Annotated in this window: 51 protein-coding genes and 1 pseudogene (1 of these 52 running past the window's edge); 23 read left to right on the top strand and 29 right to left on the bottom strand. The window is 74.2% G+C overall.

The features are described from left to right. The 3 genes from ACLQ22_RS12690 to ACLQ22_RS12680 all read left to right on the top strand — a co-directional run. Positions 1-121: the 3' end of an acyl-CoA dehydrogenase family protein gene (locus ACLQ22_RS12690; protein ID WP_366641372.1), read on the top strand. It extends 1,094 nt beyond the left edge of the window; 121 of the gene's 1,215 nt are visible here — the last part of the coding sequence; its start codon lies off the left edge, out of view; the stop codon is at positions 119-121. A 177-nt stretch (positions 122-298) separates the two neighbouring features. Beyond that, complete coding sequence (locus tag ACLQ22_RS12685) at positions 299-1,861, top strand: AMP-binding protein (RefSeq protein WP_425692428.1); 1,563 nt, start codon at positions 299-301, stop codon at positions 1,859-1,861. A gap of 55 nt (positions 1,862-1,916) precedes the next feature. Further along, positions 1,917-3,353, top strand: a complete 1,437-nt coding sequence (locus tag ACLQ22_RS12680) for an MFS transporter (protein ID WP_425692427.1) — start codon at positions 1,917-1,919, stop codon at positions 3,351-3,353. Positions 3,354-3,362: 9 nt separating this feature from the next. Here ACLQ22_RS12680 and ACLQ22_RS12675 read toward each other — a convergent pair whose 3' ends face one another. The 5 genes from ACLQ22_RS12675 to ACLQ22_RS12655 form a co-directional block, all read right to left on the bottom strand. Beyond that, entirely contained in the window at positions 3,363-4,211 is an 849-nt protein-coding gene (locus tag ACLQ22_RS12675) for a hypothetical protein (RefSeq protein WP_425692426.1), read from the bottom strand. Further along, positions 4,204-4,722, bottom strand: a complete 519-nt coding sequence (locus ACLQ22_RS12670) for a SigE family RNA polymerase sigma factor (protein ID WP_425692425.1) — start codon at positions 4,720-4,722, stop codon at positions 4,204-4,206. Before ACLQ22_RS12670 ends, ACLQ22_RS12675 begins: the two co-directional genes overlap by 8 nt. A gap of 59 nt (positions 4,723-4,781) precedes the next feature. Further along, positions 4,782-6,029, bottom strand: coding sequence for a phosphoribosylamine--glycine ligase (gene purD, locus ACLQ22_RS12665; protein WP_425692424.1), 1,248 nt, complete (start codon positions 6,027-6,029; stop codon positions 4,782-4,784). 89 nt (positions 6,030-6,118) lie between these two features. Further along, the gene (locus ACLQ22_RS12660; RefSeq protein ID WP_425692423.1) at positions 6,119-7,045 is read right to left on the bottom strand and encodes a type IV toxin-antitoxin system AbiEi family antitoxin domain-containing protein; all 927 of its coding nucleotides are present in this window, start codon (positions 7,043-7,045) and stop codon (positions 6,119-6,121) included. Between the two features lie 192 nt (positions 7,046-7,237). Beyond that, positions 7,238-8,527: an adenylosuccinate synthase gene (locus ACLQ22_RS12655; RefSeq protein ID WP_121397255.1), complete on the bottom strand. Its 1,290-nt coding sequence runs from the start codon at positions 8,525-8,527 to the stop codon at positions 7,238-7,240. A 122-nt stretch (positions 8,528-8,649) separates the two neighbouring features. Here ACLQ22_RS12655 and ACLQ22_RS12650 point away from each other — a divergent pair, with 122 nt between their 5' ends. Further along, entirely contained in the window at positions 8,650-9,705 is a 1,056-nt protein-coding gene (locus ACLQ22_RS12650; RefSeq protein WP_425692422.1) for a hypothetical protein, read from the top strand. 1,786 nt (positions 9,706-11,491) lie between these two features. Next, a complete protein-coding gene (locus tag ACLQ22_RS12645) occupies positions 11,492-12,919 on the top strand; it encodes a chromosome partitioning protein (RefSeq protein ID WP_425692421.1) in 1,428 nt (475 codons plus the stop codon). Positions 12,920-13,055: 136 nt separating this feature from the next. Here ACLQ22_RS12645 and ACLQ22_RS12640 read toward each other — a convergent pair whose 3' ends face one another. Beyond that, on the bottom strand, positions 13,056-13,484 hold the full coding sequence (locus ACLQ22_RS12640) for a DUF3151 domain-containing protein (RefSeq protein WP_121397257.1): 429 nt from the start codon (positions 13,482-13,484) through the stop codon (positions 13,056-13,058). Positions 13,485-13,830: 346 nt separating this feature from the next. Between ACLQ22_RS12640 and ACLQ22_RS12635 the strand changes: the two genes are divergently transcribed. Continuing rightward, entirely contained in the window at positions 13,831-15,087 is a 1,257-nt protein-coding gene (locus ACLQ22_RS12635) for an LOG family protein (RefSeq protein WP_425692420.1), read from the top strand. Positions 15,088-15,155: 68 nt separating this feature from the next. Here ACLQ22_RS12635 and fbaA read toward each other — a convergent pair whose 3' ends face one another. Beyond that, positions 15,156-16,181, bottom strand: coding sequence for a class II fructose-bisphosphate aldolase (gene fbaA / locus ACLQ22_RS12630; RefSeq protein ID WP_357869893.1), 1,026 nt, complete (start codon positions 16,179-16,181; stop codon positions 15,156-15,158). Positions 16,182-16,331: 150 nt separating this feature from the next. Then, positions 16,332-16,715 carry a phage holin family protein gene (locus ACLQ22_RS12625; protein WP_425692419.1) on the bottom strand — a complete coding sequence of 128 codons (384 nt, stop codon included), beginning with the start codon at positions 16,713-16,715 and terminating at the stop codon, positions 16,332-16,334. A gap of 128 nt (positions 16,716-16,843) precedes the next feature. On the opposite strand from ACLQ22_RS12625, the gene ACLQ22_RS12620 reads away from it, so the two are divergent. Next, positions 16,844-17,056 carry a hypothetical protein gene (locus tag ACLQ22_RS12620; protein WP_121397261.1) on the top strand — a complete coding sequence of 71 codons (213 nt, stop codon included), beginning with the start codon at positions 16,844-16,846 and terminating at the stop codon, positions 17,054-17,056. 53 nt (positions 17,057-17,109) lie between these two features. Here the strand turns inward: ACLQ22_RS12620 and ACLQ22_RS12615 are convergent, their stop codons facing one another. Together ACLQ22_RS12615 and ACLQ22_RS12610 are read right to left on the bottom strand one after the other, a co-directional pair. Continuing rightward, positions 17,110-18,171 (bottom strand): LCP family protein, encoded by a 1,062-nt coding sequence (locus ACLQ22_RS12615; RefSeq protein ID WP_425692418.1) that lies wholly within the window; start codon positions 18,169-18,171, stop codon positions 17,110-17,112. After that, entirely contained in the window at positions 18,168-18,653 is a 486-nt protein-coding gene (locus tag ACLQ22_RS12610; RefSeq protein ID WP_121397263.1) for a SigE family RNA polymerase sigma factor, read from the bottom strand. The genes ACLQ22_RS12615 and ACLQ22_RS12610 overlap by 4 nt, the downstream gene beginning before the upstream one ends. A 442-nt stretch (positions 18,654-19,095) precedes the next feature. Here ACLQ22_RS12610 and ACLQ22_RS12605 point away from each other — a divergent pair, with 442 nt between their 5' ends. The 4 genes from ACLQ22_RS12605 to ACLQ22_RS12590 all read left to right on the top strand — a co-directional run bounded on the left by ACLQ22_RS12605 (position 19,096) and on the right by ACLQ22_RS12590 (position 24,835). Then, a complete protein-coding gene (locus ACLQ22_RS12605; protein ID WP_425692417.1) occupies positions 19,096-20,574 on the top strand; it encodes a 3' terminal RNA ribose 2'-O-methyltransferase Hen1 in 1,479 nt (492 codons plus the stop codon). Next, entirely contained in the window at positions 20,571-23,096 is a 2,526-nt protein-coding gene (locus tag ACLQ22_RS12600) for a polynucleotide kinase-phosphatase (RefSeq protein ID WP_425692416.1), read from the top strand. The genes ACLQ22_RS12605 and ACLQ22_RS12600 overlap by 4 nt, the downstream gene beginning before the upstream one ends. Before the next feature lie 130 nt (positions 23,097-23,226). Next, positions 23,227-24,015 (top strand): thioesterase family protein, encoded by a 789-nt coding sequence (locus ACLQ22_RS12595; protein WP_425692415.1) that lies wholly within the window; start codon positions 23,227-23,229, stop codon positions 24,013-24,015. A gap of 106 nt (positions 24,016-24,121) precedes the next feature. Next, positions 24,122-24,835: a DedA family protein gene (locus ACLQ22_RS12590; protein ID WP_425692414.1), complete on the top strand. Its 714-nt coding sequence runs from the start codon at positions 24,122-24,124 to the stop codon at positions 24,833-24,835. Between the two features lie 58 nt (positions 24,836-24,893). Here the strand turns inward: ACLQ22_RS12590 and ACLQ22_RS12585 are convergent, their stop codons facing one another. The 13 genes from ACLQ22_RS12585 to clpB all read right to left on the bottom strand — a co-directional run bounded on the left by ACLQ22_RS12585 (position 24,894) and on the right by clpB (position 36,331). Beyond that, positions 24,894-25,271, bottom strand: a complete 378-nt coding sequence (locus tag ACLQ22_RS12585; protein WP_007073957.1) for an ArsR/SmtB family transcription factor — start codon at positions 25,269-25,271, stop codon at positions 24,894-24,896. A gap of 57 nt (positions 25,272-25,328) precedes the next feature. After that, the gene (locus ACLQ22_RS12580; RefSeq protein ID WP_425692413.1) at positions 25,329-25,868 is read right to left on the bottom strand and encodes an orotate phosphoribosyltransferase; all 540 of its coding nucleotides are present in this window, start codon (positions 25,866-25,868) and stop codon (positions 25,329-25,331) included. A 169-nt stretch (positions 25,869-26,037) separates the two neighbouring features. Continuing rightward, complete coding sequence (locus tag ACLQ22_RS12575; protein ID WP_425692412.1) at positions 26,038-26,847, bottom strand: SDR family NAD(P)-dependent oxidoreductase; 810 nt, start codon at positions 26,845-26,847, stop codon at positions 26,038-26,040. 8 nt (positions 26,848-26,855) lie between these two features. Then, positions 26,856-27,530: a hypothetical protein gene (locus ACLQ22_RS12570; RefSeq protein WP_425692411.1), complete on the bottom strand. Its 675-nt coding sequence runs from the start codon at positions 27,528-27,530 to the stop codon at positions 26,856-26,858. Positions 27,531-27,602: 72 nt separating this feature from the next. Continuing rightward, positions 27,603-28,448 (bottom strand): hypothetical protein, encoded by an 846-nt coding sequence (locus tag ACLQ22_RS12565; RefSeq protein ID WP_425692410.1) that lies wholly within the window; start codon positions 28,446-28,448, stop codon positions 27,603-27,605. A gap of 111 nt (positions 28,449-28,559) precedes the next feature. Beyond that, entirely contained in the window at positions 28,560-30,128 is a 1,569-nt protein-coding gene (locus ACLQ22_RS12560; RefSeq protein ID WP_121397272.1) for a polyamine aminopropyltransferase, read from the bottom strand. Beyond that, positions 30,125-30,925: a hypothetical protein gene (locus ACLQ22_RS12555; protein WP_425692409.1), complete on the bottom strand. Its 801-nt coding sequence runs from the start codon at positions 30,923-30,925 to the stop codon at positions 30,125-30,127. Before ACLQ22_RS12555 ends, ACLQ22_RS12560 begins: the two co-directional genes overlap by 4 nt. Continuing rightward, the gene (locus ACLQ22_RS12550; RefSeq protein WP_089002664.1) at positions 30,925-31,347 is read right to left on the bottom strand and encodes a DUF350 domain-containing protein; all 423 of its coding nucleotides are present in this window, start codon (positions 31,345-31,347) and stop codon (positions 30,925-30,927) included. The genes ACLQ22_RS12555 and ACLQ22_RS12550 overlap by 1 nt, the downstream gene beginning before the upstream one ends. A 31-nt stretch (positions 31,348-31,378) precedes the next feature. Continuing rightward, entirely contained in the window at positions 31,379-31,804 is a 426-nt protein-coding gene (locus ACLQ22_RS12545) for a DUF4247 domain-containing protein (protein ID WP_089002665.1), read from the bottom strand. Then, the gene (locus ACLQ22_RS12540) at positions 31,801-32,307 is read right to left on the bottom strand and encodes a DUF2617 family protein (protein ID WP_121397276.1); all 507 of its coding nucleotides are present in this window, start codon (positions 32,305-32,307) and stop codon (positions 31,801-31,803) included. Before ACLQ22_RS12540 ends, ACLQ22_RS12545 begins: the two co-directional genes overlap by 4 nt. Then, a complete protein-coding gene (locus ACLQ22_RS12535) occupies positions 32,307-32,933 on the bottom strand; it encodes a DUF4178 domain-containing protein (RefSeq protein ID WP_366641397.1) in 627 nt (208 codons plus the stop codon). Before ACLQ22_RS12535 ends, ACLQ22_RS12540 begins: the two co-directional genes overlap by 1 nt. A 279-nt stretch (positions 32,934-33,212) precedes the next feature. Beyond that, positions 33,213-33,593, bottom strand: a complete 381-nt coding sequence (locus tag ACLQ22_RS12530; protein WP_425692408.1) for a hypothetical protein — start codon at positions 33,591-33,593, stop codon at positions 33,213-33,215. Between the two features lie 146 nt (positions 33,594-33,739). After that, positions 33,740-36,331, bottom strand: a complete 2,592-nt coding sequence (gene clpB, locus ACLQ22_RS12525) for an ATP-dependent chaperone ClpB (protein ID WP_425692407.1) — start codon at positions 36,329-36,331, stop codon at positions 33,740-33,742. Between the two features lie 246 nt (positions 36,332-36,577). Between clpB and ACLQ22_RS12520 the strand changes: the two genes are divergently transcribed. The 3 genes from ACLQ22_RS12520 to ACLQ22_RS12510 all read left to right on the top strand — a co-directional run bounded on the left by ACLQ22_RS12520 (position 36,578) and on the right by ACLQ22_RS12510 (position 38,901). Further along, the gene (locus tag ACLQ22_RS12520) at positions 36,578-37,078 is read left to right on the top strand and encodes a cation:proton antiporter regulatory subunit (protein ID WP_101413558.1); all 501 of its coding nucleotides are present in this window, start codon (positions 36,578-36,580) and stop codon (positions 37,076-37,078) included. Between the two features lie 7 nt (positions 37,079-37,085). Further along, on the top strand, positions 37,086-38,291 hold the full coding sequence (locus tag ACLQ22_RS12515; protein WP_425692406.1) for a cation:proton antiporter: 1,206 nt from the start codon (positions 37,086-37,088) through the stop codon (positions 38,289-38,291). A 178-nt stretch (positions 38,292-38,469) separates the two neighbouring features. Then, on the top strand, positions 38,470-38,901 hold the full coding sequence (locus tag ACLQ22_RS12510; RefSeq protein WP_121397281.1) for a hypothetical protein: 432 nt from the start codon (positions 38,470-38,472) through the stop codon (positions 38,899-38,901). Between the two features lie 183 nt (positions 38,902-39,084). Here ACLQ22_RS12510 and ACLQ22_RS12505 read toward each other — a convergent pair whose 3' ends face one another. The 5 genes from ACLQ22_RS12505 to dnaK all read right to left on the bottom strand — a co-directional run bounded on the left by ACLQ22_RS12505 (position 39,085) and on the right by dnaK (position 44,325). Further along, entirely contained in the window at positions 39,085-39,294 is a 210-nt protein-coding gene (locus ACLQ22_RS12505; RefSeq protein WP_425692405.1) for a hypothetical protein, read from the bottom strand. 609 nt (positions 39,295-39,903) lie between these two features. Next, a complete protein-coding gene (locus ACLQ22_RS12500; protein WP_121399143.1) occupies positions 39,904-40,344 on the bottom strand; it encodes a heat shock protein transcriptional repressor HspR in 441 nt (146 codons plus the stop codon). A 46-nt stretch (positions 40,345-40,390) separates the two neighbouring features. After that, a complete protein-coding gene (gene dnaJ, locus ACLQ22_RS12495) occupies positions 40,391-41,584 on the bottom strand; it encodes a molecular chaperone DnaJ (RefSeq protein WP_121397283.1) in 1,194 nt (397 codons plus the stop codon). 84 nt (positions 41,585-41,668) lie between these two features. After that, positions 41,669-42,397, bottom strand: a complete 729-nt coding sequence (gene grpE, locus ACLQ22_RS12490; protein ID WP_425692404.1) for a nucleotide exchange factor GrpE — start codon at positions 42,395-42,397, stop codon at positions 41,669-41,671. 47 nt (positions 42,398-42,444) lie between these two features. Continuing rightward, positions 42,445-44,325 carry a molecular chaperone DnaK gene (gene dnaK / locus ACLQ22_RS12485; RefSeq protein ID WP_425692403.1) on the bottom strand — a complete coding sequence of 627 codons (1,881 nt, stop codon included), beginning with the start codon at positions 44,323-44,325 and terminating at the stop codon, positions 42,445-42,447. A 223-nt stretch (positions 44,326-44,548) separates the two neighbouring features. Between dnaK and ACLQ22_RS12480 the strand changes: the two genes are divergently transcribed. The 3 genes from ACLQ22_RS12480 (at position 44,549) to ACLQ22_RS12470 (ending at position 49,408) form a co-directional block, all read left to right on the top strand. Then, on the top strand, positions 44,549-46,390 hold the full coding sequence (locus ACLQ22_RS12480; RefSeq protein WP_425692402.1) for an ABC transporter: 1,842 nt from the start codon (positions 44,549-44,551) through the stop codon (positions 46,388-46,390). After that, positions 46,387-48,072 carry a GTPase gene (locus ACLQ22_RS12475; RefSeq protein WP_425692401.1) on the top strand — a complete coding sequence of 562 codons (1,686 nt, stop codon included), beginning with the start codon at positions 46,387-46,389 and terminating at the stop codon, positions 48,070-48,072. The genes ACLQ22_RS12480 and ACLQ22_RS12475 overlap by 4 nt, the downstream gene beginning before the upstream one ends. A 115-nt stretch (positions 48,073-48,187) precedes the next feature. Then, on the top strand, positions 48,188-49,408 hold the full coding sequence (locus tag ACLQ22_RS12470; protein ID WP_366641407.1) for a hypothetical protein: 1,221 nt from the start codon (positions 48,188-48,190) through the stop codon (positions 49,406-49,408). A gap of 185 nt (positions 49,409-49,593) precedes the next feature. Here ACLQ22_RS12470 and ACLQ22_RS12465 read toward each other — a convergent pair whose 3' ends face one another. Continuing rightward, positions 49,594-50,145 carry a phosphatase PAP2 family protein gene (locus tag ACLQ22_RS12465; protein WP_425692400.1) on the bottom strand — a complete coding sequence of 184 codons (552 nt, stop codon included), beginning with the start codon at positions 50,143-50,145 and terminating at the stop codon, positions 49,594-49,596. Positions 50,146-50,512: 367 nt separating this feature from the next. Here ACLQ22_RS12465 and ACLQ22_RS12460 point away from each other — a divergent pair, with 367 nt between their 5' ends. The 6 genes and pseudogenes from ACLQ22_RS12460 to ACLQ22_RS12435 form a co-directional block, all read left to right on the top strand. Next, positions 50,513-51,073, top strand: coding sequence for a hypothetical protein (locus ACLQ22_RS12460; protein ID WP_425692399.1), 561 nt, complete (start codon positions 50,513-50,515; stop codon positions 51,071-51,073). Between the two features lie 673 nt (positions 51,074-51,746). Next, on the top strand, positions 51,747-52,922 hold the full coding sequence (gene pdhA / locus ACLQ22_RS12455) for a pyruvate dehydrogenase (acetyl-transferring) E1 component subunit alpha (protein WP_425692398.1): 1,176 nt from the start codon (positions 51,747-51,749) through the stop codon (positions 52,920-52,922). Next, entirely contained in the window at positions 52,922-53,911 is a 990-nt protein-coding gene (locus ACLQ22_RS12450) for an alpha-ketoacid dehydrogenase subunit beta (protein ID WP_425692397.1), read from the top strand. Before pdhA ends, ACLQ22_RS12450 begins: the two co-directional genes overlap by 1 nt. A gap of 5 nt (positions 53,912-53,916) precedes the next feature. Then, a complete protein-coding gene (locus ACLQ22_RS12445) occupies positions 53,917-55,383 on the top strand; it encodes a dihydrolipoamide acetyltransferase family protein (protein WP_425692479.1) in 1,467 nt (488 codons plus the stop codon). A 220-nt stretch (positions 55,384-55,603) separates the two neighbouring features. Next, complete coding sequence (locus tag ACLQ22_RS12440; RefSeq protein ID WP_165947779.1) at positions 55,604-55,741, top strand: hypothetical protein; 138 nt, start codon at positions 55,604-55,606, stop codon at positions 55,739-55,741. Between the two features lie 342 nt (positions 55,742-56,083). Beyond that, positions 56,084-56,525, top strand: a pseudogene (locus tag ACLQ22_RS12435) (LppU/SCO3897 family protein); the annotation flags it as partial.

Below are 56,525 nucleotides of genomic sequence, written 5' to 3'. Positions count from 1 at the left end.
GCGCGACCACCCGGTGGAGCGCTGGTACCGGGACGCCAAGATCTACACCATCTTCGAGGGCACCTCCGAGATCCAGCGGCTGGTCATCTCCCGGGCCATCTCCGGCGTCCAGATCCGCTGACCGAGCGCAGCACCGAGCCACGGCACCACCTCACCGGTGCGCAGCGCGGCCGCCGTACCGGAAGTGTGCCGGTCCGGGGCGTCCGCCGCACCCGTACCACCGCGCACCTGATCTCCCGATCGCCCGCGTGGGGCCCTTGCCCGGGGCCCCACGCGCACCGCCTGAGGAGGTTGCGTCATGGATCTGCCGTTCGTCGTCGCCACCCTGACCCGACGCGGGCTGCTCGCCCCCGGCCGACCGATCCGCGTCGCCTCCCAGCTCCGGGCGCTGCGCAAATGGGGCTGGAACATCGCCGGTGAGCTGCGCCAGGCCGCCGCCCGCGACCCCGACCGGACGGCCGTCGTCGACGAGCAGGGCACCGGCCTGACGTACGCCGAACTGCTCGACCGGGCCGAGCGGCTGGCCCGGGGGATGCGGACGGCGCTCGGGGTGCGGGCCGGGGACCGGGTCGGCGTGCTCTGCCGCAACCACCACGGCCCGGTCGAGACGATCGTGGCCGCCACCCTGCTGGGCGCGGACGCGGTGCTGGTCAACACCGGGCTCTCCGCCGGGCAGCTCGCCACCGTGGCGGAGGAGCAGCGGCTGCGGGTGCTGGTGCACGACGCCGAGTTCGCCGACCGGGTCGCCAACCTCCCCGCCGGGGTGCAGCGGCTCGACGGGCGCGCCCGGGAGGCGCTCGTCGCCGGCGCGGTCCCCGGCGAACTGCGTCCCCCCGAGCGCGACGGCCGGATCATCGTGCTCACCTCCGGCACCACCGGCGCCCCCAAGGGTGCCCGGCGCCCCACGCCGAACGGCTTCGGCCCGCTGGTCTCCATCATCGACCGGATCCCGCTGCACGCCCGGGACACCGTCATGATCGCCGCGCCGCTCTTCCACACCTGGGGGTACGCCGCCCTCCAGGTCTGCTTCGCCCTGCGGGCCACGATCGTGCTGCACCGCCGCTTCGACCCGGCCGCCACGCTGGCCGCCCTGGTGGCGCAGCGCTGCGACGCGCTCTTCGCCGTGCCGGTGATGCTGCAACGGCTGCTGGAGGTGCCGCCGCCGGACCCCCGCCCCCCGCTGAAGGTGGTCGCGGTCAGCGGCTCCGCGCTGCCGGGCGGCCTCGCCCTGCGGTTCATGGACGGCTACGGCGACGTGCTGCACAACCTCTACGGCTCCACCGAGGTCTCCTGGGCGTCCATCGCCGGCCCCGCCGACCTGCGCGCGGCTCCGACCACCGCCGGCCGCCCGCCGCACGGGACCCGGCTGGAGATCCTCGACGCGGCCGGCGAGCCGGTGCCGGCGGGGCAGGTCGGCCGGATCTTCGTCGGCAACGAGATGCTCTTCGAGGGCTACACCTCCGGGGCCGCGCGGGAGCACCGCGACGGCCTGCTCGACACCGGAGACCTGGGGCGGCTCGACGCCGACGGGCTGCTCTTCGTCGACGGCCGGGCCGACGACATGATCGTCTCGGGCGGGGAGAACGTCTTCCCGGCCGAGGTGGAGGACCTGATCGCCCGGCTCCCGCAGGTACGCGAGGCCGCCGTGATCGGCGTACCGGACCCGGAGTACGGCCAGCGGCTCGCCGCGTTCCTCGCCCTGCACCCCGGCGAGACGCTCGACGCGGAGGTGGTCCGCGAGTACGTCCGGCACTACCTGGCCCGGTTCTCCGTACCCCGGGACGTGGTCTTCGTGAAGTACCTGCCCCGCAACGCCACGGGCAAGGTGCTGGCCCGCGAGCTGCGCCGCTACTACGGCTGACCGTTCCCCGGCCGTTACTGCCCGGATGCCCCGCCGCCCCTAGGCTGGCGGCACCATGATCGGCTCCGGACCGCGCCGCCGTGCCCGTCACCGCCACCATCCCCGTCACCGCCAACCGGGACCACGGAGGGCACCGCTGCTGCTGGTCGAAGCGGCGACGCTGCTCTCCAACACCGGCAACGGCGTGGCGAACGTGGCCCTGCCCTGGCTGGTGCTGGAACGCACCGGCAGCCCCACCGCCGCCGGCGTGGTCGCGGCGGCCAGCGCCCTGCCGCTGCTGCTGTCCGGCCTCGTCTCCGGCACGATCGTGGACCTGCTCGGCCGGCGGCGCACGGCACTGGTCTCCGACACGCTCTCCGCCGTCTCGGTCGCCGCGATCCCGGTCGTCGACGCGCTGCTCGGGCTGAACCTCGGCTGGATCGTCGCGCTGGCCGTGCTCGGCGCGGTCTTCGACCCGGCCGGCCTGACCGCCCGGGAGACGCTGCTGCCGGCCGCCGCGCAGGCCGCCGGCTGGCGGATCGAACGGGCCAACGGGGTGCACGAGGCGGTCTGGGGGCTCGCCTTCCTGATCGGCCCCGGTGTCGGCGGCGTGCTCATCGCCGCGATCGGCCCCGGCTCGACCCTCTGGGTCACCGCCACCGGGTTCGCGCTGGCCGTCGCGATGATCTCCGCCGTCCGGCTGCCCGGGGCCGGCCGCCCCGAACGTCCCCCCTCCGGGTTGTGGCGCGGCACCGTCGAGGGGCTGCGGTTCGTCTGGCGGGACCGGCTGCTGCGGACCATCGCGCTGCTCTCGATGGTGCTGGCCGCGCTCTACCTGCCGGTCGAGGGCGTGCTGCTGCCGGCGTGGTTCGTCGGCCAGGGAGAACCGGCCCGCCTCGGCGCGATCCTGATGGCGATGAGCGCCGGCGGAGTCGTCGGTGCGCTCGCCTCCGGCGCGGCGGGCCGGCGGATCCGTCGCCGCACCCTGATGGTGACCGCCCTCGTCGTCATCGGCGTGGCCCTCGTCGGGCTGGCCACCCTGCCGCCGTTCCCGGCCATGATCGGCTTCGCCGTCGCGATCGGGCTCGCGTACGGGCCGGTCAACCCGCTGTCCAACTACGCCATGCAGACCCGCACGCCGGAACGGTTGCGCGGGCGCGTGGTCGGGGTGATGACCTCGTTCGCGTACGCCGCCGGCCCGGCGGGCTACCTGCTCGCCGGGCCGCTGGTCGGCTGGCTCGGGCTGCGTACCGCCTTCCTGGTGCTGGCCGGGGCGCTGCTGGTGGCGGCGCTGACCGCCGTGCCGCTGCCGTCGCTGCGGGCGCTGGACGAGCCGCCCCGCTATCCGCCCGCCCCGCCCGGCGGCCCGGCGAACCGGGTGGAGGAGCCCGTCCCGCTCAACGGGCAGTACGCCTCCGCGGCGCACCGGGACGCGCCCCGCGTACAGGGGCGCGTCCGGGTCGACGAGCTGTGGACGCCCGCCGCGCACCGGGACGCGCCCGCGCGGGGGTGACGGCCCGCGTCAGGGATGGAGCGTCAGCCCGGGCGTGGTGGCGATGGCCGCCAACTGCGCCACGGTGAGCACCGGCGGCGGACCGAACCGGATCGTCGGCGTCGCGCCGTCCTCCCCGCCCTCGACGTGGTGGTTGTCCGTCGTCACCGTCACGGACGTGCCGTCCGCCCGGCGCACCTGCGCCCAGCGCTGCTCGAAGCCCTCGTCGCCCGGGGTGACCGTGCTGGTGGCGAGGGTGCCGCCGTCCGGCAGGCGGCTGCTCGTGCAGGTACGGGGGTCGGGGGCGGCGGCGCATCCTTCGGACGCGTCGACGGCCGTCGGGATCAACGACACCGTCACGTTGTCAACCCGGCCGTTGCCGCGCAGCCGGGCGTGGGCGTAGTAGTGCCAGTGGCTCTTCTCGTAGGTGAACTGCACCGGGTCGCAGCCCGGGATCGTGCCGTGGACCGTCAGCCCCGCCGGCACGACGGCCGCCAGCGCGGGACGCAGCACGAGGGTCAGCCGGGCCACGCCGGCGTCGGGGCGTTCGGTCGGCCGGTCGCGCACCGTGTCGTACGACTGCTGGGGCGCCGGCGGTCCGCTCGGCTCCGGTTCCGCCACCGGGCAGAGCGCCGCGTCGGTGGACGGCGAGCCGTCACCGGTCGGCAGGGTGGGTCCACCCGGTCCGGCGGCCGGGCCGACGAGCAGCGCCGGTGTCAGCACGACCGCGGCGACCAGGGCGGCTACCCCGGTGCCCGCCGTCGCCCACACCCGATGGCGGCGGCGCCGCCGGTCGTCGGCGATCAGCCGGTCCACGTCGATCCGGGTGGGCGGCGGCGACGCCACCGCGGTGCGCAGCTGCCGGGCGAGTTCATCCATCGGTGCGTGCCTCCTCGGCTCGGGCCGGCGCGCCCACGAGGCGGCTCCGCAGCGCCTCGATCGCGCGCGCCGACTGGCTCTTGACGGTGCCGGTGGTACAGCCGAGTTCGCGGGCGGTCTCCTCCACGGACAGGTCGCAGAAGTAGCGCAGCACCAGGACCGCGCGACGGCGCGGCGGCAGCTCGGCCAGCAGGGCGAGGACGGTCAGCCGGTCGGCGGCGCCGTCGGTGGCGGAACGGACGGCGCCGTCGGGGACCTCGGCCCAGGCGGCCTCGCGTCGCCACGGCCGCCGTCGCTCGTCCAGCCAGACCCGCAGCAGGGTACGTCGGACGTACGCGTCGGGGCTGTCCATCCTGGACACCCGCCGCCAGTGCCGCAGCAGCTTGACCAGCGCCGTCGACACCAGGTCGTCGGCCGTGTGCCAGTCACCACAGAGCAGGTACGCCGTGCGGCGCAGCGGCTCCAGCCGCGCCCCGACGTACTCGCGGTAGCCCTCGATGTCGGCAGGCAATCCCGCCACCTCCTCGCCTCACCGCTCAAACGGAGGCGGGGAGGGGGGAGGTTGCCCGGTCAGCCGGGAATGCTGATCCGACCCTCGACGGCGGCGGAGGCGATGTCGGTGCGGTGGTGCGCCCCGGCCAGCTCCACGCCGGCCACCAGCGCGTACGCGGCGTCCCGGGCGGCGGGCAGGTCGGCACCGGCGGCCGTGGCGCAGAGGACCCGGCCACCGGCGGAGCGCAGCGCCCCGTCGGCGTCCCGGCGGGTGCCGGCGTGGATGATCCCCGGCCCCTCGGCCCCGGTGATCACGTCGCCGGTGCGCGGGGCGGCCGGGTAACCGTCGGCGGCGACCACCACCGTGACGGCGGCACCGTCGCGCCAGCGCAGCGGCGGGTGCCCGGCCAGCGTGCCGGTCGCGGCGGCGTGCAGCAGCCCGGCCAGCGGGGTCTCCAGCAGCGCCAGCACCACCTGCGTCTCCGGGTCACCGAAGCGGGCGTTGAACTCGATCACCCGGGGGCCCTCGGCGGTGATCGCCAGCCCGACGTAGAGCAGGCCCGCGAACGGGGTGCCCCGGCGGGCCATCTCCGCGAGGGTCGGGTGCACGACGTCGCGCATGACCTCGTCGACCAGGCCCGACGGCGCCCAGGGCAGCGGCGCGTACGCCCCCATGCCGCCGGTGTTCGGGCCGGTGTCGCCGTCGCCGACCCGCTTGAAGTCCTGCGCCGGCAGCAGCGGCACCGCCGCCTCGCCGTCGGTGACCACGAAGAGGGAGACCTCCGGGCCGGCCAGGTACTCCTCGACGACGACCCGACCGCACTCCTCGGCGTGCCGCAGCGCGGCGGCGCGGTCGTCGGTCACCACGACGCCCTTGCCGGCGGCGAGCCCGTCGTTCTTCACCACGTACGGCGCGCCGAACTCGTCCAGCGCCCTGCCGGTGCTCTCCGCGTCCGTGCAGGTGTACGCGCGGGCGGTCGGTACGCCGGCGGCGGTCATCACGTCCTTGGCGAACGTCTTCGAGCCCTCCAGCCGGGCGGCCTCGGCGGACGGCCCGAACGCGGGGATCCCCTTGGCGCGTACGGCGTCGGCGACCCCGGCCACCAGCGGCGCCTCCGGCCCGATCACCACCAGGTCGGCCCCGGTCTCCACCGCCAGCGCGGCGACGGCCTCCGGATCGCAGACATCCACCGTCCGCAGCGAGGCGACCGAGGCGATCCCGGGATTACCGGGCGCCGCGACCAACTGCTCGACGGCCGGATCCGCAGCCAACCCGAGCGCGAGCGCATGCTCCCGCCCCCCACCACCAAGAAGAAGAACCCGCACGCCCGCATCCTACTGACCCCCTCCCCTGTCCCCGTTGATCAAGAAGTTCGCGTCCCATTTTCGGCCCGGGACGGGTCAGAACCTCTTGATCAACCATCCGGGCTGGAGCGGAGCGCTGCCTTGACCGTGTGGGGGATGTAGTCGGGGCGCAATGTGTCGGCCCAGGTGAAGCGGAGGATCCGCCAGCCGGCGTTGACCAGCCGGTTCTGCCGCGTACGGTCCTCGAAGACCGCCTGGGGCGCGCGATGGGGTGCCTGCCCGTCCGCCTCGGCGATCACCCGCGCCGCTCGCCAGCCGAGGTCGCCGACGCCGAGCAGGCAACCGTCCCGGTCACGGACCTCCAACTGGAGCACGTCGGGCGGCACGCCACCGTCGACACACCGCAGCCTGGCGCGGGTCTCCAGCGGGGACTGCGCCCGCCCGTCCGTCTCCGCGAGGTGACGCCGGGCCGCGACGGCTCCCCTACGGCCCACGAGAAGGGCCGGGATCCGGGCCACGTCGGACTCGGTGACGACCTGCCGGTTCAGCGCGGAGTCGAGTACGCACACCGCCGAGTAGCGGTCCACCCGGAGGATGACGTCGGCGACCGTCCGCAGCGGGGTGGTCACGGGCATCCCGGCGACCACACCGACGCTGTCCGGATCGATGGTGAGCTGGTGCACCACGACATCAGGGTCGGTGAGCCGCTGCGGTCGTGGCCGGCCTGCCGGCAGCGACACGTGGATGGCGGATGCCGGACGGAGCCCGGCGATCCGATGCAGCTCGGCTGCGGTGTCGAGAACGACGACCGAGCCCGGCCCCAGGCTCGTGGCAACGGCCCGGATGCGGGCTCTACGCAGCGCGGCAGGGCTCAACTCGGGGGCCGGCACGAAGCAACCCCTCGCCACCCGGATCCAACGGCCCGAGCGGCACAGGTACCGGATCTGGCTCCGACTGAAGCCGGCGGACAGGGCCTGTGCGGCCGTCACCACCCCATTCTGGCGGCCAGCGATGCGGCGGAGGACATCGACACTCACCCCACCACGATGACGATGGGCCCGCGCCTCGCACCGCCCCTGTGGACAACCCCGCCCTCCCTGTGGATAACCCGATCTCCGTGTGGACCTCGACGCCACGCTCGTCTGATCAAGAAGTTTGCGTCCGGATCCGGGCCGGGTCAGGACGCAAACTTCTTGATCACCGCGCAGGGTCCCGGGGTGGGGGTGGGGTTAGGGGAGGAGGGGGTGGCGGAGGACGTTTTCTTCGCGGCCCGGGCCTACGCCGACGACGCTGACGCGGGTGCCGCAGAGTTCCTCGATGCGGGCGATGTAGCGGCGGGCGTTCTCCGGGAGCTCGTCCTCGGTCCTCGCCTTGGTGATGTCCTCCCACCAGCCGTCGAGCTCCTCGTAGATCGGAGTCGCGTGGTGGAAGTCGGTCTGGGTCATCGGCATGTCGTCGAAGCGCTCGCCGTTGATCTCGTACCCGACGCAGATCGGCACCTTCGGCAGGCCGGTGAGCACGTCCAGCTTGGTGACCACCAGGTCGGTGACGCCGTTGAGGCGGCAGGCGTACCGGGCGACGACGGCGTCGAACCAGCCGCAGCGCCGCTCCCGGCCGGTGGTGGTGCCGTACTCGTGGCCGATCTTGCGCAGGTGCTGCCCGTTGTCGTCGAAGAGCTCCGTCGGGAACGGCCCGGAGCCGACCCGCGTGGTGTACGCCTTGCTGACCGCGATCACCTTGCTGATCGCCGTCGGCGGGATGCCGGCGCCCACGCAGGCCCCGCCGGCCGTCGGGTTCGACGAGGTCACGAAGGGGTACGTGCCGTGGTCCATGTCGAGCATGGTGGCCTGGGCACCCTCCAGCAGGACCGTCTCGCCGCGGTCCAGCGCGTCCCAGAGCATGACCCGGGTCTCGGCGATGTACGGCTTGAGCCGCTCCGCGTACCGCAGGTATTCCTCGACGGTCTCTTCGACGTCGATCGCCTTGCGGTTGTAGATCTTGAACAGGAGCTGGTTCTTCTCGCGCAGCGCCAGTTCCAGCTTCTTGCGCAGGATGCCCGGGTCGAGCAGGTCCTGCAGCCGGATGCCCATCCGGGCGACCTTGTCCCCGTACGCGGGGCCGATGCCCCGGCCGGTGGTGCCGATGCGGGAGCTGCCGAGGTAGCGCTCGACGACCCGGTCGAGGGCCCGGTGGTGCGGCATGATCAGGTGCGCGTCGCCGGAGATCCGCAGGCGGCTGACGTCGACCCCGCGCTCGGCGAGCCCGTCGATCTCGGCCAGCAGCACCTTCGGGTCGACCACCACGCCGTTGCCGATGACGATCATCGCGCTCGGGGAGAGCGCCCCTGACGGCATCAGGTGCAGCGCGTACTTCTGGCCGTCCGGCGTGATCACCGTGTGGCCGGCGTTGTTGCCGCCGGAGTAGCGCACGACGTAGTCGACCCGCCCACCCAGCAGGTCGGTAACCTTGCCCTTGCCCTCGTCGCCCCACTGGGCACCGAGGAGCACGATCGCTGGCATCTCTTCGCCTCCAGAAGGCTCGGGTGCCAGGTGGCGACCGGTCAGCGAGCCCGGGGTGTCAGGCTAACAAGTAGTGGCGGCGCGGCCGGCAGGGGTCGCGTCGGGAGGCAGGAGGCCTTTCCGTGTACGACGTGGTGCTGCTCACCCTCGGCTCGGAGCGCGACGCGCCCGGCGGGGCCTGCGGCAGCGGCGGCTGCTGCGGCGCGGCGCCTCAGGACGGGGCCGGCCCGACCGACAGCGCGACCGGCGGCACGACGGCCGACGTCTGCGCCCCCGCCGACGGCGCGACGGCCGACGGGCGCTGCGACACCCCGCGGGTGCCGGTGCTGGCCTGCGCGGAGGCGCTCACCGCCCGGGGTGCCCGGGTCGAGACGGTCACCGCCCGCTCCGACGCCGAGATCGACGAGGTGCTGGCCCGGTTCGACGGCCCACCCCGCCCGGACGGCCTCACCTGGCCCGATCCGGACACCAAGGCCCGGCTCGTGGTCGCCTCGGCCAGTGACGCCCAGTTGCGCGCCGTCGTGCGCCGGCTCGTCCGGCGGTACGCCCCACCGCCCAGCCGCCGCCCCGACGACCTGCCCGGCAACCGGACGGTGCCGGACCTGCCGCCGATCGGCGTACTCCCGCTCGATCCGGCGCGGAGCACGACGCACCGTGACCTGGCGGCGCAGCTCGGGCTGCCCCGCGACCCGGCGGCGGTGGCCGCCGCGGTGCTGGACGGCAGGCCCCGCCGGCTGGACCTGCTGCGCAACGACGGCGGCTCGGTGACCCTGGACGGCGCGCTCCTCGGCGCCGCCGACGACAGCGGCCGGCCGCTGCACTGGCGCGGTCGGGTGGAGGTGGACGACGCCGTGCTCTCGAACGGCGACGATCCGCTGCTGGCCTGCGCGATCGGCAACGCGGGCGGATACGCCCGGCTCGACGACGTGGCCCTGCTCGGCGACCCGGACCCGACGGACGGGCTGGTCGAGGTGGCGGTCGCCGTTCCCGTGGTGACCCGCTCGGCGTTGGGCAGGAAGCGGGTGCGGCTGGAGGTACGACGCGCCCGGGGGCGGGCCGTGGCCGTGCTGCCCCGCGAGGGGAAGGTCCCGTTCCTCGACGACGGGGCCGAGGGTGAGCTGAGCCGGAAGCGGTCCTGGTGGACCGAACCAGGCGCCTGGGCGGTCTGGGCGAGCTGACCTCGGCGTCCCCGACGCGACCGACGCGGCCGGCCCGCGACGGCCGACCCGGCGCGGCCACTGGGCCTATCCTCGGCAGGAGGAATGGGGAGGAACCGTGGTGGACGAGAACGTCGACCGGGTCCACGTGCCCGGCCAGCAGCCGATTCCGGAGCGGGACATCGAACCACTCTGGCCGCCGGAGCAGATCGACGGCACCGACACGCCGCCCTGGGCGTCTACCGCCGCGCCCCCGTCCGCCGTCCCGCCCCAGGGCCGGCCGGGTCACCCGCCCTCGCCGGCCGACTACCCGTCCCTGAACGGCGGGGTGCCGCTCCCCGGCACGGGAGCGACCGCCGCGCAGGGCGCGAACACCGGCTGGTCGCCCCCACCGCCCGCAGTCCCGGGCCATCCGCCGGCCGCAGTCCCGGGGCCTCCACCGGCCGTGGCCCCGGGGCCTCCGCCCGCCGTGGCCCCCGGGCCTCCGCCCGCCGCAGCCTCGGGCCACCCGCCGACCGCGGCCCCGGGCCACCCACCGACCTGGGCCTCCGCCCATCCAGCGGTCGGGGCCTCGGGCCCTCCATCGGCCCCGGCGCCGGGATGGGGGCCGGACGCCTCGGCCTGGGCACCGCCGACACCCGCCGCGCAGGCCCCACCGGCCACCCCGAACGCCCCGAACGCCCCCACGGGCCCGACGGTGCCGCAGGGCCCGATACCAAGCCCGATCCCGAGCCCGGGCCTTGGCGCGGCCGGCCCACCCGCCCCCGGCCCTGCCGGCGACCGCACGACAGTCGGGATGGGCGGAGGTTCGTCGGTGGCAGCCGAAGGCGGCGTGCCCGCTCCCCGGGCTCCGCAGACCGGTCCCGCCCGGGTAGACCTCGACATGCCCTTCAGCCTCGACCAGCCGGCCCTACCCGTCCCGGTGACGTCCCCGCGCCCCTTGGCCACCGCCCGGACCGGCGCCGGTCCGGGCGAGCCGGCCCTGGGATTCGCCGGGCGGCAGGACGGTGCCTCGCCGTCCGCCGCGGCCGACGCCTCCCCGGGCAACCCGCCGTCCCACGACACCGCGCCCGGCCCCGGCGGATTTACCGGGGCCGACGGCCCGCACCGGACCGGCGACGCCCCGACGCACGGCACCGCGCCCGACCCTGGCGGATCCGCCGGGGCCGACGGCCCGCACCGGGCCGGCGACGCCCCGGCGGGCGGCAGGCCGGCGACGGGCGGGGACGAGACCGGGGACCCGGCGAACGGCGGCCCGACGATCGGGAGTGCCGGCCCGACGGATGGCGGTTCGGGCGGGACGACGAATGGCAGTGCCGGCGAACCGACGGGTGGCAGTGCCAGCGAACTGACGAGTGACAGCGCCGGCGGCCCGACGAGTGGCCGTGCCAGCGACCCCGCGAACGGGGGTGCTGGCGGCTCCGCGAACGGGGGTGCTGGTGGCCTGGCGACCAGCGGCGGCGTGGCGACCAGCGGCGGCCCGGTCAACGGCGGCGGGGCGCGGATGCCGACTGAGTCGCCGTGGGCGCAGCCGCCGCAGCGACCCGCCACGGCGTCGGCCGAGCCCGGACCGGTGTCCGGCGCGACCGGTCCCGCGCCCACACACCAGGGCGCCGCGCTCCGACAGGCCCTCCACCACCAGCAACCGGCCCAGCCGGGCCCGGTCGACCAGGGCATCCCCCCGCAGGGTCCGGCCGACCAGGGCCCGCTCCGGCAGGGTCCGGCCGACCAGCGCCCGCTCCGGCAGGGCCCGCTTCAGGCGGGTGCGCCCCATGTCCCGTTCCCGCACGATTCGGCGGGGCAGGGCGTGCCAATCGGGCCCGCGCCGGGCCCCGGGCCCGACCCGGCGACGTCACAGCAGGACTTCGATGTCGACCCGACGGTGCCGCAGCAGGGCCTTGGACCCGACCCGGCGGCGTCACAGCAGGGACTCGGGTCCGACCCGACGGCGTCGCAGCAGGGCCTCGGACCCGACCCGGCGGCGACGCAGCAGGGCGTCGGGTCCGACCCGGCGGCGACGCAGCAGTCCGCGCCGCCCGGGCCCTACGCGCCGCAGCAGGCCGGGCCGTACCCACAGCAACAGGCCGGGCCGTACCCGCAGCAGCAGGCCGGGCCGCCGGGGCCGTACCCGCCGCAGCAGGGCGGCCCGACGCCGCCCGGTCCGTACCCGCCCGGGTGGCATCCGCCGCCCTGGCAGCAGGCCGCCCCGGGCGGTCACGCCCCGGCTCCGCAGCAGGCGTACCAGCCGGCCGAGGGGGTCACGGCGGTGCCGCCGGCACAGCCCGACGCGAACTGGCACCCGGCGATCACCGACCCGCCGACGGCCGAGGACTTCGCACGCCGCCGGCAGGTCCGGCCCGCCGACCCGGTGGCCACGATGGGCGTACGGGCGGTGGCCAACCGGATGGGGCTGCGGCTGCCGCCGGGGCGGCACGAGCAGGAGCTGCGGCGGGACATCGAGACCGTACGCCGCAACTTCGGCGGGCTGCGCCAGGTGACCGTGGTGAACCCGAAGGGCGGTGCCGGCAAGACGGTGGCCATCCTGCTGCTGGCGATGACGTTCGGCCAGAAGCGCGGCGGCTACGTGCTGGCCTGGGACAACAACGAGACCCAGGGCACCCTCGGGATGCGCGCCCAGCAGGACTTCCACTCCCGTACGGTGCGGGACATGCTGCGCGACCTGGGCCAGTTCCAGGGCGCGCACGGGCGGGTGGGCGACCTGTCGCAGTACGTCCGCTCGCAGGGCGAGGGGATGTTCGACGTCCTCGCCTCGGACGAGTCGGCCACGGGTGGCGAGATGCTCACCGCCGCCGCGTTCGCCGAGATCCGCGAGGTGGTCAGCCGGTTCTACAAGCTGATCTTCGTGGACACGGGCAACAACGTCCGGGCCCAGAACTGGCAGGCCGCGATGGACGCCACCGACCAGTTGGTGGTCACCATGTCGGCCCGCAACGACTCGGCGGAGACGGCCGCCCGGATGCTGGACCACCTGGAGCAGAGCGGCCGGCAGCGGTTGGTCCGGCAGGCGGTCACCGTGGTCTCCATGCCGCCGTCGCGCAAGGAGATCGACCTGCCGGCGATCCAGGAGCACTTCGCGGCCCGCACCCGGGCGGTGCTGCTCGCGCCGTACGAGCGCCTCATCGACACCGGCGAGCCGATCCGGTACGGAGGGCTCTCCGCGGCCACCCGGGACGCCTGGCTGAAGATCGCCGCCGCCGTCGCGGAGGGGTTGTAGGAAGTCGCCGGTCTGCCCTGGTGACGCCGCCCGGCGTCCCGGCGGCGTCGCCAGGTGGACGACGTGCCGGGACCGCCGGGCACCGGACGAGCCGACGGCCGGGCGGGACTGAGCCGCGCCGGCCGTCGGCCCGACGTCAGTTGCTCGCCAGCGCGTCCGCGGCGGCCGGGTCGCAGTCGCGGAGGAACTGGGCGCAGCGGGCCGCCTCGTCCGACTCGCCGATCTCGTCGGCGGCCCGGGACAGCACGTAGAGGCAGCGCAGGAAGCCCTGGTTCGGCTCGTGCGACCACGGCACCGGACCGAATCCCTTCCAGCCGCTGCGGCGCAGCTGGTCCAGGCCCCGGTGGTAGCCGGTGCGCGCGTAGGCGTACGCCGGGATGACCTGGCCCGCGGCGAGAGCCCGCGCGGCCAGCGCACCCCAGCCGGCGCTGTAGGTCGGGAAGCGCGCCGCCACCTCGGCGTGCGCCTCGTCGCTGCCGGCCTGCTCGGCGGCGGCCAGGGCGGCGTCGGCCTCGTCGTGCGCGGGGAGAAGGGTGGCCGGTGGTTCCGGCAACAGGTTCTGCATCGCCCCATTCAACCCGCTTCGCCCCGGGGCGCGCGAGGGGGTTGGGCGAGCCGACTGGCTGAACGGCTGAGGAGTTGGTCACGCCTGCGGCCCATGCCCCGGGCCGAGGCTTTCGACTACAACTATTGGTCCGGAGCCTCCCCAGGACCCGGTACCGCGGAAGCCCGGTGGTCACGGCCGCCGGGCTCCCGTCGGTCCAGCGCAGGTCGGGCGACGCGCAGGCCGGGGTCCGACGCGGACCGGGGTCCGGTGACGCGCAGGTCGGGCGGCCTTCAGCGGCGGGATCGCCGGGGTGCGGAGGTTTCCCAGGTTTGGCCGGTTGACCCGGCGGGGCAGGATGGCCAGGGTGCCGACCCCACCTCCCGCGGACGTCATCGAGCCGCACACCTGCACCGACGAGATCGAGACCCGCGCCGAGTTCGACAGGCGGCTGACCACCGGCAGCCTCGTCGGGCTGACCGTGCAGGGGCTGCGGCTCGACCTCGGCCCCATCCCCGACCTCACCGCCGTCGAGGTGACCGGCACCCTCTTCGTGGGGTGCCGCTTCGCCTCCCGGGAGGTCGGCGCCGACCTGGTCCGGCGCGGCGCCAACGTGGTGCCGCCGTTCTCCGGGCTGCCCTACCCGACCCAGCCGTCCCACCTCTACACGCCGGAGGAGCTGGCCGCCGGCTTCGAAGAGGGCGGGTTCGCCGGGATGTACGACACCCGGGTCTACGAGCACTTCCGGGCGCACGGCGGGGCGCTGCCGGACGTCCGGGAGGCGCTCGGTCAGCGGCTGCACGACCACGGCGTGGACAACGCGCTGGCCGACGCCACCCGCGCCTGGCTGGCCACCCACGGGCCGCAGTCGGTGGTCGGCATCATGGGCGGGCACGCGGTGCCGCGCGGCAGTGCGCCGTACCGGATGGCGGCGGTGCTGGGCTGGGAGCTGGCCCGGGCCGACCGGCTGGTGGTGACCGGCGGCGGCCCCGGGGTGATGGAGGCCGCCAACCTCGGCGCCTACCTCGCGCTGCGGCCGATCGAGGATCTGGACGCCGCGATCGACCTGCTCGCCGAGGTGCCGGACTTCACCGACCACGACCGCTACACGGCGGCGGCGCTGCGGGTCCGGGAGCGCTACGGCCAGCCGGTGGTGCCGCCCCGGCCCCGGGCCGCCGATCCCGGCAGCGTGTCCCGCGCCGACTCGGCGAAGCTGGCGGGCGGCGACGTGGACTGGGCGCGCGCGGGCGGGCTGGCCATCCCGACCTGGCTGTACGGGCACGAGCCGGCGAACCTGTTCGCCGGCCGGATCGCCAAGTACTTCTCCAACGCCATCCGCGAGGACACCATCCTGCGGCTGGCCCGGGGTGGGATCGTCTTCGCCCCGGGGCGGGCGGGCACGGTGCAGGAGGTGTTCCAGGCCGCCACCAAGACCTACTACTGCACCGACGGGGCCAGCGGCGCGTACGTCTTCCTGGACCGCGCGTACTGGACGCACGAGCTTCCGGTGGAGTCGCTGCTGCGGCCGCTGCTGGCCGCCTCGCCGTACGGCGACGTGTCGTCCTCGGTGCACCTCACCGACGACGTCCACGAGGCCGTCCGGGTGCTCACCGCGACGCCCTGACGGCTGCGGACACGGCGACGGCCGGCCCCCGGGTGGGGAGCCGGCCGTCGGCGGTACGCGTCAGCGTGTCACTTGGCCAGCGTGGTGCCGGTCGAGCGCAGGTGCTCGCAGGCCTCCGCCACGCGGGCGGCCATGCCGGCCTCGGCGGCCTTGCCCCAGACCCGCGGGTCGTACAGCTTCTTGCTGCCGACCTCGCCGTCCACCTTGAGCACGCCGTCGTAGTTGCGGAACATGTGGTCCGCGACCGGCCGGGTGAAGGTGTACTGGGTGTCGGTGTCGATGTTCATCTTCACCACGCCGTAGTCCAGCGCCTCGCGGATCTCCGACAGCAGCGAGCCGGACCCGCCGTGGAAGACCAGGCTGAGCGGCTTCTCCTTGCCGTACTTGGCGCCGACCGCCTCCTGGATCTGGTTGAGGATCTCGGGACGGAGCTTGACGTTGCCCGGCTTGTAGACGCCGTGCACGTTGCCGAAGGTCAGCGCCGCCATGTAGCGGCCCTTCTCGCCCAGGCCGAGCGCCTCCACCATGGCCAGGCCGTCCTCGACCGTGGTGTAGAGCTTGTCGTTGATGGCGTTCTCGACGCCGTCCTCCTCGCCGCCGACCACGCCGACCTCGATCTCAAGGACGATCTTGGCCTCGGCGGCCCGGTCGAGCAGCTCGGCCGCGATCTCCAGGTTCTCCGCCACGGGCACGGCCGAGCCGTCCCACATGTGCGACTGGAACAGCGGCTCCTGGCCGGCGGCCACCCGCTCCTTGGAGATCCGCATGAGCGGCCGGACGAACTTGTCCAGCTTCTCCTGCGGGCAGTGGTCGGTGTGCAGGGCGATGTTGACCGGGTACTTCTTGGCGACCTCGTGCGCGTACGCGGCGAACGCCACCGCGCCGGTGACCATGTCCTTCACGGAGGAGCCGGAGAGGTACTCCGCGCCACCGGTCGAGACCTGGATGATGCCGTCGCTCTCCGCGTCGGCGAAGCCCTTCAGCGCCGCGTTCAGGGTCTGCGAGGACGTCACGTTGATCGCGGGGTACGCGTACCGGCCGGCCTTGGCGCGGTCCAGCATCTCCGCGTAGGTCTCGGGGGAAGCGATGGGCATGTCGAACGCTCCTTACTTACCGCTCTCGGCCGTCACCGGCCGCTGTTGTCCCTGGGTGCGCCGGACCGCGCTGTCCACCGTCGGCAGTATCCCGTAGAAGGCCTGGGCCGGCACAACCGACCCGGTACGCGCCCGGTTCCTGGCACCGCCTCACCGCCCCTCCCACCTGTCGGGCACGACGACGCTGATCAACCAGGTCGCCACGGCCATCACGATGGCGCCCCAGAACGCGGCCCAGAAACCGTCCACGTGGAACGGCAGGTCCAGCGCCCGGGCGATCCGGTCGGTCAGCAGGAACAGCAGGGCGTTGACCACCAGCGCGAACAGACCGAGGGTGAGCAGGTAGAAGACGCAGCCGAACACCTTGATCAGCGGCTTGAGCACCGCGTTCACCACGCCGAAGATCAGGGCCACGACGACGAGCGTGACAGCGGTGGTGGTGCCGGAGCGGCCGCTCACCTCCACCCCGGGCACGATCAGCGTGGTGATCCACAGCGCGACGGCGGTGATCGCCAACCGGATCAGGAAGCCCACCGTCCCATCCTGGCACCGGGGGCGGCGGCCGGTGGGGCGATTCGGTCGACTCGGCTTCCGAGCGGCGGGCGGGCGCAGCCCGTACGGTGTGTGGGGAACTGTCCGCTGAGATCCCGGGAGGGACTGATATGGGTCAGCCCGAAGAGGACTTCGCACCCAGCGACCACCTCAGCCCCGAGGAACGCGACATGGAGGCGGAGCCGGCCGACGCGGTCGAGCAGGCCGCCGCGATCGACCCCGGCGACGCCGACACCGAGCCGCGCCGTGGCCTGGAGGTCGACGACTGGGACGCGATGGAGCAGGCGCGGGTGGTCGGTGCCGACGAGGAGGACTACCGCTGAGCCGCACGCGGGCCGGCCGCCACCGGACGATGCGGTGGTGGCCGGCCCGCGTGTCAGCGGGTGCGGTTGACCTGATCCGGATGCTGCGCCACCCACTGCGCCAACCGGTCCTCCCGCAACGCCGCGAGGAACGCGGGCGCTTCCGCCGGGTCCGGTGACAGCCGCCAGCCGAGGTCGTCCGGCGGCCCGACCGGGAGACTGAGCCCGACCGGATCGACGGACCCCAGGTCCGGAAGCACCTTCAGCAGATCCACCAGTGACAGGTCCGCACCGCCGACGACCAGGTTCGCACCGACGATGTCGGCCAGGGCGAGGGTCCTGACCGGGTTGGTCAGCACGCCCTGCTCACCCGCCCGGCGGATCAGCCCGGCGGCGAAGAGCTGCGCGTGCCGGTCCCGGTCGAGCCCGCCCTCGGGCAGTCCCCGCCGCTGCCGCAGCAGGTCGACGGAGGAGGCGCCGTCGAGCCGCTGGCAGCCGCTCGGGAAGACCCGCTTCGTGTGGGTGGAGCGCACCTCGCGCGGCAGGCAGACCTCCACACCGTCGACCTCGTCGGTGAGCCGGCGCAGCACCGGGTAGGTGAGCACCGCGCCGGCGTCGACGCGTACGCCGGTCAGGTCGGTGACCACCCGGCGGGTCAGGTCGTAGCCGCGCCCCAGGTCGGGCCGGGGCTCGCCGGCGCCGTGCAGAAAGGCGGCGTTGAGCTTGTCGGTCCCGCGCCCGGGAATCGGCACCGCCAGGTCGCGGGGCAGCGAGATGAGGTACGGCCGGCTGCGGTCCCCCGGGATGTGCACCAGCAGGACGGAGTCCGCCAGCCGGTAAGGACGTTCCGCCGCACCGTCCACGCCGAGCAGCAGGATGTTCAGCGCGCCCGTCGGCGCCGGCCCGGCGGGCTCGGCGAGCAGGGTGGCGTCCTCGGCGACCCGGTCGGGCGCGAGCTGGGGTACCCCGATCCCGAGCACGCCGAGCAGGGCCAGCGCGGCGCCGCCGGCCCGCAGCCGCAGCCGGCGACGGCGACGGGCAGCCGCGAGCCGGTCGATGGCGGAGCGCAGCGGACCGGCGGGCGGGGTCAGGGCCTCGTGCCGGGCGAAGGCGGCACGCAGGTCGTCCTCGATCATGAGCAGGCCTCCACGTGTTCGGCGCGCAGCGTGGCCAGGGCGCGGGAGATGGACGAACGGACGGTCCCGACGGCACAGCCGAGGATGTCGGCGATCTCCGCGTCGGGCAGGTCCTCGTAGTAGCGCAGCACCAGCGTGGCCCGCTGCCGGCGCGGCAACCGGGACAGCCAGGACCAGACCTGGTCCCGGTCGACGGCGTGCTGGGCGTGGTCGACCCGCACCGGCACCGCGTCGTCGGGCTCGGCGCGCAGCAGCACCCGACGCACCCAGGAGCCGCGCCGCCAGTCGACGTACTGGTTGGTCAGCATCCGGCGGACGTAACGCTCGGGCGAGTCGGCACGGGCCACCCGACGCCAGTTGAGCTGGACCCGGACCATGGTGTCCTGCACCAGGTCCTGCGCCTGGTGCGGGTCGCCGGTCAGCATGACCGCGTACCGCAGCAGCGCGGCCAGCCGCGAGTCGGCGAACTCCTCGTACGTCACTGCACCTCCCGGGCTCCTGCTCCTGATGACGGAGGCGGGCGGGCGGAACGTTGCGGCGACTGGTCAGCCGTTCGGTCGATGTTTGCCCGCCGGGGGCCGACCGGGCAGCGGCGGTTCCTGATCCACCCGCGCCACCGGTGCCCCGTCGACCCCAGGCCGGCGGGGCACCGCCACATCCACACCCACCCCGACACCCACCCCGGGCCCCCACCCCGACAGCACCCGCCCCCACCCCAGACCCCACCCGGACCGCACGCGCCCCCACCCCGCGCCGGGACCGACACGACCGGACGAACCGGACCACGAAGGGTTTCCGGGGGAGCCCCGCCCGCGCAGGGATCAAGCCTGACGGCCCGGAGCGGGCGGGGCTCCCCCGGAAACCCCACCGCAAGCACCGGAAAACGGGACGACGCAAGATCGACGAGGCTGAGACCATGGGCGCGTGCTGCTCACCCTGACCACCACGCACCGGCCGGCGACCGACCTCGGGCACCTGCTGGTCAAGCACCCCGACCGCGCCCACTCCTTCGACGTGCCGGTCGGCACCGCGCACGTGTTCTACCCGGAGGCGGGCGAGCAGCGTTGCACCGCCGCCCTGCTGCTCGACGTCGACCCGCTGCGGCTGGCCGGCGTGCGGGGCAAGGACCGCGGCCGGCAGCAGGCCCCGACCCCCGACAGCTTCACCCTCGGGCGGTACGTCAACGACCGGCCCTACGCGGCGTCCAGCCTGCTCTCCTCCGCGCTGTCCAAGGTGTACCGCTCGGCCCTGCGCGGCGAGTCCCGCGAGCGCCCCGAGCTGGCCCGTACGCCGATCCCGCTGGAGGTGCGGGTGCCGGTGCTGCGCTGCCGGGGCGGCGCGGACGTGGCGGTCCGGATGTTCGGCCCGCTCGGCTGGACGGTGACCGCCGCCCCGATCCCGCTCGACGAGCGGCACCCGGAGTGGGGCGACAGCCGGTACGTCGACCTGACGCTGACCGGCACGCTGCGCGTCGCCGACGCGCTCAACCACCTCTACGTCCTGCTGCCGGTGCTGGACGACGCCAAGCACTACTGGGTCGCCCCGGACGAGGTGGACAAGCTGCTCCGGGCCGGCGAGGGCTGGCTGGCCGACCATCCGGAGCGCGACATGATCACCCGTCGCTACCTGGCGCACCGGCGGGCGCTGGCCGGGCTGGCCCTGGCCCGCCTGGCCGAGCGGCACCCGACCGACGAGCCGGCCGCCGACGGTACGACCGCCGACGAGGCGACCGGGGACGGCACGACCACGGACGGGGCGACCGGGGAGGGCGGGCAGGCCACGGCCCGCCGGGCGTCACTGGCCGCGCGCCGGCGGGAGGCGGTGCTCGGCGCGCTGGGCGGGGCGGGTGCGAGCCGGGTGCTGGATCTCGGCTGCGGCGGCGGTGCCCTGCTCGCCGCGCTGGTCGGCGACCGCCGGTTCACCGAGATCGTCGGCACCGACGTGTCCACGCACGCGCTGACCCTGGCCGCCCGGCGGCTGCGGTTGGACCGGCTGCCCGAGCGGCAGCGGGACCGGATCCGGCTCTGGCAGTCCGCGCTGACCTACCGGGACGACCGGCTGCGCGGGTACGACGCGGCGGTGCTGATGGAGGTGATCGAGCACGTCGATCCGCCCCGGCTGCCGGCGCTGGAGGACGCCGTGCTCGGGCACGCCCGGCCGGCCACCGTCGTGGTGACCACGCCGAACGCCGAGTACAACGTCCGCTACGAGGGGCTGCCCGCCGGGCGGTTCCGGCACGCCGACCACCGCTTCGAGTGGACCCGCGCGGAGTTCGCCGCCTGGGTCGACCGGGTGTCCACCACGTACGGCTACACCGCCGCGATCAGCGGGGTCGGCGACGACGATCCCGAGGTAGGCGCCCCCACCCAGCTCGTCGTGCTGACCCGGAAGGAGAACCCGTGACCACCCTCGACATCCCCGAGCTGGCCCTGGTCGCACTCGTCGGCGTCTCCGGCTCCGGCAAGTCCACCTTCGCCCGCCGGCACTTCGCGCCCAGCCAGGTGCTCTCCTCCGACATGTTCCGGGCGATGGTCGCCGACGACGAGAACGACCAGTCCGCGTCCGCCGACGCCTTCGACGCGCTGCACCACGTCGCCGCCACGCGGCTGCGCCGGGGCCGGCTCACGGTGGTCGACGCGACCAATCTCCAGCCGCACGCCCGGGCCGCCCTGGTGCGGGTGGCCCGCGAGCACGACGTGCTGCCGGTGGCCGTCGTGCTGGACGTGCCCGAGGCGCTGGCCTGGGAACGCACCGAGGGCCGCGCCGACCGCGCCTTCGGCCGGCAGGTGCTCGCCCGGATGCAGCGCGACCTGCGCCGGTCGTACAAGCTGCTGGCCCGGGAGGGCTTCCGCAAGGTGCACGTGCTGCGCGGCGTCGAGGAGATCGACGCCGCCGAGATCCGCTACGAGAAGCTCTTCAACGACCGGCGGGAGCTGACCGGGCCGTTCGACATCGTCGGCGACGTGCACGGCTGCCGCGCCGAGTTGGAGGCGCTGCTCGTCCGGCTCGGCTGGGAGCTGCGCCGCGACGAGCGGGGCCGGCCGGTGGACGCGACGCACCCGTCGGGGCGTACCGCCGTCTTCGTCGGTGACCTGGTGGACCGCGGCCCGGACTCCCCCGGCGTGCTCCGCCTGGTGATGGGCATGGTCGGCGCCGGGCACGCGATCTGCGTGCCCGGCAACCACGAGCAGAAGCTGCTGCGCCGGCTGCGCGGCCGCGAGGTGCGGCTCACCCACGGGCTGGCCGAGACGATGGAGCAGCTGGCGGCGGAGCCGGACGCCTTCGTGGCCGAGGTGGCGGGCTTCATCGACGGCCTGGTCAGCCACTTCGTGCTCGACGGCGGCCGGCTGGTGGTCGCGCACGCCGGGCTGAAGGAGGCCTACCAGGGCCGCGCGTCGGGCCGGGTGCGCTCGTTCGCGCTGTACGGCGAGACCACCGGCGAGACCGACGAGTACGGGTTGCCGGTGCGTTACCCGTGGGCGCGGGAGTACCGGGGTTCGGCGATGGTGGTCTACGGGCACACGCCGGCCGCCGTGCCGGAGTGGGTGAACAACACCATCTGCGTCGACACCGGCTGCGTCTTCGGCGGCCGGCTCACCGCGCTGCGCTACCCGGAGAAGGAGCTGGTCTCGGTGCCGGCGGAGCGGGAGTGGTACGCCCCGGTGCGCCCGCTGACCGCCGCCCCGGCCCGGCCCGACCAGGTGCTGGAGCTGACCGACGTGACCGGCCGGCGGCACGTCGAGCACGCGTACGGGTCGCTGACCGTGCCGGCGGAGAACGCGGCCGCCGCGCTGGAGGTGATGAGCCGCTTCGCGGTCGACCCGCGCTGGCTGGCCTGGCTGCCGCCGACGATGGCCCCCTGCTCGACGGCCACGGCGGGCGGCTTCCTGGAGCACCCGGCGCAGGCGTTCGCCGACTACCGCGCGGCGGGCGTGGACCGGGTGGTCTGCGAGGAGAAGCACATGGGCTCGCGGGCGGTGGTGCTGGTCTGCCGGGAGCCCGACGGCGGGCCCTTCGGCCCGGGCGGCGGGGTGGTGCACACCCGCACCGGCCGGCCGTTCTTCGGCGCGCCGCTCGACGCGGAACTGCTCGACCGGGTGCGCGCGGCAGTCGGCGGGGCGGGGCTCTGGGACGAGCTGGGGACCGACTGGCTGCTGCTCGACTGCGAGCTGCTGCCCTGGTCGGCAAAGGCGGGCGGCCTGATCCGCGAGCAGTACGCCGGCGTCGGCGCCGCCGGCCGGGCCGCGCTGCCGGCGGCGCTGGCCGCGCTGGAGGCGGCGGTCGGTCGGGGCCTGCCCGTCGACGGGCTGCGCGACCGGATGGCCCGCCGCCGCGACGAGATCCTGGCCTACTCGGACGCCTACCGGGCGTACGTGGGGCCGACCGACGGGCTGCGCGGGGTGACCCTGGCCCCGTTCGCGGTGCTGGCCGGCGCGAAGGCCAGCTACGCCGACCGGGACCACGCCTGGCACCTGGGGCTGGCCGACCGGCTCTGCGCCGCCGATCCGGAGTTCTTCACGCCGACCCGTCGCCAGGTCGTCGACCTGGCCGATCCGGCCGCCGAGGCGGCGGCCACCGAGTGGTGGTTGGCGCTGACGGCGGCCGGGGGCGAGGGCATGGTGGTGAAGCCGTACGCCGGCCCGGCCGCCCGCAGCGAGCGGGGTTCGCTGCTCCAGCCGGGCATCAAGTGCCGGGGGCGGGAGTACCTGCGGATCATCTACGGTCCGGGGTACGACGAGCCGGAGCAGCTCGCCGCGCTGCGCCGCCGGTCCCTGGGGCGCAAGCGCGGGCTGGCGCTGCGCGAGCACGCGCTGGGGCTGGCGGCGCTGGACGCGCTGGTCGCCGGCGCCCCGCTGTGGCGCCGGCACGAGCTGGTCTTCGCCATCCTGGCCTGCGAGTCCGAGCCGGTCGACCCCCGGCTGTGACAGCGGGTGCCGGGTGCCGGCAGCCGGCGGCGGCCGTCACCCGGCCGGTGCCGGGCGGCAGCGGGAGACCGTCACCGGCGGGCGGCGGGACGCTGTCGGCCGTCGCTGGTCGCGGGTATGGTCGCCGGCCATGACCACGTACGAGGCGTTCTACGAGCCGGCCGGCGGTGGCCGGTTCGGGTCCACCCCGGCGACCGCCGGCCCGTGGGATCCGGCCGCCCAGCACGCCGGCCCGCCGTCGGCCCTGCTCGCCCGCGCGCTCGCCGGGCACGACCCGGTCGACGGCCAGCTCCTCACCCGCGTGTCGGTGGACATCCTGCGCCCGGTGCCGGTGGCTGAGCTGACGGTGCGGGTCCGTACGGTCCGGGCCGGCCGGCGGATCACGCTGGTGGAGGGGGTCGCGGAGGCCGGCGGGCAGGAGGTGCTGCACGCCCGGGGCTGGCGCATCCTGGCCCCGGCCGAGCCGACGCCCGCGACGGCCGACGACGGGCCGCCGGTGCCGGGGCCGGACGCGGGCGCCGAGCCGGAGCACTGGGCCGCCGCGCACTCCGCCGGCTACCTGTCCGCCATGCAGTGGCGTTTCGTCTCCGGCGCGTTCGCCGAGCCGGGCCCGGCCCGGGTGTGGGTACGGCCCCGGATTCCGCTGCTGCCCGGCGAGCCCGTCCGCCCGGCGGAGCTGGCGCTGCTGGTGGCGGACTCGGGCAGCGGGGTGAGCGCCCGGCTGGACCTGGCCCGCTGGCTGTTCGTGAACGTCGACCTGACGGTGACCCTGCACCGGCCGCCGCGCGGCGAGTGGCTCCTGCTCGACTCGGACACCACGATCGGGCCGCACGGGTCCGGCGTCGCGGCGAGCCGGCTGGCCGACGCCGAGGGCACCGTGGGGGGCGCGGTGCAGACGCTCGTCGTGGCGCCCCGCTGAGGCGGCGCGGCAGCTCGCGCGGTGTGACGTCGAGCACCGGCGCGGCGGGCAGCCACCTAGACTACGGACGATCCGTCACCGACCGGCATACATCGGAGGTCGCCTCGTGCCGACGCCCACCACCACCCTGGCCCTGGGGCCGAGCTGGCTCGATCCAGAGGTGTTGATCTCGACATTCGGGCTGATCGGCATCCTGGTGATCGTCTTCGCCGAGTCCGGCCTGCTGATCGGGTTCTTCCTGCCGGGGGACTCGCTGCTGTTCACGGCGGGGCTGCTCACCGCGGACGGGAAGTACATCACCTACCCGCTGTGGCTGGTCTGCCTGCTCATCACCATCGCGGCGATCGCCGGCGACCAGGTCGGGTACGCGTTCGGCCGCAAGGTCGGCCCGGCGCTGTTCCGCCGGCCGAACTCGAGGTTGTTCAAGCAGGAGAACGTGCTCAAGGCGCACGAGTTCTTCGAGAAGTACGGCGCGCGCTCCATCGTGCTGGCCCGTTTCGTGCCGATCGTGCGGACGTTCACGCCGATCGTCGCCGGGGTCAGCCGGATGAACTACCGCACGTTCGTGATCTACAACGTGATCGGCGGCGTGCTCTGGGGCACGGGCGTGACCGTGCTCGGCTACTTCCTGGGCCAGATCCCGTTCGTCAAGGCGAACATCGAAATGATCCTGATCGGCATCGTGCTGATCTCGGTGATTCCGATCGCCATCGAACTGCTCCGGGCGTGGCTGGCCGCCAGGCGTGGCACCACCCCGCAGGAGCGGGCCGCCGCCGAGGAGGCGATCCGGGAGACCCGCGAGCACTACGGCAAGCACTGACCGACCGGCCGTCCGGCGCCGTCCCCGGTGGGGGATGGCACCGGACGATCGGTGAAGGTCAGCGCGCCTTCTTGGTGGCGCGCTTGCGCGGCGGGGTCAGCAGATCGGCGATCGTGGCGATCGCCGTCGGCACCAGCCGGTAGTACGCCCAGACACCGCGCTTCTCCCGCTCCAGCAAGCCGGCCTCGGTGAGGATACGCAGGTGGTGACTGACCGTCGGCTGCGAGAGGCCGAGGGGCGCGGTCAGGTCGCACACGCACGCCTCGCCCTCGGGTGCCGACTGGATCAGGCTGAGCAGCCGAAGTCGAGCGGGGTCGGCGAGGGCCTTGAGGACCCCCGCGAGACGCTCGGCATCGGCACGTTCGATCGGCTCGCCGGCAAGCGGCGAGATCTGAGGCATAGTCATTTCGGCCAACGCAGTTCCCACGTATTCCATCCTTCCACCAGCAGCATCGATCCGCCTGCATATCGGCGGATCCGAATCGGCAGACTTTTACGCCACAAGGCCGAGGTCAGCCAACGTATAGGCCGCTCGATACGGCAATCCGGCGGCTCGCACCGCGTCGCCGGCGCCTCGATCAACAATAACCGCCACACCCACGATCTCGGCCCCGACCTCGCGAAGGGCCTCGACCGCCATCAAAACACTTCCCCCGGTGGTGGAGGTGTCCTCCACCGCCAGCACCCGCCGGCCGGCCACGTCCGGCCCTTCGATCCGGCGCTGTAGCCCGTGCGTCTTACCCGCCTTGCGGACCACGAACGCGTCCACCGGGCGATCGGTTCCGGACGCGGCGTGCACCATCGACAGCGCCACCGGGTCGGCGCCCAGGGTCAGCCCGCCCACCGCGTCGTACTCCCAGTCGGCCGTCAGGTCACGCATCACGCGCCCCACCAACGGAGCGGCCTGGTGATGGAGCGTGACGCGACGTAGATCGACGTACCAGTCGGCCTCGCGGCCTGAGGAGAGCACCACCCGGCCGTGGACCACCGCCAGGTCAGTGATGAATTTACGCAGGTCGTCGTGGTCCCCCATGCCGATAGAGGGTACTGCTCAAGTCTGGGAGTCGTGTGCGGGGTCCACCGGGATCAGCCCTGGGGACGACGGGCGGGTGGCGGTGCCCGGCTACGCTGAGCGACCGTTCAGCCGGACATATCGGACGATCGACGAAGATCGACGGGGCGAGCCGGCCCCGGCCCGTCGGTCAGCCGCCGTCGCGGCCGATCCGGCCCCGGGTGTCCCGGGAGACGGCTTCCAGCAGCCGCCGGGGCGCGTGCCGCAGTCCCGCCACGGCGAGCTTGTACTTCCACGCGGGAACGCTGACCAGCTTGCCTTTCCGCAGGTCACGCAGGGCCTCGTCGACCACGTCGTCGGCCCGCAGCCACATCCACTCCGGCGTCTTCGACATGTTGATGCCGGCGCGCTCGTGGAACTCCGTACGCGTGTAGCCGGGGCAGAGCGCCATCACGCGTACGCCGAAGGGCCGGGCGGACTGGCCGACGGACTCGCTGAAGTTGGTGACCCACGCCTTGCTGGCGGAGTATGTCGAACCCGGCATGACCGCGCCGAAGCCCGCCACCGAAGAGACATTTATCACTGCCCCACGGCGCCGCTCGGTCATCGGACGCAGGGCCGCGAGGGTCAGCCGCATCACGGCGTGCACGTTGAGCCGCAGCAGCCGCGCCTCGTCCTCGGCGGAGGACCGCAGGAACGGGGTGTTCAGGCTGATCCCGGCGTTGTTGACAAGCAGCTCGACCGGCGACCCCTCGGCCAGCCGCCCCTCGACCGTCGCGCAACCGTCGTCGGTGGACAGGTCGGCCGGGATCGTCTCGACCTCCCGGCCGTGCCGAGCGGTCAGCTCGGCGGCCGTCGCGGCCAGCCGGGTCGCGTCCCGGGCCACCAGCACCAGGTGCCAGCCGTCGGCGGCCAGCCGGCGGGCGAAGGCGGCACCGATGCCGGCGGTCGCTCCGGTGATCAGGGCCCGCCGCTCGCTGGCCGGCTGGTCGAGCGTCACGGGCGGTCCTACCTCGGCGGGTACGGGGGCGCGGGCGGCGCCCCGGGCGGCTGGTGCGGGGGCTGGACGGGTGGCGGCGCGGGCGACGCCGGAGGGTGGTGCGGGGCGGACGGCGCGGGCCGCCGACGGAACCAGGCGCTCGCCGCCGGCAGTGCCAGCAGCACGGCTACCACAAGGTAACCGAGCACCTGGCCGACGGAAAGCCCCGCGCCCAGCGGAATCCACCAGGACGGGTAGGCGTCGGCGAGCAGGCCGAGGAGTTCCGCCGTCGCCCGGTCGTCCTCCCCCGACCCCAGCGGGGTGGCACGCTGACCGACCAGCAACGCGAGCCCGCAGCACCCGGCGATCAGCCCCAGCCCCGAGACCACCCAGGTCGCGGTGCGGGCGCCGTCCCGGCCGGCCCGCAGGCCGAGGGCGAGACCGGCGAGGAGCAGCCCCGCGAGCAGGCTCACCACCGCCGTCAGCACGGTGGACACGCCCAGCAGGGTGACCGTCCGGTCGATCTGGTCCGGGCCCGCCGAGGTGCCCCCGGCGGCGGCGCGGAACCGGTCGACGGTGCCGCCCCGCGTCGCCACACCGGCGGCGGCGTACGCGAGGGCGGCGACCGCCATCAGCGCCAGCAGCGCCACGGCCGCCGTGACCACGGCCGGGCGGCGGGCCGGTGCCCGATCGGGGTGCGACACGACGAGTCCCTCCGGTAGGCGTCGGGTTGCAACCTACTCGGAGGGACCGTCGGCGTCGCTGTTATCGACCGGTCAACTCACCGGCGGCGGGGTCGGCCCGGGACGGTCCGACCCGGGCTGATCGCCACCCGGGTTCGATCCCGGCTGGCCCGGCTGGTCCCCGCCGTACGGCGCGGACGGCGGCTGGTCGCCCGGGGTCGGCGGGTAGCCCGGCTGGTCGGACGACTGCGGCTGGCCCGGCGTCGGCGGGTACCCCGGCGTGGGCGGGTAGCCGGGCTGGCCGGACTGCGGGTAGCCGGGCTGGCCACCGGACTGCGGGTAGGCCGCACCCGGGACCGGCGGCTCCCAGCCCTGCTTCGGCTTGCGGAAGAACTCGTTGGCCTTCGGCAGCGCCAGCAGGATCAGCGCGGCGAGCAGCGCGAGCAGCCCGATCACGGTGAGCAGCGTGGTGACCGGGGTGAACCAGCCGGGCAGCGCCTCGTCGAGGCGGCGCTGGATCTCCTCCGGGCTCGGCCCGTCGCCGGTCGTCTGACCGGTGCCCATGCCGCCGCCCACTCCGCTGACCAGGCCGCCGCCCGTGCAGCAGACCATGATGCCGCCGAGCACCCAGGTGGTGATCCGCGACCCGTTGCTGCCCCGGTTGTTGAACACCCCGAGCACGGCCAGCACGACCGCGATCAGGAGCACGAAGACCGCGCCACCGATGGTGATCATCGTGGTGATGTCGGCCAGGTTCTGCGTGCCGTTGGCGTCGGTGCCCCGGTACGCGTCGTCGAGCACCTGCGAGATGGTGCCGACGGTGGAGAGCGTGATGATGAGGCCGATCAGCTGGGTGAGCGCGAACAGCCACAGCAGATACGTGGATATGGTCACCACACCCGGCCGGGTGCGGGCCGGCGTGTTGTGGGAATCGACCATGATTCTCCTTCCCTAGATCGCGGTCACACCGTATCCAGGTCGGGCCACTCCGGCACGTCAGACGGACATTGACCCGCCGGGACGGCGGCGATCGCGGGCCGCCGGGGCGTCTCAGTAGCCGCGCCACTCCGCGCGGGCGTACTCCAGCACGCGGGGCTGGAGCAGGGTGGAGGCCGGCACGTCCACCCGGCGGCGGTCGGCCGGGAAGTTGCCGGCGGCGGTCAGGGTCGCCGCGTCGAGGAAGCGCAGCCCGGGGGCGCCCGGCGGCAGGGCCAGGGCGGGCGCGGTCGGGCCGGGCGCGGCCAGCAGGAAACCCCAGTCGCCGAAGGACGGCACGTCCACGTGGTACGGCGTGGTGGCGAAGCCCGCCTCGCGCAGCGACGCCTCGATCGACCAGTACGACCGGGGCGCGAAGTACGGCGAGCCGGACTGCACCACCAGCCGGCCGCCCTCGGCGAGCACCGTCCGCACCAGCGCGTAGAACTCGACGGTGTAGAGCTTGGCGGTGGCCGTCTCGTCCGGGTCGGGCAGGTCGGCCACGACCGCGTCGAACCGGTCGGCGGCGGTACGCAGCCAGGCGAACGCGTCGGCGTGCACCACCCGCACCCGAGGGTCGTCGAGCGCCCCGCCGTTGAGCCGGCGCAGCTGCGGCTCGCTGCGGGCCAGCGCCACCACCGCCGGGTCCAGGTCCACCACCGTGATCCGCCGGACGTCCGGGTAGCGCAGCAGCTCGCGTACGGCGAGGCCGTCCCCGGCGCCCAGCACCAGCACCTCGCCACGCGGGCCGTTGAGCACCGGATGCACCAGCGCCTCGTGGTAGCGGTACTCGTCGACCGAGCTGAACTGGAGGTCGCCGTTGAGGAAGAGCCGCAGGTCGGTGCCGGCGCGACCGGTCTCGGCGACCGAGCGGGTGAGCACGATCTCCTGGTACCGGCTGCGCTCGGCGTGCACCACCGGATCCCGGTAGAGCTGCTGGCGGGCGGTCAGCTCGAAGTCGTGCGCGGTCACCCACGCGTACCCGAGGCTGACGAAGACCACGACGCTGCCGGCGCCGAGCGCGACGCGGGCCCGGCGGCTCAGCTCCCGCCGGAAGACCGTGCAGACCAGCGCGAGCCCGGCGACGGCGTTCACCGCGCCGACCACCAGCGCCCCCTTGAGCTGGCCGAAGACCGGCAGCAGCAGGAACGGGAAGGCCAGCCCGCCGAGCAGCGCGCCGACGTAGTCGGCGGCGAACAGGTCCGCCACCGCGCTGCCGGCGGCCTGCTCCCGGATGCGTTGCAGCAGCACCATCAGCAGCGGGATCTCCGCGCCGATCAGCAGCCCGAGCACGAAGGCGGTGCCGATCAGCGCCGGGCCGTAGAGGTCCAGCCACGCGAAGGCCGCGTAGAGGCCGAGCACGGAGAGGCCGCCGAGCAGGGCCAGGGCCAGCTCGATCGCGGCGAACGCGGCGGCGGCCCGGGGCTGCAACGGCTTGGCGGCGAGCGCGCCGACGCCCATCGCGAACACCATCACGCCGAGCACGATCGACGCCTGCCCGACCGTGTCCCCGATCAGGTAGCTGCCCAGGGCGACCAGGGCCAGCTCGTAGACCAGGCCGCAGGCGGCGCAGACGAAGACCGCGACGAGCACCGCCGCGCGGGACAGCCGCCACCGCGCGGGTGCCGGCGCCTCGACGGTCACCGACCCTCCGGCGTACGCCCGGCGGCCCGGACGTCCTTCGTCCGCCCCTGCCGTTCGGCCTCCTTGCGGCGCTGGCGGCCGCGCTGCCAGAAGCCGGCGGCGAAGAGCAGCGCGGTGAACAGCAGCAAGCCGACCGCGGCGAGCAGGTAGCCCCAGCGGTCACGCCAGAGGTCGCTACCGGCGTCCGGCAGCGGTGGCGCGTCGGCCGTCGCGGCCGCCGGGGTCGGCGCCGGCTCCACCACACCCGCCTCGGCGGCGAGCAACGGCAGCGAGACGGCGGCGCGGGTGACGGCCCAGCCGGGCTCGTCGACGAAGGCGTCCTCGGTCAGCCCGAGCCGTTCCAGCCCGCTCTGCATGCGGTAGCGGGCGGTGGTGGAGATGTCGTCGGAGGTCTCCACGGTGATGCGGGCGAAGTCGTTGCTCTCGCTGCTCTCCGAGGTGTACGCGACCTGGGCGACCACCTGCACCCAGCGCGGGCAGGCGGCGTTCTCCTCGACCGCGATCCCGTCGCCGAGGTTCGACCCGACGCTGAGGTCGGTGTACCTGTAGAAGTCCCGCAGCACCCAGCCGTAACAGATGCCCTGGCTGGCGCTGGAGCGCTGGAGGATCGGCACGGTGTCGCCGCGCTCCTGCGAGGTCGGCGGCAGCACGTCGTCCCCGCCCCCGTTGCGGTTGAACACGCCGATGCCCACGCAGCACAGGACCATCACACCGATAACTACCCAGACGATCCAGGTGCCCTGGTTCGCGTTCGCGACCGCCGCCTGCTGCCCGCCGGGCTTCTTCGCCGTCGCCATCAACTGATCGCGGCGGCGATGATCGCGCCGGTGGCGAGGTGCACGACGGCGGAGACCCAGACCGCCGGGTGCGGCTGCTGGTCGACCAGGATCTCGCCGAGCTTGCCCGGCGTGGCGACGTCGAGCAGCACGAAGGCCGCCGCCATGATCACCAGGCCGAGGATCCCGTACGCGGACGCGCCGACGATGCCGAGCACGAAGTCGTCGTCGCTGGCGGCGATCGCGGCGACCACGATGATGCCGACGCCGGCCAGGTTGGAGGCGAGCAGCAGCGCCGCGTTGCGGTTGCGCTCGGTCCAGATCAGCTGGTTGAGCCGGCCGGGGGTGGCGAGGTCCACCAGGACGTAGCCGATGCCCATCAGCAGGACACCGACCGCCCCGTAGGCGAGGGTGACCAGCAGATCGGTGACGAGGGTCTGCACAGGAGGCTCCAGGGTGAGGGGGGTCGGTGCGTCACTTGCCGCTGCCGGGGCCGCCGCCCCGGACGGTGCTGCCACGGCCCCAGCCCCAGTGGGAGCCGACCGTGGAGTGGTAGCGGGGATAGGCGGTGCTCATGCGCTCCAGCAGGATCACCGAGCCGGCGGCGATCGGCAGGATCACCACCGAGTCGTCGTCGTAGCGCAGGTAGACGCCGCTGCCGTCGACGTACTGGTCGGCGGGCTGCCACGCGTCGGTGACCTCCTTCGCCACCTGACTCGGCGAGCGGGGCGAGGTGTAGGCGACGGCGTTGCGGCCGATGTCGTGGCTCGCCGCCCGCTTGTACTTGTCCTCCACGTAGCCGCGCGGGGAGAAGCTGCCGTAGAAGATGGCGAAGGCGGCGACCAGGGCGCCGATGACGGCGAACGCCACCCCCACCACGAACCAGCGTCGGTACGTCATCGCAGTGCCACCACCGTCTCGGTCAGGACCAGCTCGTTGGTCTGGGGATACGCGTGCCAGGTGCGCCAGGCGAGGGTGCCGGCCGGCGGATCGGGGCGGACCGCCAGCGCGGTCACCGCGTCGACGTCGCCGGGGAACACACCCACCAGCGCGTACGGGTCGTCGGCCAGGTCGGCGCGGAGGGCGGCGACCTGCTCGCTCAGCCCCGTGCCGGCGGGCCGCAGCACGGTCGCCGTGAAGTGGTAGCCGCTCGCCTCGTCCCGCACCGCCGGCGGCAGCTCGGGCGGGCGGCCGGGCAGGCAGGCGACCGTCTCGGTCAGCGTGGCGCCGGGCGCGTGCAGGACCACCTGGTGCGAGGCGCCGAGCAGCCGCAGCCGCAGCCGGACGCCGCCGGGCAGGTCGAGGTCGAGCACGTGCAGCGCGGGCCGCTCGACGTCGTCGAGCGCCAGGCTGAGGTCGGCGGCGCTGGTGTCGACGTACGGGGCGTCGAGGGTGACGAGCATCAGCCCACCTCGGACTGCGGGTAGATCATCACGTCGCCGCGGTGCAGCAGCTCACCGAGCGCCACCTCCCAGCCCGCCTCGCCGTACGCCTCGAAGGAGAGCCGGGCGCCGCCGGGCGCCTGGTAGTCGTGGTACCGCATGGTGCCGGTCGGGTCGAGCCCGGTGTTGCCGACGGCGGTGAAGCGCGCCTGGCCGGACTCGTTCCAGTTGTAGCGGCGGCCGGCGAAGTCGATGGTCGGCGCGCCCGGGGTGACGGTGGCGCCCTGCTCGGCCCCCCACAGCACCAGCTCCAGCTCCGGGTCCTCCTCGACGGAGAGCCAGCGCCGCACGCCGGCGGCGTCGTCGAGCAGGTGCTCGGCCCAGCTCCAGCCGCCCTCGACCAGGCGGATCGAGCCGCGCACCGCGTACGACACGCCCCGGATCTCGACGATGTCACCGGGCTTCAGCCGGCGCGGGTCGCCGCGCAGCGCGTCGGCGTCCCGGTCCCGCAGCGGGTCGCCCGGCCCCTTGGCCCGTTGCTGCGGGCGGGAACGCGTCCGGTTCCAGGCCACCACGGCCACCACCAGGCCGCCCACCCCGACCAGACAGCCCATCGCCGCCAGTACGAATGCGATCGTCCCGCTCATCCCGACCACCTCCCCAGGTACGTCGGCGAGGACGGTAACAACCCCGCGCACCTGGGGAAACATGCTGTCGCCTGAGTGAGGGAACGGTCACCCGGCGTACTCCGCCGGGACCGTCCCCGGTGTGCCCCCGGGACCGTCCCCGGTGCCCCCTCGGAACCCGTTCCGGGCGTGCTCCCGGGGCCCTTCCGGGCGTGCTCCCGGACCCTTCCGGGCGTGCTTTCCGGCGAGCCGTTCCCGGGCGGCGGGTCGGCCGCGGGGCTGTTCCCGAGCGCCGGGGGGTCAGCCTCGGGAGAGGTGCGCGGTGGCGTACTCGCGCAGGGTGGTGCGGCCCATGACGCAGCCCGTGAAGGTGCCGAACTCGGCCGGGTCGCCGCCCAACGCCGTCCAGGCGGTCCGCCCGGCCGCCGGGTCGACGCCTTCGATCAGCGTGGCGGCGTAGACGCGCCCGGCCGGGGTGGCCTCGTCGAGCAGCCGGTCGAGTTCCCCGCGTACGCCCTCTGGGTCCTCGGCGAGCGCCGCCTCCACCCGCCGGTACGCCTCGGTCACCGGCAGCACCGTCCCGGCGATCCCCACCCCGCCGAACGCCACCGTGTCGGCCTGCCGCAACTCGTCGAGCGCCGCCTGGATCTCCCGGTCCCTTTTCTTCCCGATCCCGAACATGCCCCTGTTCCTTCCCCCGCCGCGCCCCGCCCACCCTGTCGATCAAGAGGTTTGCGTCGTCGACGGAGCGCTGCCGGGACGCGAACCTCTTGATCGTCACGGGCTCGCCCCGGTCGGCGGCGCCGGCCGGGGCGAGGTGGAGCGGGTCAGGCCGCCGCGACCGTCAGGGCGTCCCTGGTGTCCGCCAGGTCGACCTCGACCGTGTCGCCGTCGCGGATCTGCCCCGACAGGAGCGCCTTCGCGAGCTGGTCGCCGATCGCCGTCTGGACCAGGCGGCGCAGCGGGCGGGCGCCGTAGATCGGGTCGTAGCCGTGCTCGGCGAGCCAGACCCGGGCCGGCTCGGTGATCCTCAGGCCGAGACGGCGGTCGGCGAGACGCTTGCGCATCCGGTTGAGCTGGATGTCGACGATCGCCCGCAGGTCGTCCCCGCGCAGCGCGGCGAAGACCACGATGTCGTCGAGGCGGTTGAGGAACTCCGGCTTGAAGTGCGAGCGGACCACCGCCAGGACGCCCTCCCGGCGCTGCTCCTCGGCCAGCGTCAGGTCGCCGATCACCGACGAACCCAGGTTGGAGGTGAGGATCAGGATCGCGTTGCGGAAGTCCACCGTGCGGCCCTGCCCGTCGGTGAGCCGGCCGTCGTCGAGCACCTGGAGCAGGATGTCGAAGACGTCCGGGTGGGCCTTCTCGACCTCGTCGAGCAGGATCACCGAGTACGGCCGGCGGCGCACCGCCTCGGTGAGCTGGCCGCCCTCCTCGTAGCCGACGTAGCCGGGCGGGGCGCCGACCAGCCGGGCGACGGAGTGCTTCTCGCCGTACTCGCTCATGTCGATGCGGACCATGGCCCGCTCGTCGTCGAAGAGGAACTCGGCGAGCGCCTTGGCCAGCTCGGTCTTGCCGACGCCGGTCGGGCCGAGGAAGAGGAAGCTGCCGGTAGGGCGGTCGGGGTCGGCGACGCCGGCCCGGGCGCGGCGGACCGCGTCGGAGACCGAGCCGACCGCCTCGGCCTGACCGACCACGCGGGCGCCGAGCGACTCCTCCATCCGCAGCAGCTTGGCGGTCTCGCCCTCCAGCAGCCGGCCGGCGGGGATGCCGGTCCAGGAGGCGACCACGGCGGCGATGTCGTCGGCGCCGACCTCCTCCTTGAGCATCGCGCCCTCGGCCTGGAGCCGGGCCAGTTCCTCCTCGGCCTGCTTCAGCTCGGCCTTGAGGGCGGGGATCCGGCCGTAGCGCAGCTCGGCGGCCCGCTCCAGTTCGCCGTCGCGCTCGGCCCGCTCGGCCTCGCCGCCGAGCCGCTCCAGCTCCTCCTTGGCCGTGGAGAGCTTGGTGATGTGGCTCTTCTCCAGCTGCCAGCGCTCCGACAGGACGGTGAGCTGCTCCCGCTTGTCGGCCAGCTCCTTGCGCAACCGCTCCAGCCGCTCGGCGGAGGCGGCGTCCGGCTCCTTGGCCAGCGCCATCTCCTCGATCTCCAGCCGGCGCACCGCCCGCTCGATCTCGTCCACCTCGACGGGCCGGGAGTCGATCTCCATCCGGAGCCGGGACGCGGACTCGTCGACCAGGTCGATCGCCTTGTCCGGCAGGAACCGGTCGGTGATGTAGCGGTCCGACAGGGAGGCGGCGGCGACCAGGGCGGCGTCGGTGATCCGGACGCCGTGGTGCACCTCGTAGCGCTCCTTCAGGCCGCGCAGGATGCCGATGGTGTCCTCGATGGTCGGCTCGCCGACCAGCACCGGCTGGAAGCGGCGCTCCAGGGCCGGGTCCTTCTCGATGTGCTCGCGGTACTCGTCCAGCGTGGTGGCGCCGACCATCCGCAGCTCGCCGCGGGCCAGCATCGGCTTGAGCATGTTGCCGGCGTCCATCGAGCCCTCGCCCTTGCCGGCGCCGACGACGGTGTGCAGCTCGTCGAGGAAGGTGATGACCTGACCGTCGGAGTTCTTGATCTCCTCCAGGACGGACTTGAGCCGCTCCTCGAACTGGCCCCGGTAGGAGGCGCCGGCCACCATCGCGCCGAGGTCGAGCGAGACGAGCTTCTTGTTCCGCAGCGACTCGGGCACGTCGCCCGCGACGATCCGTTGGGCCAGGCCCTCCACGATGGCGGTCTTGCCGACACCCGGCTCACCGATGAGCACCGGGTTGTTCTTGGTCCGCCGCGACAGCACCTGGATCACCCGGCGGATCTCCGAGTCCCGGCCGATGACCGGGTCGATCTTGCCGTCGCGGGCGCTGGCGGTCAGGTCCACGCCGTACTTGGCCAGGGCCTGGTAGGTCTGCTCGGGGTCGGCGCTGGTGACCCGCCGGTCCCCGCCGCGCACCGACGGGAAGGCGGCGACGAGGGTCTCCTCGGTGACACCTGCCGACTTCAGCGCGTTCGACACCGCGCCGCCCACCCGGGCCAGGCCGGCGAGCAGGTGCTCGGTGGAGGTGTACTCGTCGCCGAGCGGCCGGGCGATCTGCTCCGCGGCCCCGATGGCGTTGACGAACTCCCGGGCCAGGGTCGGCTCGGCGATGCTGGAACCCCGCGCGGCGGGCAGGTTGTCGACCGAGCGCTGGGCGACCCGGCGCAGCTCGCCGGGATCGGCTCCGACGGCGCGCAGCAGGCCGGCGGCGGTCGAACCGTCGGTGTCCAGCAGTGACAGCAGTAGGTGCCAGGGCTCCACGGTGGCGTGGCCACGCTGGTTCGCCAGCGCGACGGCACCGGTGATGGCCTCGCGGCTCTTGGTGGTGAGACGTTCCGTGTTCATGGGCTCCCCCGGATCGGCGTGTCCACTGGAAAGGACACAACCAGAGTTGAGCCTATTCCGCTCAACCCTGGCCACGTGAGCTGGCTCACACCTTCTGCGCCCCCAGGCCGGACTCTTCCGGCCTCGGCGTCCGACCCCTGCCGGGCCGAGTCGTACGTCCGTGGCGGAGGAGCACTGACAGATCACTCAGTGACAAGCGACGTCCTGACAGGATCCGCAGGTGACGGCGGGGAGTAGCCTGACCGCGTGCGCGTACGTGTCGAACAGACCGCCCTGCCTGGCATCGGGGTCCGTCACGATCTGCTGACGGAATCCGGCCGCCGCCTCGGCGTCGTCTCCCACCGCAATGGCCGCCGTGACCTCGTCCTGTACGACCCGGACGATCCCGACTCATGTCAGCACGACATACCGCTGACCGACGACGAGGCGGAGGCGCTCGCCGACATCCTCGGCGCGTCCCTGATGCTGGGCCAGCTCTCCGGGCTGCGCGACCAGGCCGCCGGGCTGCTCACCGAGCAGATCGCCATTCCGGCCGGGTCGAAGTACGTCAACCGGAAGCTCGGCGACACGCAGGCACGTTCCCGCACGAGCGCCTCGATCGTCGCGGTGCTGCGCCACGGTGAGGTGATCGCCTCGCCGGACCCGTCCTTCCGCTTCGCCGCCGGTGACGTGGTGGTCGTCGTCGGGACCCGCAGGGGCCTCGACGGAGTGACAGCCATCCTCGCCGACAGTGACCCGGACGGCTGAGGCGCGGATGCACGAGACCACAACCCTGCTCGTCGAAGTCGGCGCGCTGCTGTTCCTGCTCGGCCTCCTCGGTCGGCTGAGCCGCCGGATCGGCCTCTCGCCCATCCCCCTCTACCTGCTCGCCGGGCTCGCCTTCGGGCACGGTGGCTTGCTCCCCCTCGCCGCCAGCGAGGAGTTCTTCGCCGTCGGCGCCGAGATCGGCGTGATCCTGCTGCTGGTGATGCTCGGCCTGGAATACTCGGCCAACGAGCTCGTCGGCAACCTGCGCGCCGCGGCCCCCGCCGGGCTCATCGACGGGCTGCTCAACGCGCTGCCGGGCGCGGCGTTCGCGCTGCTGCTCGGCTGGGACTGGGTCGCCGCCCTGGTGCTGGCCGGCATCACCTGGGTCTCCTCCTCCGGCGTCATCGCCAAGGTGCTCGGCGACCTGGGTCGCCTCGGTAACCGGGAGACACCGGTGATCCTCTCGGTCCTGGTGATCGAGGACCTCGCCATGGCGTTGTACCTGCCGCTGCTGACGGCCGTGCTCGCCGGCACCGGCCTGCTCGGCGGCGGGATCGCGCTCGGCGTCGCGGTCGGCACCGTGCTCCTGGTGCTGGTGGTCGCCATCCGGTACGGCAACCTGATCTCCACCGCGATGTCGGCGAAGGACCCGGAGGCGCTGCTGCTCGGCGTACTCGGGATGACCCTGCTGGTGGCCGGCATCGCGGCGAAGCTCCAGGTGTCGGCGGCGGTCGGGGCGTTCCTGGTCGGCATCGCGCTCTCCGGGCCGGTGGCGCACCACGCCACGGAGCTGCTCACGCCGCTACGGGACCTCTTCGCGGCGGTCTTCTTCGTCTTCTTCGGCCTGGTCACCGACCCCCGGGACATCCCGCCGGTGCTGCTGCCCGCGCTCGCGCTGGCCATCGTCACGATGGCGACGAAGACCCTCACCGGCTACCTGGCCGCCCGTCGGGTCGGCATCGCCGAGCCCGGTCGGTGGCGTGCCGGTCTGGCCCTCGTACCACGGGGTGAGTTCTCCATCGTCATCGCGGGCCTCGCGGTGGCAGCCGGCAGCGTCGAGCCGAAACTGGCGGCGCTCGCGACGGCGTACGTGCTGATCACCGTGGTGACCGGGCCGATGCTGGCACGGCTGCCCGACTTCGCGTGGTTCAAGCGCTGGCTGCGGCAGCGCGGCGCCGCGCAGCGGGCCCAGCCGGCACCCGTGGCGGAATGACCGACGTTGGCCGGGGGCCGGATCGACCGTACGGTCGGGTCGGCCCCCGGCCAACGGGTGGCGAATTGCTCCTCACGGGGTCTACCGCCGACCAGCGCTCCGGGTTACCGTTTCGCCCCAGCAGCCAGAGCTCGTGGGTGGCCGACGCCCTCGCGGGCTCAGAGCGGAAGGTTGGCCGGTGAGCGTGCAGGAGTCGACGTTCCACGGCTTCGCCAACCCCGTCGACCCGACCCCCGCCGAGTTGCGGGCGTGGGCCTACCAGCCGGACTCCGTACCGCTGACCTCGATGCCGCCGGACTGGGACCTGCTGGTCTCCGGCGACCGGCTGGTGGCGGTGCTCTTCGGCCTGGCGATGGACCCGGCCTGCCCCGCGCGCCGGTTCGCGCTACACTGCCTCTACATCTACGCCGCCGACGGCATCCGGACGAACTTCCGCGCCCACCCGAAGCGGCGCTTCCGCAAGCTCGTCGAGCAGGCCGAGCGCGACGGCGACGACCTGATGCGCACCTGGGCGTACAACAGCCGGGCGCTGCTGGCCCGCCCGGAACTCTTCGTCTACCGGGACTGGTGCGAGGGCGGCCTGGTCCGGGAGAACCGCCGCATCGCCTGAGCGACTCTCTGACGGACGAACGGGCCCGGACCCCCGCACGGAACCACGAGCGTCCCGACCCGCACCACCCGACGGCGAACGGGCCCGGACCCCCGCACGGAACCACGAGCGTCCCGGCCCGCAGTCTCGATGACGAACGGGCCGGGACCCCCCGTGGGTCCCGGCCCGCACGTCGGCGGATCGTCAGTGCTCCGGTCCGCCCTGCTCGCGGCGTCTCGCCTCGTCCCGTCCCCGGTCGGTGCCGTGGTCGGCCCGGTCGGCGGACGCGCCGTTCTTGACCTTGTCGGTGAGGCGGCCCTCGGTGACCCGGTCGAATCTCTCCCGGACGTTCTTCGCCACCTCGTCGAGCCGTTCCTCCGCCTGCTGGGCAACCTTCCTCGCGGCTTCCGTCATGGCTCCCCCTGCCATTGGAGTCCGGATTAAGCTGGTTGGACCTGATTCGCAGATTAGCGGATCCAGCGCCTCCCCCGCCGGCAAACCGGCAACCGCGCACGGGGTGGAACACCACGGGTGTCATTCGCGGCCGGTGACACCCGTGGTGTTCCACCCGTGGTACGGGCCGGGGTGGCGTTCGGCGCCGCGCCGGAGGCGGCGCGCCGGGACGGCCTTGCCCCGCCGGAACGGCCTTGCCCCGCCGGGACGGCCTTGCCCCGCCGGGACGGCCTTGCCCCGCCGGAACGGCCTGCCCCGCCGGCGACGCGGCGACGGCGACGGCGCACCCGGCGCGGGAGTCGGAAGGGTGGCCACACCCAGGCGGGGCAACCAGGCGGGGCCGGTAGCGCGCACCACGCCCGCCACCGGAGAGCCAGGCGAAAATGGCAAGACGGCCGCGCCCGGTGTGCGGTAGGACCGCCGGGGCGGAGAGGAAGGACGGCCGTGCTCGGATACGGCAGGGCATCGGCAGTGGCGGCCGCGCCCGGCCGCGGGAGGACCGCCAGGCGGAAACGGCAAGACGGCCGCGCCCGGCCGCGGGAGGGCGGCCGGGCGCGGTGAGGTGTCGCGTCAGCGCTCGGGGCCCCGGCGGGGACGCCAGACCACCAGCGCGGTGGAGGTGCGGTTGGTCGGCACCAGGTCGCTGCCCGGGAAGCGGGCCAGCGCCTCCAGCTCGGCGATCCGCCGGTACGCGGCGTCCAGTTCCGCCTCCAGCCGGGCCACCCGCTGCTGCGCCTGCTCCAGCAGCCGTTCCAGCCCGATGATGCGCTTGACGCCGGCCAGGTTGATCCCGTCGTCCTGGCTGAGCCGCTGCACCTCGCGCAGCAGCACCACGTCGCGGACGCTGTAGCGGCGCCCGCCGCCGGCGGCCCGTCCCGGTTGGACCAGGCCCAACCGGTCGTACTGGCGCAGGGTCTGCGGGTGCATTCCCGCCATCCGCGCCGCCACCGAGATCATCAGCACCTTGGCCTCGTAGGCAGGGTCACCCGAGCCGACGAACTCGTCCGACATCCCGCTCACCTCCGCGTGCACTCCACCGAGCCGACTGAACACCGGGTCAACTGAATCGACGTACCCGCGCCTCGAGATGTTCCCGGGCGGCCGGCGGGGTCTGCGCGGCGAAGCTCTCCAACGCCGCACGCGCCTCGTCGGACACCTTCGCGGGCACCACCACGTCGAGGGTCACGAGCAGGTCGCCCGCCTGGCCGTCCCGGCGGACCACCCCCTTGCCCCGCGCCCGCAGGATCCGGCCGCTCGGCGTACCCGGTGGCACCCGCAGGGTCACCGCGCCGTCGAGGGTGGGCACCCGCAGGTCCGTGCCGAGCACGGCCTCCGCGAACGTGACAGGCACCGTCAGCGTGAGGTCGTCGCCGGTACGCCCGAACAGTTCGTCCGGCCGCACCTTCACGTGTACGAAGAGGTCGCCCGCCGGGCCACCCCGCGCGCCGGGCTCGCCCCGCCCGGCCAGCCGGATCTTCTGGCCGTCCGCCACGCCGGCCGGGAAACGGACGTTCAGCGTGCGGGTCTTGGTGACCCCGCCGGTGCCCTGGCACTCGGGGCACTTCTCGTCCACGACCGTGCCCACGCTCTGGCAGTTGCGGCACGGCTCGGAGAAGCTGAACGACCCCTGGTTGCGGTTGGTCACGCCGGCCCCGTGGCACACCGGGCAGGTGCGCGGCTGGGTGCCGGGCTTGGCCCCGTTGCCGTGGCAGGTGTCGCACACCCCCGGGGCGCGCAGCGTCAACGGGAGCGTCACCCCGCGTACGGCGTCGCCGAAGTCGAGGGCCACCTCGGCCTCGACGTCCCGCCCCCGGGCGGGGCCACGGGCCGCCGCCCCGCCGGCGGGACCGCCGGCACCGCCCGAGAAGATCGAGCTGAACAGGTCCTGGAAGCCGGCCCCGCCGAAGCGGCGGTCACCGCCCCCGCCCGCGGCGCCCCCGAACAGGTCGGAGACGTCGAACGGCACGCCGCCGGGCTGGCCGGGACCACGGGCCCCGCGCCGGAACGCCCCCGAGCCGAACAGCGACCGCAGCTCGTCGTACTCCCGCCGCTTGGCGTCGTCGCCGAGCACGGCGTACGCCTCGGAGGCGGCCTTGAAACGCTCCTCGGCCTTCGGGTCGCCGGGGTTGTGGTCCGGGTGCGAATCCCGGGCCAGTTTCCGGTACGCCTTCTTGACGTCGTCGGCGGTGGCGGCCTTGTCCACGCCCAGCACGGCGTAGAAGTCCTTCTCGATCCAGTCCTTGGAACTCACCGGTCCACCCCCTTCCCTAGCTGGGGACCGACCGTCCCGCCCGCCCTCTGCGGGCGGGCGGGACGGTCCGGTCGTCGTTCCGCACTACTCCGGGTCGGCGACCGCGACCATCGCGGGCCGCAACAGCCGCTCACCGACCTGGTAGCCCCGACGCATCACCTGTACGCAGGTGGGCTCGGTGACGTCGGCCGAGGTCTGGTGGGCGACCGCCTCGTGCCGGGTCGGGTCGAACGGGTCGCCCTGCTCGCCGAACGGGGTCAGCCCGAACTTGCCGAGCGCCGTGGTGAGCTGTTCGGCCACGGTGCCGAACGGCCCGACCAGGTCGCCGTGCTCGCGGGCCCGGTCCAGGTCGTCGAGGATCGGCAGCAGCGCGGCGAGCACCGCGCCGGTCGCCTGCTCGGTGACCAGGCCCTTGTCCCGGTCCACCCGCTTGCGGTAGTTGGCGTACTCCGCCGTCACCCGCTGGAGGTCCCGGGTCCGCTCGTCGAGGTCCTTGCGCAGCGCCTCGAGTTCGGCGCCGAACGCGGTCGGACCACCGTCGGCCGGCTGTGCCGGGGCGTCCACCACCGGTGGGCCGGTCACCTCGGCCGCCTCGACCTCGATCTCGTCGACGACGACCTCGGACTCCTCGACCAGGCCCTCGGCCGGGACGTCCGAACCGGCGTCGGCGGCGGCCGGCTCGGACGTCTCGCTGATCTTGCGGTTGTTACGGATGACGACCCGCGGCCCGTCGCCGGCCTGCTCGGCGGGCGCGGAGCCACCCGGCGCCGACCCGGTCGCACCCGGGTCGGCAGCTCGTGGCTTCTCCGTCATAGGGCTACCTCATCCCTCTGCCGTGGTTCCGTGTCCGGGACGAACCGTCACTTCTTGTCCTTGTCCTCGTCCACGATCTCCGCGTCGACCACGTCGTCCGCGCCACCGGCGGGGCCGCCGGCCTGCGGGCCACCGGTCGCCCCGGCGCCGGCGGCACCCGCCGCGCCCGGGCCGGCCTCGCCCGGCTGCTCGCCCTGCTGGTTGTAGAGCAGCGAGCCGGCCTGCTGGGAGACCTGCGCCAGCTTCTCGTGCGCCGACTTGATCTTCTCGATGTCCTGGCCGCCGAGCGCGCCGCGCAGCTCGCCGAGCGCCTCGTTGATCTGGTCACGGGACTCCGACGGCAGCTTGTCGCCGCTCTCGGCCAGGAACTTCTCGGTCTGCCACTGGAGCGCCTCGGCCAGGTTGCGGGTCTCGGCCTCCTCGCGGCGACGCTTGTCGTCCTCGGCGTGCTCCTCGGCGTCGCGGCGCATGCGCTCGATGTCGTCCTTCGGCAGCGAGGAACCGCCGGTGATCGTCATCTTCTGTTCCTTGCCGGTGCCGAGGTCCTTGGCGTGGACGTTGACGATGCCGTTGGCGTCGATGTCGAAGGTGACCTCGATCTGCGGCACGCCGCGCGGCGCCGGCGGGAGGCCGGTCAGCTCGAAGGTGCCGAGCTTCTTGTTGTAGGCCGCGATCTCCCGCTCGCCCTGGAACACCTGGATCAGCACCGACGGCTGGTTGTCGTCCGCCGTGGTGAAGACCTCGGAGCGCTTGGTCGGGATGGTGGTGTTGCGCTCGATCAGCTTGGTGAAGATGCCGCCCTTGGTCTCGATGCCCAGGCTCAGCGGGGTCACGTCGAGCAGCAGGACGTCCTTGACCTCGCCCTTGAGCACACCGGCCTGGAGGGCGGCGCCGACGGCGACGACCTCGTCCGGGTTCACGCCCTTGTTGGGCTCCTTGCCGGTGAGCTGCTTGACCAGGTCCGTCACGGCCGGCATCCGGGTCGAGCCGCCGACCATGATGACGTGCTCGACGTCGGAGACCTTGATGCCGGCGTCCTTGACGGCCTGCTCGAACGGGCCCTTGCAGCGGTCCAGCAGGTCCTGCGTCATCCGCTGGAACTCGGCCCGGCTGAGCGTCACGTCCAGGTGCAGCGGGCCCGCCGCGCCGGCGGTGATGTACGGCAGGTTGATGTTGGTGGTGGTGGCGGCGGACAGCTCGATCTTGGCCTTCTCGGCCGCCTCGCGGAGCCGCTGCAGGGCCATCTTGTCCTGGCCCAGGTCGATGCCGTGCTCGCCGCGGAAGGTCTTCACCAGGTGGTCGATGATCCGCTGGTCCCAGTCGTCGCCACCGAGGTTGTTGTCACCGCTGGTCGACTTGACCTCGACGACGCCCTCGGCCAGCTCCAGCAGCGACACGTCGAAGGTGCCGCCACCGAGGTCGAAGACCAGGACGGTCTGCTCCTTGGAGCCCTTGTCCAGCCCGTACGCCAGGGCCGCCGCGGTCGGCTCGTTCACGATCCGCAGCACGTTGAAGCCGGCGATCTCGCCGGCCTCCTTGGTGGCCTGGCGCTGGCCGTCGTTGAAGTAGGCCGGGACGGTGATCACCGCGTCGGTGATCTGCTCGCCCAGGTACGCCTCGGCGTCCCGCTTGAGCTTCATCAGCGTGCGGGCCGAGATCTCCTGCGGGGTGTACTTCTTGCCGTCGATGTCGACGGACCAGTTGGTGCCGATCTCCCGCTTGACCGAGCGGATCGTCCGGTCCGGGTTCGTCACCGCCTGGCGCTTGGCGACCTCACCGACGAGCACCTCGCCGTTGCGGGCGAACGCGACGATCGACGGGGTCGTCCGCGAGCCCTCAGCGTTGGCGATGACGGTGGGCTCACCGCCCTCCAGAACGCTGACGCAGGAGTTCGTCGTGCCGAGGTCGATACCGACCGCACGTGCCATCTTCGCTTCCTCGCTTCATCACGTTGTGGGCATGTGACGGGCGACGCCCGTCGAGCTGCCCGGCGGGCGTCGCCCGCAGCGACCCCACCACAAGTTGAGTGAACTTGACTCAATAGTGCCACGCCCCGCGAAATCGTCAAGTCGGGGTTGAGTCGACCCGACGCAACCCCAGCTTGATACTGACCGGTTGTCTTCCCTTGCGTCGGTCGGGCACGCTTTAGCGGTGACGACGCACGGCGATCCCGCCAACCCGGCCGGCACGCCCACCGTCGCAGCTCGCACCGGCCCCACGGACGCCGGGGAGGACCGGCCCGCCACCACCGGGGACGACAGCCTGCCCGCCGCACTGGCCGGCCTGCGCGCCGCGATCGGGGCGGCCCGGTTCCCGCTCGCGCTGCCCTCCGCCGAGCCCGCCCGGCGCGCCGGCGGCAGCCTCACCGACCAGCTCGACGACTACCTGCTGCCCCGGCTGCGCCGGCTCGACGCGCCGCTGCTCGTGGTGGTCGGCGGGTCCACCGGCGCGGGCAAGTCCACCCTGGTCAACAGCCTCGTGCAGGCGCGGGTGAGCGCTGCCGGGGTGCTCCGCCCGACCACGCGTTCCCCGGTGCTGGTCTGCAACCCGGCCGACTCGGGCTGGTTCCGCCAGGGCGAGCTGCTGCCCGGCCTCACCCGCACCACCGAGCCCAGCGAGGACCCGCGCACCCTGCAACTGGTCACCGCCCCGGCCCTGCCGGCCGGGCTGGCCTTCCTCGACGCCCCCGACATCGACTCCGTCGTCGACGCCAACCGGGCCCTGGCCGGGCAGCTCCTGGCCGCCGCCGACCTCTGGCTCTTCGTCACCACCGCCGCCCGCTACGCCGACGCCGTCCCCTGGGAGCTGCTGCGCAGCGCCCGGGCCCGGGGCGCGGTCATCGCCATGGTGCTGGACCGGGTGCCCCCGGAGGCGGCCGACGAGATCGCCGCCCACCTGTCGGAGATGCTCGCCGCGCAGGAGCTGGGGGCGGCCCCGCTCTTCGTGCTGCCGGAGACCTGGGTCGACGGGCAGGGCCTGCTGCCCGAGCGGGTCACCGCGCCGCTCGCCGCCTGGTTCGCCCGGCTGGCCGCCGACGCCGACGCCCGCGCCGCCGTGGTCCGGCAGACCCTGGACGGCGCGCTCGCCGCGCTGCACCCGGCGGTCGAGGGGCTCGCCGACGCCGCCGAGGAGCAGATCGCCGCCGCCGACGCGCTCGACGAGCGGGTGCTGGCCGCGTACCGGGGGGCGCACCGGACCGTCGGGCAGGGGCTGAAGGACGGCCGGCTGCTCCGCGGCGAGGTGCTCGCCCGCTGGCAGGAGTTCGTCGGCACCGGCGAGTTCTTCCGCACCATCGAGGCCCGCATCGGGCGGCTCCGGGACCGGGTGGTGGCCGCGGTCACCGGCCGGCCCGCGCCCGCGTCCGAGCTGCGGGAGGCGATCGAGTCCCAGCTGGTGACCCTGCTGCGGGGCGTCGCCGCCGAGGCGGCCGAGAACGCGTACACCGGGTGGAAGGCCCATCCCGCCGGGGCGGCGCTGCTCGAACCGGAGCTGGCCCACCCCTCCGCCGACCTGCCCGAGCGGGCCGAGCGGCTGGTGCGGGAGTGGCAGCGTGGCGTGCTGGAGCTGGTCCGCGCCGAGGGCGGCGACCGCCGCTTCGTGGCCCGCACGGCCGCGTACGCGGTGAACGCCACCGGCCTCGCCGTCATGATCGCGGTGTTCGCCTCGACGGCGTTCATCCCCACCGGGCTGGAGGTGGCCACCGGGGCCGGCACGACCGTCGCCGCGCAGACCGTGCTCCAGGCGATCTTCGGCGACCAGGCCGTGCGTACGCTGGCCGCCAAGGCCCGGGCCGACCTGCTGGACCGGGTGCGGGCCCTGCTCGACGACGAGGCCGGCCGCTACCTGGACCGCACGGCGCAGGCGCGGCCCGCCGCGCGCACCGTGGAAGCCCTGCGCGGCGCCGCCAACCGGGTGGAGATCGCCCGCAACCGCAGCGACCTCTCCGGCGCGGCCGTCGCGGGCCTGCCCGGCACCGGGGATGGAGGGTCATGACCAACATCGTCGGGCGGATGCGCGAGGCGTTCCGCGGTGACCAGCGGGTGGACGCCGACGCGCTCATCGCCCGCCTCGACGCCGTACGCCGGTTCCTCACCGTCGTCGACGGCCACCTGCCGGACGCCCGGCTCGTGCCGGCACACACCCTGGTCGAGCGGGCCGGCACCCGGCTGGCGCTCTCCCGCGACCACACCGTGGTGGCCCTCGCCGGCGCGACCGGCAGCGGCAAGTCCAGCCTGTTCAACGCGCTCGCCCGGATGGAACTCTCCACGGTCGGGGTGCGCCGCCCCACCACCGGCGTCGCGCACGCCTGCGTCTGGGGGCCGCTCGACGGCGGCAACCGCCTGCTCGACTGGGTCGGCGTGCTGCCCCGGCACCGGTTCGTGCGGGAGAGCGTGCTCGACGGCGACGACGAGTCCGCCCTGCACGGGCTGATCCTGCTCGACCTGCCCGACTTCGACTCGGTGCAGCGGTCCCACCGGCTGGAGGTGGACCGGCTGCTCGGCCTGGTCGACCTCGTGGTGTGGGTGGTCGACCCGCAGAAGTACGCCGACCGCGTCATCCACACCAGCTACCTGCGCGAGTTCCACCGGCACCGGGACGTCACCCTGGTCGTGCTCAACCAGGCCGACCGGCTGCCGCCGGCCGAGCTGCCCCGGGTGCTGGCCGACCTGCGCCGGCTGCTCGACAGCGACGGCCTGGACGGCGTACCGCTGCTGGCGACCACCGCCGTCGATCCGGCGGGCATGGCCGGGCTGCGGGAGGCGCTGGAACGCACGGTGGCCGAGCGGCAGGCCGCGCTGCGGCGGCTCCGGGGCGACGTGGACGCGGTGGTGGCCGGGCTCGAAGAGCTGGTCGGCGACGCCTCGCCGGCCGGTGGGCCGGACGCTGCCGCCGTCACCGCACTGCACCGGGCGCTCGCCGGCGCCGCCGGGGTGCCGGCGGTCGCCGAGGCGGTCGAGCAGGCGTACCGGCACCGGGGTGCCGCCACCACCGGCTGGCCGCTGGTCCGGGGCTGGCGGCGGCTGCGGCCCGACCCGCTGCGCCGGCTGCACCTGCCCGGCCCGGCCGCCGGCCGCGACGAGCCGGCGGAGAGCCTCGTCGCGGCGACCTCGGTGCCCGACCCCACCGCCGCACAGCGCGCGGCGCTCGGCCTGGCGATCCGGTCGGTGGCCGACCGGGCCGGGGCGGACCTGCCCGCCGCCTGGCCGGCCGCGGTGACCGCCGCCGCCCGCTCCCACCTCGCCGACCTGCCCGACGCGCTGGACCGGGCGGTGGCCGGCACGGACCTCGGCATGGACCGGCGACCGCTCTGGTGGCGGTTCGTCGGCGGCCTCCAGTGGCTGGTGACCCTGGCCGCGCTGGCCGGGCTGGGCTGGCTGGCGCTCGGCTACGGGCTGCGCGCGCTGGGCCTGCCGGCGCTGGAGCACCCGATGGTCGGCGAGGTGCCGCTGCCCACCCTGCTGCTCCTCGGCGGCCTGCTCGCCGGGCTGCTGGTGGCCGCCCTGACCAGGCCGGTCGTCCGCTGGGCGGCCCGCCGCGCCCGTCGCCGGGCCGAGCGGCGCCTCACGGACGCGGTGGCGGCGGTCGGCGAGGAGAACGTGCTCGCCCCGGTGCGGGCGGTGCTCGCCTCCTACGCCGAGGCCCGTACGGCCCTGGAGGAGGCCGCCGGCCGCTGAGCCGGGAAATCCCGTCCCACGACAACCGCAGGTCGGCGGCGTGGCGCCGCGACGCGGGCCGGACGCTCGGGTCGCTCGTACCGTCCCGGGACGGGCGGCAGCGTAGGGTCGGTGGATGGGAACGCCTCAGACCCCGTACGACGCGGTGCTGCACGCCGCCCGCGACGTGGCCAAGCTGGACAACGCCCTCGACGCGGAGATGCTCGGCGCGGCCCTGCTGGGCAGCGTCTACTCGGTCGCGGAGACCGAGCGTGACGCCGCCGTCCGGGACTTCGTGGCCGGCTTCCTGGCCGCCACCTCCCGCCGGCGCTCGGCCGCGGCGACCACCATCCGCTCCGTCTTCGCCGCGCTGGTGCCCGACGCCGAGGGCACCGACCGGGTCCGTCCGGGCGCCGCCACCCCCGCCTGGGCCGGCCAGCTCGGCCGCGTGCACCTGACCGGCTGCTGGTCCTACGGCGACGTGTACGGCGACCAGACCTCCTACCTGGCGACCTTCGCCTACGACGACCCGGCCGGCGGTTCGGCGCACGCCGTGGTGACGCTGCTCGACCACAACATCGGCATCACCAAGGACGTCTTCGTCGGCGGGCCGCCCGACCGCATCCTCGACCAGGTCCGGCAGATGTGCGCCGGGGACGAGCTGACCTGGTTCCGCGACGAGGAGCCGGCCCGGATGCGCGCCGAGGTGACCCGCCACCTGGCGATCACCGACGGCCTCACCGAGCTGCCCGGGGAGGGTTCGCTCGCCACCGACCGCGCCCTGCTCGGCGCCCGGCTGGCGCTGCTGCCCCGGGCGGCCGGGGCGGCCCCCGCGCCCGCCGAGCCGCTCTCCGCCGCCGAGCGTACGGATCTGGTCCGCCGGTTCCTCGCCGCACCGGAGGCGGCCCGGTTCGGCCTGGACACCATCGACGGGGCGGAGCTGGCCTCGCTGCACTTCTGCCTCAGCCTGCTGCTGGACCACGCGGCCAGCTTCCCGGACGCCGACCCGATGCGGTGGAGCCCCACCGTGGCCGGGCTGTTCCTGCTGGACTGGGTGCACCGGCGCGCGGTGCTGGACATGGACGACGCCGCGCTGCTGCCCCGGGTGCTGCGCGCCTGGGCCGGGTACGCCGCCCGCAAGCGCGGCCTGCCCGAGCAGGCGGCGGCGCAGATCGACACGGCCATCGAGGAGATGGTGCCGGAGTTCGCCCGCCTCTACAGCACGGGCGAGCGCCGTAGTCCCGCCACCGCCGCCGTCGCCCAGCTGATGGCCGACGGCGTCGACCCGGACGACCCGGCCGCCCTCGACGCGTGGATCGAAGCCAACCGCCACCGCCTCACGGACGACCCCGCCTGACCCACCCACCCGCCCACCTCCCTCCCACCCCGCCCCGCTCCACCCCACCAGCGTCGATCATGCAGTTGTGGTGGGCGAAAAGCGGCATTCCGTAGCTCTTGCGGGGCACCGCAACTGCATGATCGACGGCCTCGTCCGGGCGTGCGTCATCAGATCCGGGGGAGGGAGGCGGGGCAGGGGGGAGGTCAGCGGAGGGGGGCGAAGATGAGGGCGGCGACCAGGGCGCCCAGGGCGAGCCCCGCGACCACCTGGGGCACCGTGTGGTCGCGCAGGCGGACCCGGGACCAACCGACCAGCACGAGCAGTGGCGCCGTCGCCAGCAGCCCGGCGCCGAACGTGAGCACCAGCACGACCACCGTCCCGGCGGCCACCGCCGAGTGGATCGACATCTTCCACCAGTGACTCACCGTCACGGCGACCACCAGGCCGACGAGCCCGGCGGCGGCCAGTGCCAGCACCGGTCGCGGCGCGCCGAGCACCGCGAGCAGGGCCAGCCCGGCGGCGACCGAGCAGAGCCCGAACAGCAGCGGGACCCTGCGCTGCTCGCGGACCCCCACGTGGTGGTCGGTCAGCCGGCCGCGACGCACCCCGCCGAGGATGTACGCGAACGGGATCCCGCTGACGAAGAGCGTGGCCAGCAGTCCCCAGGCCAGCCCGTGCGTGCCCTGGGCGCTGTGCCAGCCGACCGCCAGCGTCAGCGCCGAGACCAGCACCGCGGGCGCCGTCAGCTCGGTCACGAAGCGGGCGAGCCGGAGGGTGCGGCCGGGTGGTGGCGCGGCGGCCGGACGGGTCTGGGGTTCCGCGTCCGAACCGCCCGTCCCGCTCAGCGCCCCGCCTCTGCGTCCACCCCGGGCCGCCGCCCGGAACCGTTCCCGTCCGTACCTCGGCGCTCCGACCGGGCCGGGGCCCCGCCGTGGATCACCTGCCGTCGACCGTCACCGTACCCGCGGCCGGCCGTCCCGGTGCCCAATCTCGCCGGGACCGTCGGCCGAACGGGGACCGTCGGACCCGCCTCGGGTCGGGCCAGCGGCGGCAGGCGGGCCGAGGGCGACGCGAGTCGGACCGGGAGCGACGCGAGTCGGACCGGCGGGGGTCGGGCCGGGGGTGACGGTCGCGCTGGCGGTCGGGCCGTCCGGTGCCGGGGACGCGCTGGGCGCCGGGGTAGCCGTCGGCTCGGGCGGCGGTAGCGAGAGGCTGCTCGTCGGCTCCACCGACGTCGGCTCGCCGGTCGGCGTGGGTGCCGGGCTGGGGCTCGGGCTCGGGCTCGGCGTGGGCTTCGGCGACGGGCTCGGGGACGCCGAAGGCCTCGGGGCCGGGGGCGGCGGGACCGGTCGGCCGCCGGGCCGGGACGGGGGCTTCGGATCCGCCGCCGGGCCGCGCGGTGGCGGCGGGGCCGGCGCCGCGACGATCGGCGCACCCGGGAGGGGCGCGACGGTCCGCCAGTCGCCCGGGTCGGGCGCGGCGGGGGACGGGGTCGACGGGACGACCGGCGGCTGGCCCGTCGCCGGCACCGGGATCACGACGGGGCCGACCGAGGGCGTCGGCAGGAACGGGGTGCTGCCGTCCGGCAGGGCCGTGCTGCCGACGGTGGCGGAGCCGGTGCTGATCGCGGCGAGGATCGGCATCGACGCGGTGCCGGCGAGCAGTGCCACGGTGAACAGGTAGCCCCGGGACGGCCCGCCCGAACCGGGAGCCCGGTGCGCGCCGACCAGCCGGCGGTAGCCGCCGGCGGCGCGGTGCCGGCCGAGGAAGGGAACGGTGGGATCTCGGCCTGGCTCGGACACCACACACCCCTTTTCGTCGACTGCGGCGGTGGACGGACCGGTACGGCGACCGGCCCGAGCGCCCGGGGCACCGCCCGGACGCGGGGAAGCGGCAAACCGCCCCGACGCGGACGATCCCGCGCCAATCAGCCTGGACCAGTGACGCTCGGTCGGCCAACCCTGTACAGCGTGTCGACACGCTTATCTGGCCGAACGGTGACGAACCACCGCCGGATCGGCCGCGCGTCGATGCAACGGACAACGGGCGCTCCGTGCGACGAAACAGGTCACCGCGAGTGCCCGGGACAGGCGCAATGTGGGCGCGCTCACGTGTGATGCGAATATGGACCACGACGGCAACGCAGCCACGACCTCCGCGCACCCTCGCGGCAGGCGCGGCTGGGCGCCGGCGCTCCCGAACCGGGTTCGGCCAGAATCCGGCTCACGCCGCGCGGCAACCCCCACCGGGGCTAGGCGCGGCCGCCAGGAACCCGTCCGGCACCAGCCGGGCAGGCGCACGAGTTGCGCGGCCGGGTGACCCCCCGGTGCCGACGCAGACAGACAGGGAGAGACGGATGGCAAAGGGCGACCCCGGGGTCTCCAGTCGCGGCCGACGGGCCGCACCCCGGTCCAAGAAGGGTGCGACCGGCGACCCGCAGCTGGTGCAGCTGCTCACCCCGGAGGGTGAGCGCATCGAGAGCGCGACCGGCCCGGACGGGACCGAGTACCGCGTCGACTTCACCGACGAGGAGTACCGCGGGCTCTACCGCGACCTCGTGCTGGTCCGCAAGCTCGACGCCGAGGCCACCGCGCTGCAGCGCCAGGGCGAGCTGGGCCTGTGGGCCAGCCTGCTGGGCCAGGAGGCCGCGCAGGTGGGCTCGGGACGCGCGCTGCGTACGCAGGACATGGCCTTCCCGACCTACCGGGAGCACGGCGTCCTCTACTGCCGGGGCATCGACCCGATCATGCCGCTCGGCCTGTTCCGGGGCGTCGACCAGGGCGGCTGGGACCCGAACGAGTTCAAGTTCAACATGTACACGATCGTGATCGGGGCGCAGACCCTGCACGCGACCGGGTACGCCATGGGCGTCCACATGGACGGCAAGACCGGGACCGAGGACGGCGAGGCGGTGATCGCCTACTTCGGCGACGGCGCCACCAGCCAGGGCGACGTCAACGAGTCGTTCGTCTGGGCCAGCGTCTTCAACGCCCCGCTGGTGTTCTTCTGCCAGAACAACCAGTACGCCATCTCCGAGCCGCTGGAGCGCCAGACCCGCGTGCCGCTCTACCAGCGGGCCGGCGGCTTCGGCTTCCCCGGTGTCCGGGTGGACGGCAACGACGTGCTCGCGTCGTACGCGGTGACCCGGCACGCGCTGGACAACGCCCGGCTCGGCCAGGGCCCCAGCCTGATCGAGGCCTACACCTACCGGATGGGCGCGCACACCACGTCCGACGACCCGACCCGTTACCGGATCGCCAGCGAGGTCGAGGCCTGGCAGGCGAAGGACCCGATCGCCCGGATGAAGGCGTTCCTGACCAGGCAGCAGATCGCCGACGCGGACTTCTTCGCGGCCGTCGACGAGCAGGCCCGCACCGAGTCGGTGCACCTGCGCGAGCGGGTGCTCGCCATGCCCGACCCGGAGCCGGCGACGATGTTCGACCACGTCTACCCGCACGGATCCCCCGAGCTCGACGAGCAGCGGGCGCAGTTCACCAGCTACATGGAGTCGTTCGAGGGGAGCGCCCACTGATGGCCACGGAGACGCTCAGCCTCGGCAAGGCCCTCAACACCGGTCTGCGCAGGGCCCTGGAGGACGACCCGAAGGTCGTCATCATGGGCGAGGACGTCGGCAAGCTCGGCGGCGTCTTCCGGATCACCGACGGCCTCCAGAAGGACTTCGGCGACCAGCGGGTGATCGACACGCCGCTCGCCGAGTCCGGCATCATCGGCACCGCGGTCGGCCTGGCCATCCGCGGCTTCCGGCCGGTCTGCGAGATCCAGTTCGACGGTTTCGTCTACCCCGCGTACGACCAGATCGTGTCGCAGGTGGCGAAGATGCACTACCGCTCGCAGGGCAAGGTGCGGATCCCGATGGTCATCCGGATCCCGTTCGGCGGCGGCATCGGCGCGGTCGAGCACCACTCGGAGTCGCCCGAGGCGTACTTCGCCCACACCGCCGGCCTGAAGGTGGTGTCCTGCGCCAACCCGCAGGACGCGTACACGATGATCCAGCAGGCCATCGCGTCGGACGACCCGATCGTGTTCCTGGAGCCGAAGCGGCGCTACTGGGAGAAGGGCCCGGTCGAGCTGGACGCCCCGCTGTCCGGGGCGTACCCGCTGCACTCGTCCCGGGTCGTGCGGACCGGCGCGGACGCCACGGTGCTGGCGTACGGACCGATGGTGCGGACCTGCCTGGACGCGGCGACCGCCGCCGCCGAGGACGGCCGGGAGCTGGAGGTCATCGACCTGCGCTCGCTCTCCCCGCTGGACCTGACCGCCGCGTACGAGTCGGTGAAGCGCACCGGCCGCTGCGTGGTCGTGCACGAGGCCCCGGGGAACCTGGGCCTGGGCTCGGAGATCGCGGCCCGGATCACCGAGGAGTGCTTCTACTCCCTGGAGTCCCCGGTGCTGCGGGTGACCGGCTTCGACACCCCCTACCCGGCCTCCCGGGTGGAGGAGGAGTACCTGCCCGACCTCGACCGGGTGCTCGACGCCGTCGACCGCACCTTCGGCTGGTGAGCGGCATGTCGCGGATCAAGGAGTTCAACCTGCCCGACCTGGGCGAGGGCCTGACCGAGGGTGAGATCCTCGCGTGGCTGGTCAAGGTCGGTGACGTCATCGAGCTGAACCAGCCGATCGTCGAGGTCGAGACGGCCAAGGCGGCCGTCGAGATCCCGGCGAAGTGGGCCGGCCAGGTGCAGGCGATCTTCCACCCGGAGGGGAGCACGGTCGAGGTCGGCACGCCGATCATCGCGATCGACACCGACCCGGGCGCCGGGCCGATCGAGGCGTCGACGACCGGTGCGCCGGCCGCCGCCCTGCCGACCCCGTCAGCGGCGTCCCTGGCCGCGGTCGAGGTGGCGCCGGCCGAGGGCGCGGTCGAGCCGGGCCTGATCGGCGGTCCCGCCCCGGGTGGGCGTACCGCCGTGCTGGTCGGCTACGGCCCGCGGAACACGGCGGCCAAGCGCCGCCCGCGCAGGGGCGACACCCCGGTGCCGGCCCAGCCGGCGGCCCCGGTCGCCCCGGTCGCGCCGGTCGCGCCGGCGTCGCCCGCCCCGGTGGCGACCGCGCCGTCGAACGGTCACGGTCCGGCCGGTGGGCCGGTGCTGGCCAAGCCGCCGGTACGCAAGCTCGCCAAGGACCTCGGCGTCGACCTGTCCACGCTGACCGGGTCGGGCCCGCTGGGCTCGATCACCCGGGAGGACGTACAGCGGGCGGCGAGCGGGGCCACGGCGGCGGCCGAGCCGCTCGCGGTGTCGGCCCCGGCCACGGCGGCCGCGAGCTTCGGCGCGGACCGCGAGCAGCGCATCCCCGTCAAGGGGGTACGCAAGCTCACCGCCGAGAACATGTCCCGCTCGGCGTTCACCGCGCCGCACGTCACGGAGTTCCTCACCGTGGACATGACCCGGGCGATGAAGGCCCTGGACCGGCTGCGCAACCGGCGGGAGTGGCGCGACGTGCGGGTCTCGCCGCTGCTGCTGGTGGCCAAGGCGGTGCTGCTGGCCGTCAAGCGCCACCCGATGGTCAACTCGACCTGGGCCGGCGACGAGATCGTCGTCAAGGACTACGTCAACCTGGGCATCGCGGCGGCCACCGAGCGCGGGCTGATCGTGCCGAACATCAAGGACGCCGGCCGGCTCTCGCTGCGCGAGCTGGCGGACGCGATGACCGACCTGGTGCAGACGGCCAAGGCCGGGAAGACCTCGCCGGCCGACATGTCCGGCGGCACGCTGACGATCACCAACGTCGGCGTGTTCGGGGTGGACACCGGTACGCCGATCCTGCCCCCGGGCGAGTCGGCGATCCTGGCCTTCGGCGCGGTCCGCGAGATGCCCTGGGTGCACAAGGGCAAGGTGCGGCCGCGTCAGGTCACCACGCTGGGCCTCTCCTTCGACCACCGGATCATCGACGGTGAACTCGGCTCGAAGTTCCTGCGCGACATCGGGGAGTTCCTGGCCGACCCGGAGGCGGCGCTGCTCGCCTGGACCTGACGGTCTGACGCCAGCCGAACGGCCGGTGTGCGACGGGTTTACGCCCGGCACACCGGCCGTTTCCGTTGGGGAACGAAAACGTTGGTCACCAGCCCCCCGCACCTTCGATTGTTCGGCCCGTGTCCCAGCTCACCTAAGAATCGATGGAAGTTGCGCCCGTCTTGGGGTTCAATGGAAGACATCAAGGGGCTGACAACCGAATAGCCAGGAGGAGAGACCCATGAGCATGATCGAGCGAATCCGCAACCGCCGCGACGCCAACCGCCGCGCCCGTGCCATCGAGCACGCGCTGCGCTCCGCCAACTCGCCCGCGGTCCGCGAAGAGATCCTCGCCATCGCCCAGCGTCACATGAGCTGACGCCCAGGACCTCTCTCACCTCCTCCAGATCGATGACCCGCCCGGTCCGCCCGGGCGGGTCATCGGCGTTTCGCAGCGGTTGACACCGGGATTCCACCTCGCCCCAGCGCCCGGTACGGTGGGCTTCGGTCGTCGCCCGCCGACCCGGAGCAGTCGAGTCGATAGAAGCCGCTCGACACCATCCGGCCACGGGGAGTGACGATCGTGCTCCCCGGGCGCCCTCGGGCGGTCACCGGATACGGTGCGGGGAGCCGGCACGGCCGGTACACCGGCGACGCCGGCCACCCTGCCGAGAAGACCGATCGGCAGTGGCGGCCGACAGGTGATGGAGGAGGCGCACGCATGACGTCCGAGGGCACGCACCACCCCGGCCAGCAGCCGGACGAGGTGTCGCCGGGCGCCGGCGGACCGGCGCCGTACGGCGACCGCCCGGCACAGCAGGACAACGGATACGGCGCCGGCGCCCCGGATCTGGGCTGGGCGCCCCCGCCCCCGTCGGGGCGAGCGAACCCGCCCGCCTGGGGCGCGCAGGGTGAGCAGCAGCAGGCCCCCGCGTGGGCCGCCCAGGCGCCACAGCAGACCGACCCGGCCCAGCCCGGCCAGTGGGGACCGGCCGGCGCATCGCCGCAGCCGGCGTGGCCGGGCGCGCAGGAGCAGGCCGGCCCCGCCTGGGCCGCCGCCGCCCCGCAGCAGCCCCAGCCGCCGCACGCCGCCCCGGAGCAGCCCGCCTGGGGATCGGCCGAGCAGGCGTCCCCCGCCTGGGCGCAGCCCGAGCCCGCCGCCC

It is taken from the genome of Micromonospora sp. DT178 (assembly GCF_049841695.1).
Taxonomy (GTDB): domain Bacteria; phylum Actinomycetota; class Actinomycetes; order Mycobacteriales; family Micromonosporaceae; genus Micromonospora.
Note: the sequence above shows the minus strand (reverse complement) of the source record. Positions and strands in the feature narration are given on the sequence as shown.

Excerpts from the sequence above, each read along its gene's own strand:
- ACLQ22_RS12685 (WP_425692428.1), top strand. The coding sequence starts at position 299 with ATGGATCTGCCGTTCGTCGTCGCCACCCTGACCCGACGCGGGCTGCTC.
- ACLQ22_RS12680 (WP_425692427.1), top strand. The coding sequence starts at position 1,917 with ATGATCGGCTCCGGACCGCGCCGCCGTGCCCGTCACCGCCACCATCCC.
- ACLQ22_RS12675 (WP_425692426.1), bottom strand. The coding sequence starts at position 4,211 with ATGGATGAACTCGCCCGGCAGCTGCGCACCGCGGTGGCGTCGCCGCCG.
- ACLQ22_RS12655 (WP_121397255.1), bottom strand. The coding sequence starts at position 8,527 with ATGCCAGCGATCGTGCTCCTCGGTGCCCAGTGGGGCGACGAGGGCAAG.
- ACLQ22_RS12640 (WP_121397257.1), bottom strand. The coding sequence starts at position 13,484 with ATGCAGAACCTGTTGCCGGAACCACCGGCCACCCTTCTCCCCGCGCAC.
- fbaA (WP_357869893.1), bottom strand. The coding sequence starts at position 16,181 with ATGCCCATCGCTTCCCCCGAGACCTACGCGGAGATGCTGGACCGCGCC.
- ACLQ22_RS12620 (WP_121397261.1), top strand. The coding sequence starts at position 16,844 with ATGGGTCAGCCCGAAGAGGACTTCGCACCCAGCGACCACCTCAGCCCC.
- ACLQ22_RS12615 (WP_425692418.1), bottom strand. The coding sequence starts at position 18,171 with ATGATCGAGGACGACCTGCGTGCCGCCTTCGCCCGGCACGAGGCCCTG.
- ACLQ22_RS12595 (WP_425692415.1), top strand. The coding sequence starts at position 23,227 with ATGACCACGTACGAGGCGTTCTACGAGCCGGCCGGCGGTGGCCGGTTC.
- ACLQ22_RS12585 (WP_007073957.1), bottom strand. The coding sequence starts at position 25,271 with ATGGAATACGTGGGAACTGCGTTGGCCGAAATGACTATGCCTCAGATC.
- ACLQ22_RS12580 (WP_425692413.1), bottom strand. The coding sequence starts at position 25,868 with ATGGGGGACCACGACGACCTGCGTAAATTCATCACTGACCTGGCGGTG.
- ACLQ22_RS12565 (WP_425692410.1), bottom strand. The coding sequence starts at position 28,448 with ATGGTCGATTCCCACAACACGCCGGCCCGCACCCGGCCGGGTGTGGTG.
- ACLQ22_RS12555 (WP_425692409.1), bottom strand. The coding sequence starts at position 30,925 with ATGGCGACGGCGAAGAAGCCCGGCGGGCAGCAGGCGGCGGTCGCGAAC.
- ACLQ22_RS12545 (WP_089002665.1), bottom strand. The coding sequence starts at position 31,804 with ATGACGTACCGACGCTGGTTCGTGGTGGGGGTGGCGTTCGCCGTCATC.
- ACLQ22_RS12540 (WP_121397276.1), bottom strand. The coding sequence starts at position 32,307 with ATGCTCGTCACCCTCGACGCCCCGTACGTCGACACCAGCGCCGCCGAC.
- ACLQ22_RS12535 (WP_366641397.1), bottom strand. The coding sequence starts at position 32,933 with ATGAGCGGGACGATCGCATTCGTACTGGCGGCGATGGGCTGTCTGGTC.
- ACLQ22_RS12530 (WP_425692408.1), bottom strand. The coding sequence starts at position 33,593 with ATGTTCGGGATCGGGAAGAAAAGGGACCGGGAGATCCAGGCGGCGCTC.
- clpB (WP_425692407.1), bottom strand. The coding sequence starts at position 36,331 with ATGAACACGGAACGTCTCACCACCAAGAGCCGCGAGGCCATCACCGGT.
- ACLQ22_RS12515 (WP_425692406.1), top strand. The coding sequence starts at position 37,086 with ATGCACGAGACCACAACCCTGCTCGTCGAAGTCGGCGCGCTGCTGTTC.
- ACLQ22_RS12505 (WP_425692405.1), bottom strand. The coding sequence starts at position 39,294 with ATGACGGAAGCCGCGAGGAAGGTTGCCCAGCAGGCGGAGGAACGGCTC.
- ACLQ22_RS12500 (WP_121399143.1), bottom strand. The coding sequence starts at position 40,344 with ATGTCGGACGAGTTCGTCGGCTCGGGTGACCCTGCCTACGAGGCCAAG.
- grpE (WP_425692404.1), bottom strand. The coding sequence starts at position 42,397 with ATGACGGAGAAGCCACGAGCTGCCGACCCGGGTGCGACCGGGTCGGCG.
- dnaK (WP_425692403.1), bottom strand. The coding sequence starts at position 44,325 with ATGGCACGTGCGGTCGGTATCGACCTCGGCACGACGAACTCCTGCGTC.
- ACLQ22_RS12475 (WP_425692401.1), top strand. The coding sequence starts at position 46,387 with ATGACCAACATCGTCGGGCGGATGCGCGAGGCGTTCCGCGGTGACCAG.
- ACLQ22_RS12470 (WP_366641407.1), top strand. The coding sequence starts at position 48,188 with ATGGGAACGCCTCAGACCCCGTACGACGCGGTGCTGCACGCCGCCCGC.
- pdhA (WP_425692398.1), top strand. The coding sequence starts at position 51,747 with ATGGCAAAGGGCGACCCCGGGGTCTCCAGTCGCGGCCGACGGGCCGCA.
- ACLQ22_RS12450 (WP_425692397.1), top strand. The coding sequence starts at position 52,922 with ATGGCCACGGAGACGCTCAGCCTCGGCAAGGCCCTCAACACCGGTCTG.
- ACLQ22_RS12445 (WP_425692479.1), top strand. The coding sequence starts at position 53,917 with ATGTCGCGGATCAAGGAGTTCAACCTGCCCGACCTGGGCGAGGGCCTG.
- ACLQ22_RS12440 (WP_165947779.1), top strand. The coding sequence starts at position 55,604 with ATGAGCATGATCGAGCGAATCCGCAACCGCCGCGACGCCAACCGCCGC.